This is a genomic window from Shewanella sp. SP2S2-4 (genome assembly GCF_031932025.1).
GTDB lineage: Bacteria > Pseudomonadota > Gammaproteobacteria > Enterobacterales > Shewanellaceae > Shewanella > Shewanella baltica.
Genome location: NZ_JAUOER010000027.1, coordinates 1 through 57,671, shown reverse-complemented (window position 1 = coordinate 57,671; position 57,671 = coordinate 1). Strand labels below are relative to the sequence as shown.

Genomic DNA, 57,671 nt, shown 5'->3' with positions numbered 1-57,671 from the left:
AACCAATTTTATTCATACCCGTGAAATCTGGGATCGCATCTTGTAGATCCGATTCTGGCACGCCAGTATTAATGTCGCCACCAGACAGCAATAATGTTTGACCACCATTCTTACTGACTTCTGCACGAATGCTGTCAATTAAGGTTTTACGCGCAGCCATACCGTATTCGCCGTCACTGTTTTCCCAAAAACGGCCGTGGTTATCATTGGTGTGTAAAACGGTAAATGTTGTGCAAGCGCTTCCCGCTTCAGCACATGTTGTTGGGACTTTATCGTCATCACTATTATTACAACCCGTAAGCGCAGCGACAACAGCAGTTGCAACTAGTCCTTTAATAAGCATATGTCTCATTACATCAACCCCTTGATTTTAATTATTTTATCATAGAAAGATTGCCGTGAACTCCATCAAGTTCAGCGTCACGGATAATAACAAAGAATAAAGATAAATTGTGTCATTTTTATTAAAAACTTGACATTTATAGGGGAATTCGCGGGCGATTTAAGACAGATTTGTTTCATATAAAAAATAAGCTGAATGACTGATTTCTATATATTTAGAGAATTAAAAATAAAAATGAAATAAATGAGTTTAAATCGTTCAGTATAAATGACTTAGAAAACATTACAGAAAACAGTGATTGTTCCCATAAAAAAACAAGCATGGGCAATTTTTAATTTACCGCATGCTGCTTTTATCAGCAATTAGACTTCTCTACATTTCAAATCGCTGTAATAACCACTTAGAAATCTCGTTTAACTGCGCAGGGATCACTGAATGCGGCATAGGATAAGTCTGCCACACAACATTATAACCGCCCGTAATTAAGGCTTCTTTGGCTAATGTTCCAGCGGATAATGGCACTACATCATCCTGTAGACCATGTTGCTGTAATATGGGTGTATTGCGATTCGCTGCGCTTAATTCAGCGGGTAATACATCGCCCGTCGGTAAATAGCAAGACAGTACCATAATCCCTGCAAGTTGCTCGGGGAAACGCAGTCCAGAGAATAAACTCATAACTCCGCCCTGACTGAATCCTGCTAATACGATACGCTCGCTCGCAATACCCGCCGCGATTTGTTCATTAATTAATGCAGCAACCCTTTTCTCCGACTCAAGCACGCCTTGCATATCAGCTCTGTCGTGCAAATCCATGCTTTTAATATCGTACCAAGCGCGCATGACGTAGCCGCCATTGATGGTCACGGCTTGCTCCGGTGCATGGGGGAAAATAAACCGGATAGCATGATCGGCAGGCAAACCTAATGCAGGCACTACGGGGGCAAATCCGGCACCCGAATCCCCTAATCCATGTAACCAAATGACCACGGCTGTAGCAGGCGTCTTAGGTTCAACGACAATACGCTCAAGAGAAACTGACATACCAAAAAATCCTCACTTCGATATTAAACACTCATCAACTAAAAACTGATGATAAATCTATAAGTTAACTACTCTGCACTACGCAGGCATACTTTATTCCGCATCCATTCCCAGTACATCTTGAATCGCACGTAACTGGGCATTTGAGTCCAACACTAAGCTCCAACGCACACCGCCACCATCGGCGATTAACATAGGTGGCTGACGTCTCAAACCGATATCCTCAGCACTCGCTTGCAGCACGATACTGGCAACATTGAGTCGCACTTGCACTTCGAACTCAGTGACGATTAACTTACCCTGCGAAAAATCTAACACCATTTTGATAACCGCCCTATGTGAAAACGCCGCCATCATAGCAAACTTGTGGTCTTTTACCGATGGCATTTCCTTGCCGGCATACGAGCCATTAAAGTTTGATTACATTTGAGCTAACAGTGAGATAACAAATCCAGTGGATTATCAGGTAAACTTTTGCCCTAAATAGAATAGGTCGATAGAACACCAGGCAAATTGGTGCACTTATCGCCCAAAACTCGAACGAAAATACTTCATCATTAGGCTGTTAAATAATGCTTTCACTTCGACGTACCGTCCTGAGCAGCGCCCTTTTGTTTGCGCTGCAACTCCTTGCTAGCACCTATGCCAATAGCGCTCCAAATACGTTAGCCGCTGAACCTAGTGCCACTGTTGTAAAAGCACAGATGCAGCAGAACCAAGATGCACTGACCTATGCCAATTACACTGACGTCAGCGTGAGTCATGTTGAACTAGCCCTTGCCATCGATTTTAGACAAAGCCGCTTATCCGGAGAAGCCACCCTCGATTTGGCTTGGCATAAGGCGGGGAAAGAACTCATCTTAGATACTCGAGATCTGACGATTAACAGTGTGAGTGCTTTGAATTCAACAGGGAAATGGCAAAGCCTGCCCTTTACCTTAGCCAAAGCGGACGCTGTAAAAGGCGCGGCGCTGACCATCAAACTTGCCGATGAAGATACCCAAAAAGTTAAAATTAACTACCACACGTCGAATAATCCATCCGGTATTCAATGGTTAACTCCTGAGCAAACCCAAGGTAAACAGTTACCTTTTATGTTCAGTCAGAGTCAGGCGATTCATGCTCGCAGCTGGATCCCACTGCAAGATACCCCAGCCGTGCGCCAAACCTATAGCGCAACGATTACTACCGATAAAGCCATTACTGTGGTCATGAGTGCCGATCGTAAAACCCTGTCGAGCACGCAGACCCAATTCACTATGCCGCAGGCGATCCCAGCTTACTTAATCGCCATCGCAGCCGGGCATTTAAAGTTCGCCCCTTTAGATAACATCTCGGGCATTTGGGCTGAGCCAGAAATCCTCGACAAAGCCAGCAAGGAATTTGCCGACACACCGGAGATGATCAAAATCGCAGCAAAACGTTACGGTGATTATCGCTGGGGACGATATGACTTGCTTATCTTGCCGCCAAGCTTCCCCTACGGCGGGATGGAAAACCCACGCCTTTCCTTTATTACACCAACGGTGATCGCGGGTGATAAAAGTTTAGTGAGTCTGATTGCCCACGAACTTGCCCACTCTTGGTCGGGTAATCTAGTCACCAACGCGACTTGGCGCGATCTCTGGCTTAATGAAGGTTTTACGACCTATGTTGAGAACCGCATTATGGAAGATCTCTACGGCCGTGACCGAGCGCTAATGGAGCAAACCATTGGCTATTCAGAATTACTTGCCGAGCTTGCAGAACTCACGCCTGACGATTCAGTGCTACATGTGGATCTTGGCAAACGCTCACCCGACGAGGCCTTCAGCGGTGTCCCTTATGTGAAAGGCCAGTTGTTCTTACTCTTTTTAGAGCAGAAATTTGGCCGCGAACGCTTCGATGCTTTTGTGAAAAGCTACTTCAATCATTTTGCATTTCAAAGCATTACCACGGCGCTGTTCCGTGAGTATTTATCTTTGAATCTATTAAACAAATACCCCAATGTGGTCAGTGTGGCTGAAGTGGACACTTGGATTGAAGGGCAAGGTTTGCCATCATTTTTGGTGCAGCCCAACTCCCACGCCTTCGATGATGTCGATGCCCAAAGGCAAACTTGGCTCGACGGTAAACTTAGCGCAAGCGAGTTGAAAACCAACACTTGGACAGTGCACCAGTGGTTAAGGTTTATCAACGAAATGCCAAGAGTCAATCTAGACCAAACCAAGCTTGCCGAGCTGGATAAGGCGTTCCATTTTACGGGCACAGGCAACAGTGAAATTGCTTTTGCATGGTATTCGCTCGCCCTAGACAACGGCTATTACGCGGTACTACCCGCATTAAAACAACACTTAACCCATATTGGCCGCATGCGCTTAATCGTGCCGTTATACCAAAAGCTTGCAAGCACAAATCAATACGATTGGGCCAAGAGCGTCTATCTTAAGGCTCGCAGCGGCTATCATCCACAAACCCAAGCAAGCCTAGATATGATGTTTGCCGACAAACCACTCGAGCATGAACATAGCCATTAGCCGTTAGCCGTTAGCCGTTAGCCATTAGCCGTTAGCCATTAGCCGTTAGCCATTAGCCGTTAGCCATTAGCCGTTAGCGCCATAAAAACAAAAAGCCCAAACCTAGGTTTGGGCTTTTGCTATTCAATCTTCTGCCTCGATTCATTCAACTCATACTGAACTTATATTCATCTCACATTGAGTCAGATAAAAGCCAAGTTCGAAGACGAGTCCGAAGCCTGAAAATTAGTGGTGATGACCACCAGCGCCATGGGCATGGCCGTGGGCGATTTCTTCATCACTCGCGTCACGGGCACCAACGACTTCGATATCAAATGTCAGTTCGCGGCCCGCTAATGGATGGTTGACATCCACAGTCGCCATAAACTTACCCACTTTAACGATAGTCACTTGGCGTTGACCTTGGTCAGTATTGACCACAGCAGTCATACCCGGTTTCCACGCAGTCGCGCCCAATAAGTGCTTAACCGACACACGTTGGTGCGCATCAGCATCCGCTACGCGCTCACCGTATGTTTCGGCAGCAGGTAAAGTCACAGTGAATTTTTCACCGATGGCTTTACCATTGATCGCGTTTTCTACACCAGGCATCATGTTGTCATGACCGTGTAAATAGGCAATCGGATCGCGACCTTCGTTCGTCTCAATCACTTCGCCTTTCTCGTCACGCAGTGTGTAGTTAAACTGCACAACCATATCGTCTTTAATGCTCATCGAATATCCTTTGATTTTCTTCGATTTCAATTGTGGGCCGAGCTTAACAAAACTGAGCTTTTCACTCCACTTTTTTATCCGGCCTAAAAGCGCTCAAAACCCGCGGCAAGCGCTCTTTTGCTACCGTAACTACAGTAACTAAAGTGATAGTCCTAAAGCGCTAAACACCTCTGGGCTTGGGAAGCCATCGGCAATCATCTGTTTGCTCCGTTGAAAGGCTTGCAATCCTGCCACAGAGTTACGCCCTAACACGCCATCTGGCTTGCCAACATCAAATCCGGCCTCATTCAGTTTTGCTTGCAATTGCTTAACTTGCTCGCGACTTAAGCGTGGCTGTTCTGGCGGGCTCACTGTCAAAGGTAAGCCACCATTAATGCGATCGGCGAGATGCCCCACTGTGATGGCATAATACTCGGAGCGATTCCAACGCATGATCACATTGAAGTTCTCATAGCCTAAAAAGGCAGGCCCTGTATGGCCTGCTGGCAAATACATCGCGGCTTGAATATCCACGGCGGGCAAAGGTTGACCATTCGCTTGCGTGACATTGAGCGCAGCCCACTCAGATAAGGCCAAGGGCTGCTTTGCCCCTAAATGGCTGTAACTAAAATCCTTTGGTAATAAGACTTCACGGCCCCAGCGTTCATTTCGCTGCCAGCCTAAGTGCTGTAAAAAGTTCGCGGCGGAAGTCAGCGCGTCAGTGGTGCTATTCCATAAATCGGCTTTACCATCGCCGTCACCGTCAACGGCATATTTGGCGTAGGCCGACGGCATAAATTGCGTGTGTCCCATGGCGCCAGCCCATGATCCCACCATAGTGTCATCATCAAACTGATACTTTTCTTTCAGCTTTAAGGCTTGCATCAATTCTATAGTGAAATAATTGCTACGGCGTGGCTCACAGGCCAAGGTCGCGAGCGAATTTAATACCGACATCTTGCCTTTATAGGAACCATAGTTAGTTTCAAGCCCCCAAAAAGACAAGATATATTGCGGCGGCACGCCATATTCTTTAGCTAGTTGATTGAGTAAAACGCTGTGTTTTTTCAGTAAGCGACGGCCTTCATTGACGCGCCATTCGGTGGCGCGCTTACTGAAATAATTATCGAAGGTCTGGCTGAATTCAGGTTGTTGCTGATCGAGCTCAATCACCCGAGGCACAAATTTCAAATTTGCAATGGTCGAGTTAATCGTCGCCTCTGACAGCCCTTCGGTGCGCGCCCGCGCTTGTAGCCCAGTCAAACAACTCGGAAATGCCTCGGCATTCGCTTGTACGCTAGCACTGATATCGGGCATTGGGTTGGCTTCTGCGGCTATGCCACTTGCGTTGCTACTGACTGCGTTAGCACTTGCGCTAGTGTTGGAACTGGCACTCGCCGCTGGCACGCTGGAACAGGCACTCAGACTGACACAGGCGGCAATACTCGCAAACAGATAAGTTAACCCTTTAATTTTAATCAAATCAACAACTCCAATATTTGATTTCACAACAATGACACAGTAATCACACTGCTGTGGCTAAACACGACAATCTTCCTTCTTCGAGAAGGCATTGCCCTAGAGAGATATTCACCTTGGCATAACGAGTTAAAGGTTCTACTACAAAAAAACCTTTAACGGCCAAGGGTATAGAAGACATGTTTCTCCCCCACGGAAAGCCTCTATCTGAGTCACACTTGAACAGTAAAGCACACTGCATCAAGGCTTATCATTGCCAATAATCCTGACCCATAGCGACACGTAACACAATCCTTATCGCCATAAATACCTTGTGGCACCGGCTTATTGCTCAGTTATCCAACACAAGAAAAATCTTAACAAAGAATCCCTTGGTATCGCAGCATGTTACCGTATAATGGATAAGTTAACAGCACACATCAAAGAGACCTATCATGACTGAAATCAATGCGGCTTTGGCTGGCTTTATCAAAAATGTAAAACAACATCAGACGCTTTGGGGTCTAATGGATGAAACTGGCGAAGGCTGGGTCGTTTGTGACTCTTCAGAATTTGAAGACACAGATGTGATGCCATTGTGGTCAAGTGAAGCCACTGCAAAATCCCATTGCAGCGACGAATGGCACGACTACCAACCCGTTGCTATTTCATTAGAAGAATTTCTGGAATATTGGGTGTCGGATCTCAACGACGATGGTGTGTTGATCGGTGTGGATTGGCAGACTGATGAAGATTGCCTTGAACTTGATCCTATTGTTTTAGCAAAAGATTTGGTTGATGTTGAAGAGGTTTAATCCCTTCAATATGCCATTAATGACATCAAGGACTGAGGTGCTCATTCCTTGATGTCTGCTATCCCGCTTATCGATATTCCCTTCGACCAACGTCATACCTGTTGGTTTTGCGGCGAACCGAGCAATCAACGCTTCGAATATATTGCCCACACACATACGCCACATCCTTCGTTAGCCGTGCCCGCCTGCAGCGAATGCTTACGATTAGCCAAACAACATCCTTTGAGCTCAATATGGGATTGTCGTATGGCCGTCAAAGATGCACTGATGCGCATTTATGCAAAACACCTCGCGATTGGGATTAATTGGACCGAAGAAGAACTTGCCGAGTCTGAATTTTCCTGCAAAGTGTTTGAAGGCTTTAAGAAAAGTGCTTGGATGATGTACCAGATTGCCCGCGACCGTATCAATGCACCCGGCTGGCCACTGGTATTAGAAGGCGAAGAAATTGACGACCAAGGTTATAACGCAGGTTTCGAATTTGATGGCGTGACCTTTAACTCAGTCAATGCTGCAATCCACTACTACTCGACGCAATTCACCTTAGACCCGCAGTTTTTTGCCGAACTGGTGCGCCTCGTCGGCCGAGCAAGATTTAACTACGCCCTACGACTCGCCCGCATCCATATCGCCGCCGCCAAAGAAATGAAACGCCAAGTATTACAAGATGTAGAAGCCGAATTCGCCTCGTAATCGAGCGTTAAATAAAAAGGTAATTTGGTAGGATTTGCACAGAATCGATGGAAAGGTGACGATTGAATGGCTGATATTAAAAGTCTGATATAAACAGGCCATATTTAAAACAGTTATTAAAAGCAATTATTAAAAGCGCTGAGCCTACCGATGACCAACACAAGGCCAATCACCGATAGGTAGAATCTCAAGATGCTTAGTGATTGATTACTTGTCTTAATCTTTCTTGTACCACTTCCACGAGTAAATCCGGCTGGAATTTAGAAATAAACTTATCACAACCGACCTTCTCAACCATGGCATGGTTGAAACTGCCGCTCAGTGAAGTATTCAAGGTAATATATAGATCTGACATAGCTTTATCACCGCGAACTTCAGAGGTCAGTTTGTAGCCGTCCATCTCGGGCATTTCGGCATCGGTAATCATCATCAGTAATTCTTTAGACACTTGCTTACCTTCATCACGCCATTTCTGTAATAACGTCAGCGCCTGCAAGCCATCCGAGGCTTCAATGATTTCTATACCTAGTTGGCTTAAGGTTTCACGCACCTGACGCCTTGCGGTCGATGAATCGTCCACGATCAAGATTTTTCTGCCTGGCATTTCATGGACTAAGGTTTCATCGAGCACACCTTCAGAAAGCCTAATATCGTAGTGAATAATCTCAGCTAGCACTTTCTCTACATCGATAATCGACACTAGTTGCGATTTGCCTTGGTGCTCGATGCGGGTAATTGCCGTCAGATAATTATTGCGCCCCGCCGTTTTCGGCGGCGGCATGATATCGCTCCATGTCATGTTGATAATGTGCTCAACCTTGCCGACTAAGAAGCCCTGCACGCTGCGGTTATACTCTGTGATGATCATATTGGCATCATCATCCGGCGGTAAAGGTTTAAACCCAATCGCCGAACGTAAATCAATCACAGGGATAGAAATGCCGCGAATATTAGCAACACCATAAATATGAGGATGACTCCCAGGCATAGCATTAAGGGGAGGAAGCTTGACCACTTCTTTAACTTTAAAGACGTTGATGGCAAATAACTGCGTGGAATTAATGCTAAAGAGCAACAACTCGAGGCGGTTCTCACCCACGAGTTTGGTACGCTGATCTACGGTTGCAAGTACGTTTGCCATAATGCTGCTTCTCTACTCTTGAGGAAAATCCTTTCCTCACATGCGACGGATTAGCTCAAATTATAGCGGTAAACTCCCATGAAGAACCATGCCGTGAGTCTATTTTATCTAAAAATTACAACCACTCTCGCAAAAGCGCGAATATTCAACCCATTCAAAACGCATATTCAATTTAGGTCAGCGACACTGTCGCCTAACGCTGCACTTTCTGGGCAAGCACCATGCCCGCAAGATCCAAGGCATTTCTGTCGCAGATTATCTCAAACCCCGATTGACGCAGCACAAGTAACCACTCGCGGTGATTAAACCGATTTTGCTGTGGATGCTCAAATAAGCGTCGGCTTAATGGATTACAAATCGCCGCGCGATATAAATCCTCTATCACAAAGTAACCGTTTGGTTTCAGTACCCTTGCAACATCCTTAATGGCCGCCTGCCAATCTGGAATATGGTGGAATACGGCAAAATCAAACACCATATCAAACTCGCCATCGGCAAAGGGAAGACTAGAAGCATCGGCAACCGAGAAACTCAGCCCTTTTAAGCCCTGCGGCCGAGCTTGCCAACGAGATTGCGCCGCTGCGACCATTTCGGGGTCGATATCCACGGCCGTGATATGTCCTGCGCCAAAATGCTCGCGGATCAACTGAATACCATTACCAAACCCACAGCCGATTTCTAATGCACGCTCGCAGCGGGCCATAGGTTTAGGCATCATAGAAGTCAGTAAAGGCGCTTCGAGATGATTTTGTAGCCAAAAACGTATTGGATGCTGAACGAGCTTTTTTTCAAATGGATTTAATTTCATGCCATCCTCTAAATATGGGTAAACTATTGTTGAATAATTTTACTGATCGAACTGCCACTATGGTACGTAATGATAGGAACATAAGTTCACCAGAGGCCACGATGAAATTACCTCTTTTCCCACTACCCATTTGTTTATTGCCCGAAGGTTACACACAACTGCGGGTATTCGAACCTAGATATAAGCGTTTAGTCGCCGAATCGTTAAAGTCAGGCGAAGGATTCGGCTTATGTATGCTCGAAGAGGATGGTAAAACTATTCAGCCCATAGGCACCTTAGTGCATATTATTGATTTTGAAACCCTACCCGATGGCTTTTTAGGGATCAGTATTCAAGGTGCGCAGCGCTTTAAACTCAATGAAATCCGTGTCGAAGACGATGGATTAAAGCGCGGCGATGTTAGCTTTATCGACAATTGGCCTGCTGTACGTATTGCGACCGATGAGCGTTACTTGAGCCAAATGTTACAAAATATCATCAAGGAATATCCGCAACATCTCAAGCACTACCAAGCGGAACAGTTCGAGGATATTGCTTGGGTCTGCCAACGCTGGCTAGAAATATTACCCGTGCAAGCCTCCGAAAAGTACACCTGCATTAATGCCTTAGATCATATTATGACCCGAGACCTATTGAGAGCCGTGATAAAATAGCCCTGTGAATGATCCTTTATTTAAGCCAGTCCGTATTGATTGATAGTTTGACAGTAAAACTGGGCTCAGAAACGAATCAAGCCTCTCAATGTTGTCGTTACTGATGTCAACATCAGGACTAATGACTGGGATAAGAGCGAAAATAATGGAAAATATTCAATCACAAAGCAGGCAAAATCGGTATCATGGCCCTATCACGTCTCTGACTCATTCGGCTATGGATAACGACATTTCCGCTGTTAAAACCTGCGAGCCTCAAGCAGATGCTTTAATCACGTTCATGCTTCAAGTAGCAGATAAGCGTGATAGAGCCGCCTTTGGGCACTTATTCCAGCATTTTATGCCCAAGATCCGCGCCTTTGGTTTGCAAAGACTGAATCAACAAGGCTTAGCCATGGATTTAGTTCAAGAAACTATGACCAGCGTGTGGACTAAGGCCCACCTGTACAATGCTGAAAAAGGCTCAGTGACAACTTGGGTGTTTACCATAATGCGTAATCAGTGTTTCGATATGCTGAGACGAGTACAACACAATAAAGAAGATACCTTTGGCGATGATATTTGGCCATTGTGCGATGCAACCATGGCTCAAGACACACTCACTGATCATAAATTGACGGCGAAACTCCTCCAACATCTTGATGCCCTTCCCCTCGCGCAACGACAAGTCGTGCAAGGTATTTACATGCAAGAACTCACTCAACAAGAGTTAGCCGATGCCCTCAAGGTGCCAATAGGCACCATAAAGTCACGATTAAGACTCGGGCTAGAAAAGTTGAAAAGTTTCTTGGAGACACACAATGATTAAGCATCATCCCCAACCAGAATTACTCGTGAGCCATGCGAATGGGGACTTACCTTTGTCTATGGCCATCGCGGTATCAGCGCATTGCGCGTTATGTGAGACGTGTCGTGAGCAACTTGCCCTATTAACAGAGCAAGCCGCCAATTCAGCATTAAATCCAGATGGCGCTCATGCTCATGCTGCAAATCATACAGACCAAGAGTCGATTCACACTGCGCATATTGAGGCTGAAAACACTCAAGCTACTAATGTACCAGTGATGGATATTGACGCTATGCTGGCGCAAATCATGGCTCAACCTGCGGCAACGGATGTGCCTAGTAACGCTCCTCTGGATGTTCAAGTAAAACAACAGCATTACACAGTACCGTCGGTGTTTCGCCAGCATTTGGCCCGTCCTTGGCAAATCTTAGGCAAAGTCAGTCGCATGCGTTTTGATGTCGATGAAATGAACACCCGCGCGAGCTTATTACACATAGATGCGCAAGGTGAAATCCCCCAACATACCCATAAGGGCTATGAGTTAACCCTATTGTTAGCGGGAGCGTTTTCGGATCTTAACGGTGACTATGTGCCAGGTGATTTTATTGTGCTCGATAGCCAACATCACCACTCACCTAAAACCGTTGACGGTTGCTTATGCTACACAGTGTTAGATGCGCCGCTGCATTTTACCAAAGGCCTAAGCAAGTTGCTTAACCCCATAGGTGAACTGATTTATTAAGCCTGTAGCCAGTGCTTTAACATGACTTATTTACTCCGTTTTAAAATGAGTCCGCTGCTAAATTTTCAATTACTAAATTTTTAGTTACTAAATGACGGCCATTAATCCCATTGAAATAACCTATTTCAGTGGGATTTTTTATTCTATTTGCGTGAGTTTTTTATTCAATTTGCTAGCAGTAACAACATCCTATTCGCCTAAAAAGCCGTAATATGGACACTCAGCATTGCAGCCAGATACAAGATAAGGACATGTTCCATGCTAAGCTTCACTCTTTAAATCAAATGAATAGCCAGAAACAATTCACGTTAACTCAACATCAATCAACAAATAATCACATTGGATAAAAATTAAACTTGCATAAGCTATTTTTATTGATATACTGCACGTCGTTTTGAGAAACACCTTGTTGTTTACCTTTTTAAACCAGCCTGACTATTAGCAATCAGAGTTCGGTCCTCATAAAGAAAGCCTACTACAAGCAAAACCCCATAAGCTCAAGCATTCGATACCACTAAAATCATGTGGTTATGTCTGTGAACTTACTGTTCTCCACACTGTCATAGTATTGTCATTAAGCTATGGTCAACTGGCAGAATCAAGTTAGTCCATTGGCATAATCGACAGCATGTATTATTTATCGATTAAGCATCTCTTGATTAATGAATCAAAGATGGGGTAACCTCGATACTCAATAGAACGAATCTTTCGCAAATTGCTAAGGATATTTTATAGTTACAACTATCTCACCTATGGGTGAATTAACAAAAAGGAGTGTGGCATATGTCATACAAAATTAATGGACATGAAATTACAGTGAACTTCCCTGTAGATTCAATCTCAGTAAATAAAACCTCAATTGCTTTTACCGATCGTCAAGGTAAAAACAGACAGACTTTTTCAAAACGTACAGAAGCCATCAGCTTTATGAAATGGTTATTGTCCGCAAACAAATAAGTCAAAAAATAAATTAGACGATAAGTTAGAAATAAGTACTGTAATACCCCGTTTGCTCAAGTGTATTTAATCGGTTTCCATTCTCTTCGCAGTACCGAGCACTTAAGTAAACTGATAGCCGAATGTCACGAACACGCTATCCTTTTTTACGTCATCATGACGAACACATTTGGTTCAGGCTGTATCTCTCTCACACAGATACCTGCCGAACCAAATGAGTCAAATCCAGCTTAGATCACCCACTTCCACTGCAGCATCCGCTAATATTCATTCCCATGAATACTGTTAAGTACCTCTTCTATGCCAAAACCCAATACCCAAATCGCCATGCAAAGCTTGATAAACCAGATCAAAGCGACTATTCCACTCAACTTAGAAGAAGCACAATTGTGCCAGGGACAATGTTTAGGTTGTTCGAAAAAAATGCTTGAAATGCTCGATGCAGAAATCAGCTATTGGCAATATTCAGATGCGATACCCAGCCTAAAAGATTTAAAAAACCTCGAAAAGATAGCCCAACGTACCTATAAAATCCTTAAGCGAAACCAGTTGCTGCCTTAATCGCTTGTATTTGCATTTAACTATTGATGGGGCGTTTTACTTATACGACTGAACATAAATTCATAACTGAACTGAACTGAACTGAACTGAACTGAACTGAACTGACAATATGATCCTGATAGAAATCACATTGCCAGTTTTATCTTAGCTATTGTCTATAGCCGTTAAAAATTACAACTCTATAGGCTCAACGTCTGGACTCTGCCAACCTTGCGCGAATATCTGCCAAAGAATATTCAGTTAAGAGTTCACCATCGGCAAATACGGGGACAAACTCGCAATTGTTAACATCTTGCCAGCTCGCTTGATCTTTAAGATAAAATTGCCCTTGCTCATCTTTAAACACCGCAACCAGTCCCTTAGCTGATTTTTTAGTACCGTCATCGGTTTTAGGATCTTTAAATATTTCTCTGTCTTTACCATCAACTTTCGCAAAGGTCGCTTTCACCGCGTAACCGTCGGTATCTCGGGTCACGTGTTGATAGGTAAAACTGCCAATCCCAAACACAATATTGGTTGACGCAAAACCTTTGGCCTTTAAGCCGGCACAAATGGCTTCAGCCCGCTCAATGGTGATTGAATCGCCATAAATCAGTCCGACATGGCTATCGAGTAATTTGTAACCTTTGGCAGTTGTGCTGCCCCCAAAGACATCCCACAAACACTCGATAGCGCCTTTATACTCAGGGCTCCCCACAGCTGCTTGTGGATCACCACAAATGATCTTCACCGGACAACCCGTATCAGGCCTAAACACCACTTTGCCCTCACGCGCAAGAATACGGTCTTTTAAGGCAACGGTGAACTCTGTCATCACCTGCCAAAAATCCCAAGAATCAGAAACGATACTGACAATGCCGCTAGGATAAATATCTTCAATCAGACGGCGGAACGTCTCTAATTCATTCTCCATACCACCCGCACACATTACACTGTGCTCCGTTGCGGCCACACTGCCACCGACAAGTTCATGATCACTATCGGCACGGTAATATTGCTCAAGAAAATCAATCGCGGGAATGGTATCTGTACCCGTAAAACTGAGTAAATGGGCGGCGCCGCTCATTACCGCAGCCTCTGCACCATACATGCCGCGGAAACTAAAATCATGGCCCTGCCAATCAACAAATGCGATGTCACCATCGGTTTCTAGCGCGTAAGTTTCAAATATTTTGCGGTATTGCAGCGCGGTTGTGGCACTGGTACACATACCCCACACATTCGCGGAAAGGATGGTTTCGAGGTAATTGGTCAACCAAAAGAACCGCTCATCGGTATTGTACAAAACCAAGCAAGGCACTTTTAGTGGATACACTGAGCCTTCAGGTAATGCCATGATTTTTATTGGTAAATAACCTAAATCATGCAACTCCTCAATATGCTGAGTACCGACATTATTTGGCCCGAGATAGTTATTGATACGGCGGGAGAATTGGCGAATGACCTGATCTTTGGGTTGTTGAAAGAAATCACGGTTCCAACTGTCGATCAAGAAATGCTTGATAAAATACTGCAAGCCAAAAAACACCATTTGGTCTGTATAACCACGACGGGATTTACGGGCGGTCAAGTTACTAAAAATCACTTGAGTATTATCGGGATACTGACGACGGTGGTCGACTTTGTAACCATCAATGGCGGTAACGGGATTCAAGTACATAATATTTTCCTTAATGATTCATATAACTCAAAACAGCATGGCAATCACAGAACTCGCTCGAAATATGTGCAGGGACACCTAAACTATCGGTACAAAATAATCTGTCGATGCCCACTTCGCGCAGAGCCGATTCGCTGGCCTTATCTTCATAATGTGACACGATCAAAATGACGCTTTGGGCCCCCTTTTGCTTTAACTTGATGGCAAGTTCGATAAAGGTTCTGCCACCAGCACAAATGTCATCGACGATTAAGCAGGTTTTACCCGATAAATCATCACAAAACACTTCGGTAGCGATAATATGACCATTGACCACATCACGATGCTTATCGGCCCTGATCACCGGCATTCCCTGTAACGCTTTCGCTAAGCCGAATACTTTCTTATTCGCCCCTGCATCGGGCGAGACTAACACTAGCTCACCCGATAATTGAGCTGCAATCGCGGCGACAAAGCTGTGGTTGTCAATAACTTGTACTCGGTCTAACAATGCGGCGGTGACATCGCTGTGCGGGTCAAAAATGCTGACTGAAGCATATTGCTGCTGATTAATCAGGCTGGCATAGACTTTTACCGATAAGGCCTCGCCCACATTACACACTCTATCTTGGCGGGCGCCCGGCATATAAGGCAGTAACAGATCGATTTGCTCTGCACCGCTGCGGCGTAATGCATCAGTTAACAGCAAGAGCTGCATGATGGAATGATCGCCACGATAGCCGAAGAAAAGTGTGACGCGTTTCGCTGGAGGAACCAGCAGTTGAACATGATTCTCCCCCGCGCCAAATTGAAATAAACGGTAATGAGCCTCATCACTAGCTGCGGGTAACTGATAAAAATCGGCTTGCAGTTGTTGAGCGTTAACAGTGCCTTGATACGCTTGAATGCTTTTAGATGCTTGAATACGTTGAGACATACTAACCTCCTGTCTATGGCAAGATTACCGCAATTAACGGCGCCCTTGTTGTCTACAGAACCAATAGTGTCTTAAAGACATTATTATGTAAAGTTGATTTTTAGACTATTTATGACGAAATAAAAGCCATTGATATACCTAAATTGCATATAGTGTCTTTTAGACACTATATGCAATTTAGGTAACTGAATAGGAAAAAAGCTGTTGAGTAATATCAAAACCTAAAACATAAGCAGTTGTCATTAGCCCCATGAAAACGCGTTTCAATCTGCAACGACTTTGATCAACATTCTAAATTTCTTAAGAATCGGTACGATGCGGTATCGGGTTTCAAGCGGTATAAATTCGCAGGACGCCCCCGTTCAGTGCGCTTCAATCCGGTATCGATCAATAAATCGGCCTGTTCAACCCGCCGACGAAAAGATTTACCTTGGATAGGCTTACCCAGTAAAACTTCATGTACATGCTGCAGTTCTGGCAAGGTAAAAGGTTCAGACAGTGCAAAGCCTGGCACTAAAGAATATAAGGCTTTCTGTGTTAAGCGTTCCCGCGCTTGCTCAATTAACTGCAGATGATCAAACGCTAATGGCATCTGTAACACATCCTCTAACGGCCACCACTTAACATCACTCACTGAATCAATTTGGATTTGGCAGGCTTGATAACTCATCAAGGCGGTGTAACACACAGTCACGGACCAGCCTCTTATATCACGGCCACTATTACCCACAGTGCATAGCTGCTCAATATAAGGTGGCACTACCGCGGTTTTCTCATGCAGTTTACGTAATACGGTTTGTTCTAAGGATTGATCGCAATTTTCATCTATAAAGCCTCCGGGTAATCCCCACAAACCTAAAAAAGGATGGTTTGAACGTTGCACTAAGAGTACTTTAAGCTGCTGATTATGGTAGGTAAACAATACGGCATCCACTGTCAGTAGCTGAGCCTTGAAAGCCTTAGGATCGTAATTGGCAAGATATTCCGCTTCAGTCATGAGTATTCCCCATCATTCAATGTCATAAGCTTAACTTAGGCATGACACAGCTTCAAACACATTATGTCTTAGCGTCACTAAGTAAATATCCTGCACCGTGGACTTAGCTACTTTAGCCAAATTTACGCTGATAACGCGGCAACATGGTCTCATTCCCTAATATTCCGCCTTGATGCAAATACATCACATGACCTAATTCACTACGCTGTAAGTAATCCTCAAGCACAATAAAACCTAAGGGATCGTAGAGTAGTTCAAATTGAATACCTGAGGCACAAACGCGCTGCCACATGGCATAAAATTCTGGGTAGAGTTTACCAAAGTGATATTTTTTGCCGACATTCACTATCTGTGGATGCTCGAGAGTATTTGGATTAAGCATAGAGAATTGCAAACGTAAATAATCATCGCCGCCCACCACAGCGCAAGTCACAACGCGAATCGCCGTTTGCTGACGAATAAAGTACTGATTTAAAAATAACGCCGTCGTCCCCGTCCCCGACGGTAAAAATACCGTTAAATCGACTAAATCATTCGCCTGCGCAAATTGCACTATTTCTTGCGCTAATACATTTACCCCGTATTCAGCGTAGGAACAGCGCCCGCCCTCTGGGATAAAAAGCGCCGTAGATTCATTCGCGAGTACCTGAGTCTCGATATACTCTTGGCAACTCAGTCGTGCACCACCCGTTTGTAAAGCAGGCTCAGATCTAGCATTAATCTCTAACAAAACCTGAGGTTCAGATTGCGACTGAGTAAACGTCTGCTTTTGCGCCATTAACTCACTTAAGTCGATAATATTGGCGCCATTTGCCAATGCCGCAGCGTAATTCCCCGTGGGATGCTTGACTATTTGACTGGCAATATGGTCAACATAAAAATCACACTGCCAGCCTTTCATCTTGGCCAATGTTGATAGGGAATACAAAGAGTTCGCTAAGGGTGAGCCGTGGCCTATCACCTTGTTGATGCCTGCAAACTCATGATCTAAAAAGTAGCCGAATTTACGTGCTTTATTGCCGCTAAACGCTGGATGCAATAAATCATCACGTTTTAGAAATATTTCTCGACCAGCAAAGGCAAAAATATCGACGGGGGAATTTGCAAACATCAGGCTACTCAAACGATTAAATACTCTGGCTTTTAAGCCATTGGATGGAATAGCTAGTTTAACGCCACCTTTGATCTTCTGCTCTTAAGAAATTAGCAATTTAGCGAAGAATTAGTGAAAATCACAAATAAAGCTTAAACGGATAGCCCTAAGCTATTGATTATTTAAAATAAAATAATTGGCACGTTTCTCGCTTACTCATTGGCATATATTCAGTTTATCAAAGCTAACAGCATTCATTACAGCTGACGATAAAGGCTAAAAAAGTAACATAAGGAGTTTTCAATGGCAGTATTACGCTTAATATTCAACATCGCTTGGTTTGTGCTCGGTGGATTTGTGATGGGACTCGCTTGGTGGCTCGCAGGTATCCTGTGTTTTATCAGCATTATTGGTATTCCCTTTGGCCGCGCCTGCTTTGTTATCGGTGAAATGACCTTCTGGCCCTTTGGCCAAGAACAAATCAGCCGTCGTCACTTGACCGGACGTGACGATTTAGGCACAGGTGCCCTAGGCATGGTGGGAAATATTATTTGGTTCTTGCTGTTTGGGATCTGGTTAGCCATAGGTCACCTGGTCCATGCCTTAGCCTGTTTTGTGACTATTATCGGTATTCCCTTTGGAATACAGCATCTTAAACTGGCGTTACTCAGCCTAACACCGATAGGCCAAACCGTTGTGGCTAAAGCCTAATCGATTATGAGTTAACCGTCTTAGCGCTGTTCATTGCCGATGATTTACTGTCGATGATTTACTGTGGAGAATGGATAGCGCTTTTTCATCCCACACTGAAAATATCGCCTCGTTAAAAGCCATTTCTTCCTCCAGTAAATCGTTGCAACTGTATTGAGTATGGGCATATTGCGCATGGGCAGGTTCATCATCCTCTTGAACCTCAGCTTGCGGCTTAGTCGGCTCCACAATTGCCAACAGATAGTGTGCCAGTTTTGCAGGGGCATCAATGGCCGCATCATGACCGCAATACGCTAATACTATCAAATCCGTGTGAAAGTGCTGTGCCAAGGCTTTGCTCGATGCCATGCTCACCAAAGCATCACGGTCGCCACAGAGTACACTTATCGGCACTTCCACGGTCAATGGACACTGATATTGAAAAGCCGCCCACAGTTGCCGCCAGGCGTTACGAATAGTTGGCGACGATTGGCGGCGAAATTCACTCCATTCGGCAATTAAACTGCAGTCTCGCCGATGACGAAAACTGGTTAAACGCACTATCGTCGACTCGATGGGATGTAAGGCTTTACCTCGAGCCCGCAAGAAAAACGCCTTCAATGCATTCAGTGGATTAAATCTTTGATACCAAGCAGATAAATTTGCCGCACTGCTGTTTAGTACAAATACATGCCTTATCTGCCAAGGTCGCTGACGCGCCATTTCCAGCGCTAACATACCGCCCATAGACAAACCGAGAAGGTAAATGGCTTCTCCTTCTTGTACCTGCTCATCCAATTGCAGCCACACGACATGAGCATAGTCAGCAATCTTAAGCGGACTGGCCTCGGTTGATAGCGTTCCATTGCCCGGCAAGTCAGGAGTCAGTACTCGCAGCCCCTTTTGTCGCAGTCGCTGATCGAAGCCATTCCAGTGGCGCTGATCACGCATTAATCCCCGCAATAACACCCAAGTTGTCATGACTGTGGCTCCCGATACCAATACTGCCGCGCGCACTCAGTGAGTTCAGTCAAACGTTCAGGCGTTAACTGCTCTAACGATTGGGCGTAGGCCGCTTCCATCATAAATTGCATCAGCACTGTGTGCCTGCGTAAAATTCTGTGGTGACGATGTGTTTTCTGCGGATTGAAAAAACCTGCAAAATTAAATATTTGTCTGGGGTTTTTCTTTATCCAAGCCCAGGATCCCATCTCCAATGTCAAAGGCAGAAACGGTACCTGAGCATGGGGATCGGCCACTTGATGTTGGCGATAGAGGTAATCCCAAATATCCCCATGGGTGCGATAAAACTGACTCTGGGGTGCGAGCCGATAATGGCCATGATGGGGATAACTCTGTTCAAATAATTGTTTTAGATAAAAAATATAATTGGCATTTTCGAAGGCGGTACGGGTATGGGCGTAGGGGAACCAAATATGATCACTCAAGCCAAAGCCTGAGTGAGCATCGAGGGAAATCAAACTGGTGCTGCGGCTCAGCAATTGCTGTACATAGGCAACTAAACCGGCGGTTTCAAGCTCCATTCCCCCCATGCCGCGATACCAAGGCAGCCGCGACGATATCCGCTGTCCTCCGACCATAAAAGAGACTTTTTCGCTAGATTCTATCGGGGCGTTACGCATCAAATCCACTTGATTGCCATTGCCCCGCGTTCCCATAAATAAACCAACGGGATTCACCACAGGCACAAAAGCTAACCGCACGCCCGTTAACATCTGTTGTAGATGCTTATCCCACACCAGCCGCTGCAACAAACTGTTCAGCAATGCCAAGATGACTTGAGAGCCAATACGTTCAACCCCATGCACGCCGCCCACAAAGAGTACTGTCGGACAGGGATTATCTCCTCCGCCCAGTTCAACACTATAGAGAGGAAAATGTTCGTGACGAAATGGGATGTCGGCAAGAATTTGATACTGCAACTTAAGATGATGAGTATCAATGAGTTGTTGCAGCGTATCTAACTCAAAGGGAAGTTTATTCATGTCACCTTAATCAAAAAATGAGAGAGCAACTCATGCCGTTAAGGTGATGCTAATAGTGAACAAAGACAGAATGATGACAAGCGGAATATCTGATGTAATTTTAAGAGGAATAGGCTGAAAATAGAGGAAAAACTAGAGAGCACACTAACCTAAATCATGCATTAGTCTTCACGATACAGTAGCTCTCCAATGATGGTTTCGACGTCAATTTGCGCCAAGCCTTGGTCGAAAATATCTCGCCAACGTCGACCTTCTTCGGTATTACGAAACGCGATATAAAGCTGCTTATTCGCTAAAATTTGGCGGTTGATTTGTAGTTTTTCCGCCAGCGGCTGCAAGGGCTTTTGCTTAAGTAAATAGTGCAGCACGTTGACATCGATTACCGCCGCATCAATACGGCCGGCGGCCACTTTCTTAATATTGTGCTCATCTGAAGTCACCGCTTCAGTCGGCTGAACGCCTGTGGTAATCATGCGATCTAACGCCTGAGTATTCACGTAATCTTTCACCACACCTAAGGTATAGCGATTCAGATCTTCGACATAATTCCAACTCACAGGATGGGCTTTTTGCTCCACCAGTCCCAAAGGACCGTCGCCAATCGATTTAGAAAAAACAAACTTTTCAGTCTCAAAATAATATTCAGGAAAATAACCCAGATAGTCTGAATTAGGCATACTGGCGAGCTTTACTGCGCGGCTCCATGGGTAAAAATCCACTTCTAATTGGTGCCCCATCACTTTGAGCGCCGCCCGCGCCACAGCAATACTCGCGCCCTGCTCTGCTAACTGCTGCCCCGAATAAGGCGGCCAAAGTAAGGATGTCAGCATTAAGGTATCCGCCTTCACTGTGCTCAATCCCATGGAGGAAAGGCAACACGCAAGGAGCATTGAACGCCATCGAACCATTTGGGACTCCTTAGCCTGCAGAATGGATTGACTACTAAATCATCGACAAATTGAGCTTTAGTTTTTATCTGCCAAGATTTTTTCTCTGGTTTTAGTATAGCCATGAAGCCACTGCGGGGAAGTGAAGTTTTGTTACAATTAGGCTGACGACATAAGCTGCCAATAAATGAGCAAAGGATTAGACTGAAAACTGATATACAGTTAGCACACAACTGATAGTCAGCTGACAGTACAGCTTGATTCGATTAACTCACCATGAGGCCAACTCCTATGCGCAAAGTTACCTTTTTCAATCTCGCGCCGTCCTCCCATGCAAAAGGCGCGATAACTAAAGCGGGGATCACTTTGATTGGCGCAGCTTTAACCTTGCTCGGGCTGGTCTTTTTACTCTTACCCGGCCCAGGTTTACTCTTGATTATCTTAGGATTGGCGCTGCTCAGCACACAATATGCGTGGGCAAAGCTGGCGCTGCGTCGCAGTCAGCGAAAGTTAACTCAAAGTGCGGCTTGGCTTGATGGCATGACTCGTCGACTCTTCCGTTAACTCGTTAAGTTGTCGGTTAAACGACACCTATAGACTGAATAAAATTCAAGCCGCATTGCGCGGCTTGAAAGTCAAAAAAGCAGGCTCGCCAAATCACATCACTTAAGCATTAATATCTTCATATAACTCTTGATACATCAGCTCGCGCATTTTGAATTTCTGAATTTTCCCCGTCACTGTCATTGGGTACTGTTCCACAAACTTGATGTAACGCGGTACTTTAAAGTAGGCAAACTTCTCAGTAAGGAAATGACGAATATCTTCCTCGGTAATCGTCGCGCCAGAGCGGACTTTGATCCAAGCACACACTTCCTCACCGTATTTATCGCTTTGAACGCCAAAAACAGCCGCATCCTGCACATCTTTATGGGTGTAAAGTTTCTCTTCAATCTCACGGGGATAGATATTCTCGCCACCGCGAATGATCATATCTTTAATGCGACCCACAATTTGCACATAACCTTGCTCATCCATTTGGCCGATATCGCCAGAATGTAGCCAGCCCGCACTGTCTATGGTCGCCGCCGTTTTTTCGGGATCGTTCCAATAGCACTGCATAATGCAATAACCGCGACTACAGACTTCACCGGGTTGATTAATTGGCAACACTTCACCAAATTCGTCGACTATTTTCACTTCGGTATGGGGCAGAGCACGGCCAACGGTGAGCACACGTTTCTCAACCGGCGAGTTGATTTCAGTAATATGATTGAGCGGACTGCACTCAGTCTGACCATAACCAATCAGTACTTCCTTCATATACATGAGATTTTGTACACGGCGCATCACTTCTTCTGGGCAAGTAGCCCCCGCCATCACGCCGGTTCGTAAAGAACTCAAATCAAAACGCGTAAATTCAGGATGCTCAAGCTCGGCAATAAACATGGTCGGTACGCCATGTAAAGCGGTGCAACGCTCTTGCTCAATCACTTGCAATGTCGTCAAGGGATCGAAGGATTCGCCGGGGAACACAGCCGCGGCGCCTTTGGCTAAGCAGACTAAACTGCCGAGTACCATGCCAAAACAATGGTATAAGGGCACAGGAATACAGAGTTTATCGTGGCAGGTAAACTTCATCGCCTCTGCGACTAAATAGCCATTATTCAAAATGTTATGGTGGGATAAGGTCGCACCTTTCGGGCTACCCGTCGTGCCAGAGGTAAACTGGATATTAATCGAATCATACGGGCTTAATGCTTTACCGATACTCTCGAGTGCCGCCTTGTCATCGGCGGTCACATCGACGAGCAGATCATCAAAATTCAACATGCCGACGGATTTTTCAGCGCCCATACGGATCACAAACTCGAGCTCAGGAACAGCCTTCGCCTGTAATTGACCAGCAGGGCAAGAAGTTAGCTCAGGCGCCAATTCGTATAGCATTTCGAGGTAATTGCTGGATTTAAACTTGTCGGCACAAATTACCGCGCGGCAACCCACGTTACTCAGCGCATATTGCAACTCTTCAGGCCGATAAGCGGGGTTAATACACACCATGATGGCGCCAATTTTAGCGGTCGCATATTGGGTTAAACACCATTCAATATTGTTGGGTGACCAAATGCCCACTCTATCGCCGGACTTAATACCGAGTTTTAATAATCCTGTGGCGAGCGCCTCGATTTGAGCGAGATATTGGTGGTAATTCCAGCGGATATGTTGATGATGTACGACAACGGCTAATTGGTCGGGATACGTTGCCGCAATCTCATCAAGATACTGACCTATGGTTTTCTCAACGAGTTTCGGTGATCGCACACCATGAAACTCGCTGACGTTGAGCGGACTGATAACTTGGCTTGTTGGAACTGACATTAAGGCCTCCGTGCATTTATTATTATGGTTAGCGAGGTCCAAACTAACCAATCCACGGATCATGTCACAAGCAAAAAAGCACTTTATTAGACTAAAGAGTAAGATAATCGATTAAATAACAATCCATTAAAGTGCGGGGTTAGCGACTGATAAATTCAAGATGAGTACTCGACTTAGGCACATTTAAACTTTGCAAGCGCTCAACAATGGCCAGTAAAATCCCTTGGCGGCGCATATTTTCTAACACGCCAGGGCTAAAGACCTCAAGTCGCGTCATGGCGGTCAGCAGCAACTTGCATTGTGCTATGCTCGCTTCACGAATGTAGGCGGGTTTATCGACTAAGTAACTGTTGTTATACCAATAGTCCCAAGTGAAATTTGCCAATAACCAACCTTGTGTAGTCAGGTCATTAATAAATTCCAGCATCCGCTCATGGCTTAGGATCACATCACCGGCTGTAAAATCCTTAAGATATTTAGTGTATAAACCACAGTCGGACGTCATTGTTGAAGTTCCCATAACACACCTCACAGGTTTTGATTGCCACTGCTGCCACAACTTGTATGGCACCAATCACAAACCGAGATCGAATTTGACGCTTTGCCTTAGTATCGAGAATCTGCATAAGGCATACCAAATAAGATTGCTGCCCACAGGCTAAGCCACCTTATCTGAACCGAAACTTAATCAAACTCACAATGCTTGATATGAGTGACGAACTGGGGTGTTCGATAAAATTAAGATAAACTCAGGGATATTGAAGCGCTTAACGGCAACTATGAATAAAGGAAACAAGATGAACTACTGGCTTATGAAATCGGAACCCGACGAATTCAGCATAGATGATCTTAAGGCTTGCCCGAACCAAACCGAAGCTTGGCATGGGATACGTAACTATCAGGCGCGTAACTTTATGCGCGATGAGATGCAGATTGGCGATCAGGTATTTTTTTACCATTCAAGCTGCAAAGTACCCGGTATTGTTGGTATCGCTGAAGTCGTGACAAATGCGTATCCCGACAGCACAGCCTTCGATCCCGAATCTAAGTATTTCGACCCTAAGTCAGATCCTACTAAACCAAGATGGCTACGAGTGGATATCCGCTTTGTCGAAAAATTTAACGATATTATTCCCTTAAGCTTGATGAAAAACCTGCCACAATTGGCTGACATGTATTTAGTGTCTAAGGGCTCAAGGCTGAGTATCCAACCTGTGACCGCCGAACAATGGCAAGCTGTGCTAATGTTAACCCCTTGAGTCAAGCATCTCGACTCAGTAACGTTCAGCTAAGGTTCATTTAGTATCGCCTATTGTTGGCCGCATCAAGCATTGCCGCTGCACTAACTCAATGCACTCTCAACGCCCCTTTGGAGCACAGATGAATAAATCAACGTCAGTGGTTATCGCAGGACTCGTGCTCAGCTTAATGGCACCTATCTCAGTTTTTGCTAAAGATGACCATGAACACGAGCACCACAAAAAAGAGAAAGGCTTACCACCTGGATTACAGAAAAAGGTCGACCACGGTGAACGTTTACCACCCGGTTGGCAGAAAAAACTCCATCGTGGTGATGTGCTTGAGCATGATATTTATGACCGCGGTCGTATCATAGTGCCCTTAGACAGAGATGGCATTATTAGCATCCAAGTTGAAGGCGCATTGATCAAACTCGATAACAACAGTCGTAAAATCCTCGATATCGTCAATATCATTACCGAATAGTCACGCATGACATGCGCGAAATGGCTAATCATTGCAGTTTTATTAGCACGCCCAGTTCTAATTAGGGCGTGCCATCATCCCAAATCATGATGCTTACACAACCCTATCCCCTGTCTGTACTTCTATTTATCCCACAATTCCTCGCGAGTTAATGACTACAGTTACAATTAAGCAACATACTGATATTTATCATATCTTTACTATCAGACGCTTGGTCACCTATCGGCTGAATGCTAGACTCAGCCAGTGCTAATATGCGTATAAACTTAAATGAAATTTCTTCGGCGGTACTCAAGGTTTTAGCCTGAACAGAAGGCTAAGCCCCTGACATCAAAGCATTGGTATCAAGCTCTTTGCATAAAGTTATAGCATCGAACCGAATCAGATAAGCGTTATCAAAAGGTACTCACGCAGCTAAAGTAACCAAAGCAGCCAAAGCAACGACTAATGCAACTAACGTAAAACCTTAACGACACTCATAGTATCCCTATAATGACCGCAGACTAAAGCTGGATTTTGACAATGGAACACACTTCACTTCAACGGGTTAAGCAGGCGATTATTGCGGGATTCTGGGCATCACTCGCCAGTATTTCTGTGGGTTTTCTCTTTAAGCTTTGGTTAGCACAATGGGTTGCTAAAGCAGATCTGGCTCTCTATCACACGGTTATCGATATTATCTCACTGTCGCTGATCCTGATGACAGGATTTCGCTCCTCTATGGTGGTGACTTACTCCCAGACCAAGCAAGATGTGGATATCACCAATATATTCCGCTACAGCTTGATCGCTATGGTGCTGCTGACATGGGGCTTAGTCTTGCCCTATATCAAACACAAACTTCACCTTAACGTTGAATATTTTCAATTGGTTGGCATTGTTTTGAGCATGGGGCTCAAGGTGTATTTTACCAATCAAATCGCTATGTACCGGCTATATGCCATCTCCAATCGAGTGACTTGGCTGGAACCGATAGCGCAAGTTACCAGCTTTTTCTTGTGTTTCTATGGGTTAAAACAAACGGCCATAACCTCACTCTTTTACAGCATGACACTGTCATCGCTCATCGTTGCCTTATATATGTACTTAAAACGGCGCAAAGATATCGCCACTCCGCCCTTAAGTGCGGTGCATTTTGATACGGGCTTACGCAGTTTCATGAAAAAAAGCCTGACAGCGTCCATGGAAGCGGGTGCCAGTATCTTGATGATTTACATCACAGTATTGCTAACCATTGCCTATTTCAGCATAGATGAACTGGGTGATTTCCAAGTGGTGGTGCGGCCGATGATCACTTACCTCACCTTGCTGTTTGTCTTCCCCATCTACCGCTTTGTGCTGCCCGAAGTGGCAGTGTGTGTACGAGAAAAACGCTTTGATGAAGTGCAACAAATCAAGTCATGGCTGACTAAAGTCTCCCTGTGGATCAGCGGGGTGTTTTTCGTCGCTATGATATTCGCGAGCAAGCCATTGGTGGCTTGGTTATTCCCCGAGCAATACATTAAAGCGGCCCCTGTATTAATGCATTTCTCCATGTTTTTTATATTTATGATGCTCAACGGCTATCAGTTGGCCTATATCAAAGCCCACGGCTACTTTACCCAAAGCCTACTCATTCGCCTTGCTGGTATCGCAGTGCTGGTCGGTACTTTCTACGCTTACCGCCTATATACCGAGAATGTCGTCGCAGTAATTTTAGCCTTGGGAACAGGCTATTTAATGATGTATCTGATATCGAAACTGGTGGAAAGACGCATTCAGCAGAGTCTTAACAACGGCCAAACACAGCCTTAACGACAGCTAAGAACGCTTAAAACGATGAAGGAAATGGACACCTTGCAACTAAAAAGGCATCCCAGAGGATTATCTGGAATGCCTTAAGAAGAGACAGCATGATTACTAAATGGTGCTGTGATTGATAAATCGATTCAACTTAGGGCTTAACGCCCATCAAGCATGCGGCCAAGACCACCAAGCACTGAACCTTCACCGCGATCACTGCCACCCGCAGATGGGGCATGGGCGATAATGCGGTCTGCCATTCGTGAGAACGGTAAACTTTGCAGCCAAACCGTGCCGTGACCTTTTAACGTCGCTAAAAATAAGCCTTCGCCGCCAAATACCATGGATTTTAACGAGCCTGCGCGCTCAATGTCGTAATCTATCCCAGGCGTAAATCCAACCAGACAACCGGTATCAACCCTTAAGGTTTCGCCTCGCAGTTCTTTCTTCACTAAGGTGCCGCCCGCATGGATAAAAGTCATGCCATCGCCTTGTAGGCTTTGCAGAATAAACCCTTCGCCACCGAAAAAGCCCGTGCCTAAACGGCGATTAAATTTCATCGTCACCCGTGTACCTAGCGCCGCCGCTAAAAAACTGTCCTTCTGACAGATAAGCTCGCCGCCATATTCGGCTAAGTCGATCGCAAGGATTGTGCCCGGATAAGGGGCAGCAAAGGCGACTTTGCGCTTTTGGTTGCCTTGATTGGTAAAGTGAGTCATAAAAATGCTCTCACCGCTTAACGCCCGCTTACCCGCGCCCACCAACTTGCCAAAAAAGCCTGACTCAGGTTCAGAACCATCGCCCATTTTGGCCTCAAAGCTAATGTCTTGCTCTAGGTAGTTCATCGCGCCCGCTTCGGCGACCACGGTTTCATTAGGATCGAGTTCCACTTCAATCAACTGCATACTGTGGCCGATGATTTCATAATCCACTTCATGACAACGTCTAGACATACTGTTCCCCTTAACTGTCAGTTCCTTGTTACTAGCCTTTAGATTGACCCAGATGGACAACTCTTTAGCTATCGCGGCTCAATTTCACTCTTCATCACGACCTTAATCTAGATCTAAGCTCAGTCTGAATTTAGGCCTTATTTTAACTCTCAATCTAAGCCTTAATCTGACCTAGGCATTAATCTATGACATAAAATGTCAAAATGCGATAATTTTATGCGATGACTTGTATCAAAAGATGACAAGTGAAGACTTATCAACCCAAACCCACACCATTGAACTGCTCAGCCTTAGCAAACTCCTCTAATATCAACTCGGTAAAAAGTTGTCCCGCACGGCCTAAAGGCCGCTCTAAGGTCGAGACGAGCTGTGGAATAAAGGTATACCGGCTGCCACCGACAAAGTCGATTTCAACTAACTCACCCTTCTCCAACTCTTCTTGTACGAGAAAGTCTGGCAACCAACCAAAACCTAAACCTTTTAACAAAGCGTTCTTTTTCATGATAAAGCCTGAAAGATAAAACACTTTATCGCCGCCAAATTGCATTTCATCGCGGTAACTTTTATTGGGCGAAGAGTCTTCGATAGTCAATTCCACGTGTTGCTGCAGTTCAGACAAACTAATTTCGCGAATAAAAGATAAAGGATGCGAAGCACTGGCCACCAGCACACTGGTGATGGCTGGCAAAGGTTGCGGATGATAATAGGGGCCAGTGCGATAATCTTTCACTAACATCAAGTCGGCATTATCCCGCTCGAATCTATGTTGTACGCCGCCTAAAAATTCCATATTGAGCTGAATTTTAGTGGGGATTTGATGTTCAGCCATACGCTTTAAAGCCGTCATAATTGGCTCCATCGGCAAGGCTCCATCTATCACTAGCTCTAGCTTTGGCTCCCAGCCTTCACTGAAACGGCTGGCAAGATGTTCAATGTTTGCAAGGTGTTGCAACAATCTTCGCCCCTCGGCCAAAATCACCCGGCCCTCTTGCGTCAGCTCTGCACGATATTGCTCACGGCTAAAAAGTTGCACACCTAAGTGCTCTTCTAACTTTTTAACTTGATAACTCACCGCCGATTGCGCCTTGTGTAACCGCTCCGCCGCCTTGGCAAAACTGCCCTCTTCCACCAGCACTTGCAGCACATTAAAAGCATCAATATCGATGCGCATGGTCACTCCTTGGCTCTTATGAACATGTCACGGAAACACTACGATTCGTAAAGATTAGAATACCATCTAATTTTTAGATTGAGATAACGGATTTATTATTCTTTTTTTTGTTCATTCAAGCAACTAAATTGATAACAAGATCACACTAATGCAACTTGCAGCATAACGACCAGCGATGTAGGTAACCCTGCAACGCAATATTGAAGGAATAACCATGCCATTTTATGTGAAACAAGGCCAGATCCCCCATAAGCGCCATATCGCATTTGAAAAGGAAAACGGCGAGCTTTACCGTGAAGAGTTGTTCTCAACCCATGGTTTTTCCAATATTTATTCCAATAAATATCACCACAACATGCCAACCAAAGCGTTGGAAGTAGCACCTTACAGCCTAGGCCACGGTGCCAATTGGGAAGACTCGCTGGTCCAAAACTATAAACTCGATTCCCGCGATGCCGACCGTGAAGGTAATTTTTTCAGCGCCCGTAACAAGATTTTTTATAACAATGACTTAGCACTTTATACCACCAAAGTCACCGCCGATACCGACGAGTTTTACCGTAACGCCTATGCCGATGAGGTGGTTTTTGTCCACGAAGGTGAAGGCACACTCTACAGCGAGTACGGCACGATTAAGGTCCAAAAGTGGGACTATTTAGTGATCCCACGCGGCACGACTTATCAACTTAAATTCAACGATTACAGCAATGTGCGACTGTTCGTTATCGAGTCATTCTCTATGGTGGAAGTGCCTAAGCATTTCCGTAACGAGTATGGTCAGCTATTAGAATCGGCACCTTATTGCGAGCGCGATTTACGCGTACCTACATTGCAAGATGCTGTGGTTGAGCGCGGCGCCTTCCCCTTAGTGTGTAAGTTTGGCGATAAATACCAACTCACCACACTTGAATGGCATCCCTTTGATTTAGTGGGTTGGGATGGCTGTGTTTACCCTTGGGCATTCAACATTACCGAATACGCGCCAAAGGTAGGCAAAATCCATCTGCCGCCTTCTGATCACTTAGTCTTTACTGCCCATAACTTTGTGATTTGTAACTTCGTGCCGCGCCCTTACGATTTCCACCCGAAATCGATTCCAGCGCCTTATTACCACAACAACATCGATAGCGACGAAGTCTTGTATTACGTCGATGGCGACTTTATGAGCCGTACGGGCATTGAAGCGGGTTACATGACCTTACATCAAAAAGGCGTGGCCCACGGCCCACAACCGGGCCGCACTGAAGCCTCAATTGGCAAGAAAGAAACCTATGAATACGCAGTGATGGTGGACACGTTCGCCCCACTGAAATTAACCGAACATGTACAAAATTGCATGAGCAAAGACTACAACCGCTCTTGGCTAGAAGACTAGCCCTAAGCCACCAGCGCACCAAAAAGGTTGCGTATCCCAAGGTAATAAAAGGGATAAAGAGTGTCGGCGGTTGAACTAAAATAATGAGGAAAACATCATGGCAAGCGAACTAAATCCACTGGGCTTATTAGGTATCGAATTCACGGAATTCGCCAGCCCTGATACTGATTTTATGCACAAGGTCTTTATCGACTTTGGTTTTTCACTGCTGAAAAAAGCCAAGAACAAAGACATCCTGTACTACAAACAGAATGACATTAACTTTTTGCTCAACACTGAGCGCGAAGGTTTCTCAGCTAAATTTGCTAAATCCCACGGCCCAGCCATTTGTTCTATGGGCTGGCGGGTAGAAGATGCCGGCTTTGCCTATCGCGTTGCCGTTGAACGTGGTGCAAAACCCGCCGATGATGCCAATAAAGATCTGCCTTATCCTGCGATTTACGGCATTGGCGACAGCTTGATTTATTTCATCGACACCTTTGGCGCAGATAACAATATCTATGCCGTTGATTTTGAAGACTTAGACGAGCAAGTCATCACTCAAGAGAAAGGCTTTATCGAAGTCGATCACTTAACCAACAACGTCTACAAAGGCACAATGGAACATTGGGCTAACTTCTATAAAAACATTTTTGGTTTTACTGAAGTGCGCTACTTTGACATCAGCGGCGTACAAACCGCGCTGGTATCCTACGCCCTGCGCTCGCCAGATGGCAGCTTCTGTATTCCGATTAACGAAGGTAAAGGCAGCGATAAAAACCAAATCGATGAATACCTGAAGGAATACAATGGCCCAGGTGTGCAACATTTAGCCTTTAGAAGTCGCGATATCGTTAAATCTCTGGATGCGATGGAAGGCAGTTCAATCCAATGCTTAGACATTATCCCTGAATACTACGACACCATATTTGAGAAGTTGCCGCAGGTGACTGAGAATCGTGAGCGCATCAAACATCACCAAATTTTGGTGGATGGCGATGAATCCGGTTATTTACTGCAAATTTTCACTAAAAACCTGTTCGGACCGATTTTTATCGAAATCATCCAACGCAAAAATAACTTAGGTTTTGGTGAAGGCAATTTTACTGCTCTGTTTGAATCGATTGAGCGGGATCAAATGCGCCGCGGCGTACTGTAAGTTTTCATCCTGCTAATAAAAACCGGTACGCACTGCGTACCGTTTTTGTTTCTATAACGATCTAAATCGTCATTTAAATCACTATCAGCATTGACGCCAATCACTCGGCATCGACCTTCCTGCATTATTCCACATTGATGGGTTTGATAACCTTACAAGGGTTGCCAGCCGCCACACAGTTCGCCGGAATGCTCTTATTAACTACGCTACCGGCACCGATGACACAATTATCGCCAATGGTCACACCGGGCAACACAGAGACGTTACCGCCAAGCCAGACATTATTGCCGATTTGAATTGGCGCGCCGTATTCCGTCGTTTGCCGCGCGATGGGATCAATCGGATGCGTTGCGGTAGAAATCATCACATGGGGACCAAACATCACGTTATCGCCAATCGAGACTGAGCAAACATCCAATATGGTTAGATTATGATTAGCATAAAATTGTTTACCAATATGGATGTTATAACCGTAGTCACAAAAGAAATTAGGCTCAATATGGGCGCAGTGTTGAATATCGAGCAGGCCACGAAGGTGATCCATACGCGCATCAAGCTGAGTCGGTTCGGCCAGATTAAACTGATGGCAAACGGATTTCGCCCGCATCCGCTCAGCCAATAGCTCATCATTCCATGCCTTATAGGGCTGACCCGCCAACATTTTTTGTTTCTCAGTCATCGTATTGTCAACATTCCATCCATGATGACCTAACCCTAACAATCGATTAATGAAAGTTCAAGAACTGCCTTATATGCTATTGAATGAACTACCCATCTTGCTGACAGAACATTTAACTAACAGCCAATGTGAGTCACATTCAAGAACTCGATTTCAATCGAGAGAAAGGTCGTTGCCTTTGTTCGTCATCACAATAGAGTTCTGCAAATAAATACACTAGACACAAACTGTTCAGCGGCATGACAGGATTTGTCCAAATCATTCGGCTGTGACGCCCTGCTTCACCGAAGATTTCAAGCAATAAATCCGAAGCCCCATCGAGCGCTTTAGGATGTTCAAAGCAAGATTGATGCACATTTAACACCCCTTCCAAGCGATAAATTTGTTTTATCCGCGAAAGCTCACCGCAAGCCTGTTTCAATTGGGCAATGGCATTTAGGGTCGCAAGACGACAGGCAGCGTAGCCTTCGCTCACAGTATGATCGGCGCCCAATTGTCCTTGATACTGAAGCTCGCCCTCTAAATAGGGAAACTGACCCGAAGTCATTAACTGACTGCCGACAATTGAATAGGGTTCATAATTCCCAAGAGCCGCAGCAACCTCAGGTAGTTCAAGCCCAGCCGCCACAAGCCGCGATTCAGGTGTGATCATCATAATGTCACCTCCTGATATGAGACTTTCGCAGGATTAAGCAACGGGGCTAACCAGGTCGTCAAATGCTGAGGATTGACTGTCAGCCAGTTCGCAGCGGCCTCATCTTCCGTCATTCCTTGTCGATTAACCGCATAATCGAGTTCTGCAACCATTTGATTCGATAATACTATGTTATCAAGTACCTGAATTTGTGCGGGCGAGAAATTAACCACTAACTCGCGTTCACGGGCGAGCAATACCGCTTTATCTTTTCCCCCGAGTAAACCTTTGGGGTCCTGAAGATCGCGAATACCGTATTGATGGTGTAAAAATTGTGGATGCCACAAAGGAACGATCACCCACTCGTTTACCGCTACGGCAGACTCAAAAGCGGCGACACAGTCGGCCTGAGTGCCTGTTCTAAATTGATAACCCGCCGCCGTTAATCCATATTGCGTCATGATAATTTTAGAAAATCGCGTGATCCCCGCCCCCTCACCAATCCCTTGAATGATCGGCCGCATACGTTGCTGCACGTCAGGCTTGAGTAAATCCTCAATGCTCGACACTTGCTCAGCAGGCACATAATCGGGTACGCCCCAGAGCGCATAGGGCTCATAATGTAGCCCGAGTTGCCGCGTAGCAATTCGCTCTTCGACACCTTGTCGATAAATCCCATGGCTATGGGGCAACCATGCTGAACACAGCATATCCACTTTGCCTTCGCCTAGCTGCTCAAAATTAGCCTCGTGCAATGCATAGCTTCGTTTAACCTCTTTGCCCATAATGCCTATCACATGGGCCACCACAGCGGCGGTGACTCGATGAAAACTTAAGTCCGTCACTCCCATGCGAATCTTCGGCTTACCCTGTGAGCTCTCCATATTTGTACTCGTATTCAATGAATTCATACCTATCACACCTCGAGGAAATAATGCCAATGATGCCAAACTGCCCAATCCCAGCGTTTGTAATAGTTGCCGTCTGAAGGCATTAATCTCCGCCATGTTCAGGCTCCTTGGTGTCTGAAATAGCGAGCCTATCCATCACAATTCCAATGATGGCGTTGTCTTTTGCATAGGGGAATATCATCTCTACTTTGATGCCATTCGGATCTTCAAGGAACAACTGATGCTCACCAACCTCAGGCACGATTCGTTCCTGAAAAATCATCCTCTGCTGGCATAAATGCTGCTGCATCTGCTGTAAATCCTTGCCACGAAACGACAAATGGTCAACACGTCCCGAGCCATAAATATTTCTACTTTCCCCTAAGTAGGCCTCTAGCGCCTGATCGCCCGCTTCCACTAAATGCAGAATGGGTTTATTTGATGCATAGAGCCAATGTCCGGGAAAACCAAACTGTGGCCGCCAACCTAATTTCAATCCAAGGATGTCTTGATAAAACAACAGCGTTTCAACCAGTTTGGGCGTTCTGATAGTAAAGTGATCCAATCCGACTATGTTCATAATGTCATCCTCTGGGTGTCGTGACTCAGTGACTCGGTATAACCAAGTGCGAATCCAAACCGTTTTAATCCGCAAAAATCGTGTGAATAAATTCAGTTAAGATAAGCACTTGGCGTAAGGTTATAAAATTAATTGATGAGATTAATTGTTCGGATTAATTACCACGAACGCCCGCCGCTAACGGCTTAAAACGGAAAATATAATAAGGTGGACTGTTTTCAGCTTTGCCATTATTTAATGGCGCCGATAACGGTAATTGCGCAGCCCCAGAGTACAAATAACCTTGCTTGCCATAACTCACACCGTCGGGCCAAACCATACGTTCATCATGGACATAAGTGCGATACTGGCGAGAATCAGCAGGGATCACGCCAATTGCCCGCTCTCCCACTTCCGTTAGATACAAATTATTCGCTTCATCAATACTTAAGCCACCGTTGTCGGGCTTATCGGCATAAGCCTCCACTTTGGCAGAGAGTGCCGCAGGCGTTAACGAAGGATTGATGAGATCTGTCATCCGCACACGGTAAACTTTGTCTTTATTCATCGGGGCAAAGTAGAGCCATGTTTGGGTTTTATCTAAAGCAATACCATCGGCACCCACATAGACTTCAATCTGCTTTCTATCTTTTGAGTCTTTATCGATAATCAGTGGCCGCTGTAAGTCTGGCATCACACTGTTATCACCCTGTAATAGGCGCCGACTTTTCCCTGTATTTAAGTCCACAACCACCAACGCAGCCTTTTCACCAATGGGACCCGTGCCAATCCCCTCATCAGCAATCACAATCGCTTGGTGTCGAGATGAGATAACAAAGTCATTATGTTGTGACTCAGGAAGAGAGACTGGCGCGGGCAAATGAATAATGCGATCTAATTGGTTTTTCTTGGTATCCCACGCCACTAATTTAGGCTCAATACGTGGCGCCTGCTGGCCAGAGTCTAATAGCCAAACTCTGTCTTGATCGTCGGTTCGCAGCCCCAACACCCAATTAAGGCAAGTGTCAGGTTCTTTCGCTTTGCCCTGCGGATCATGGCATTGCTGCCAATCCGAATTAGGGAATGGCTTAGTACTACCATCCGCTAAAAGCTCTGCCACCTTAATGTTAGGTTGATAGAAAGGGTGATAACTGAAAATCAATCGATCATCTGATGTGAAAGTAATACCGCCCACAGCCCCATCAAGTTCGGCAAAGACTTCCATTTTTGCCAGCGGCTCAGTCTGTGTCGCCCATGAGTGAGAACACAACAAACTGCTTGCCAGTAGAGTAAAAGCCTTTGATAACATGGGGTATGTAATGCGCGTAGATAATATGGTCATCTTCATTCCTCCTAACGTGGGCCAGCTAAAAGCGTTAAACTTGCTTCGCCTAATCTATGCTGCCAAAGATAGAATCCCACCAAAGCGGGTGTTGATCCCTTGTCTATCGGCAACTGCGCCACATCCAAAGCATGCACTGTCCATACATAGCTGTGTTCACGTCCCTCTGGTGGACAAGGTCCAAAGAATCCAGGTTTACCTAAATCGGTATTAGCTTCAATGGCACCACTGGGTAGCGCTCCACCATTCACACCACCAGCGAGAGTCGATGCTTTTGCAGAAATGTCATACACAACACGATGCCAAAAACCACTGCCAGTAGGTGCATCTTTGTCATAAAAAGTGACAGCAAAACTTTTGGTGCCAGCAGGTGCATTTTGCCAAGTTAAACTCGGCGCGATATTGTTACCCGAACAACCAAATTGATTCCAAAAATACTCAGGAGGGAAGCTTGAATTATCGGCAAGATTACTTTGTAAACTAAACACTTTGGTACTGTTGTCAGCCATAACGTTATTAATGCTGGCAGCCAAAATAACACTCAGTAAGAATGTATATTTACTTGCAGATAGAGATGATTTGATCATATGCAGAATCCATTATTAAACTGTTCTATAACAGTTATTGATAATTAATTTAAGAATGGGGTTAGCATATCAATCAAATAAATATTGATAAGTCGTGTCTCGCTGATATGAGTTTCAAAAATTATTAGATAATCTAAACATGCTTCAGCATTATTTTTCGATTATAGTATTGGCGGCACGAGTGAATGAATAACGGTAAGCCGCAAGATAACGATAATTAAGCGAGTAACCTAATGACCGAACAAGAATGCGCTATGACTCAGGCAAGCTATCAGCCTTGGTTCCCCGCAGAAAGAAAGCTTAAACCCCATCCTGATTTGAGCTGCAGATTAGAGGGGTTATCCTTGACCTTACTGTGGCAAGAGCCTAATGACAGTGCGTTCTCGATGGAAATTCATTTCCCAACGATCGCAGGAATTCTGGTGATTGATGAATCAAGTTATCAAACTTGTTCAAATAGTATCCATGTTAATCTGAATGATGATTTAGGCAGTAATATCAATAATGAAAAAATCAATACGCCATTCCCTATCGATACCGATTTAAATATGACAAACCCATCCAGGTCCTATTATTTTTCTTTACCTTGGCCAATATGGAAGTCGGTAAAAAATGCACGTCGTCCTTATTATGGCGAATTAGGCGAACATATTTACCAGAGTCTATACAGTTATTATATTGTGGGTGCCGATAGCGTGTATTTGATCGATACTGAAACAAAACCTGAAATCAAAATCTTATCTTGTTAGCAGCAGGATGACTCTGCACATAATTCACGCCAGTGCACTAACCGCTCACACCCCAAATGGGTAACCGACAAACAATATCGTTCGCTAACACAACCGATTACATTTATGTGTTGTCAGGCCAAAACAAGCGCATTGGCTAAACCCGCGGTTTTCATTACACTATCGGCCTTCCCATCTTCACCCAAGACAGACCAAACCATGCCAGATTTTGCCTTACTTGCAGTGTTTATCCCGACCTTCTTCTTTGTTTCTATCACCCCGGGCATGTGTATGACGCTCGCCATGACCTTAGGCATGAGCATAGGTGTGCGCCGCACCCTGTGGATGATGCTGGGTGAACTAGTAGGGGTGGCGTTAGTGGCGACAGCCGCCGTGATGGGCGTTGCCAGTATCATGCTCAACTATCCCGAAGTCTTTCAAATCTTTAAATGGGTTGGCGGGATTTATTTAGGCTTTATCGGCGTACAAATGTGGCGCGCCCGCGGTAAGATGGCCATGTTAAGCGATGACGACACTAACCCCAGAGCCAGCAATTTAACCTTGATCTCCCAAGGCTTTATTACCGCCATTGCCAATCCTAAAGGTTGGGCATTTATGGTGTCGCTACTGCCGCCTTTTATCAATGCCGAGCGCGACGTTGCGCCGCAGCTGCTCGCACTGCTGAGCATTATTATGGTGACCGAGTTTACCTCTATGCTCGCCTACGCCAGCGGCGGCAAAAGCCTGCGTATTTTCCTAAGTCGTGGCGATAATATTCGCTGGTTAAACCGCATTGCAGGCAGCCTGATGATAGGCGTGGGCGTGTGGTTAGCCATGAGCTAACATTCATAGCCAATATTCATAGCTAACCGTTTGAATTAACAGCTTAGATAGAACTGCTTAGGTTGTACTACATAGGTTGAACAAGCACGACATAAATGAGAGCCCAATAATGTCCCGTTAACTCGGTCTTTTATTAGGGCTCTTTTTTGTAGGGCAAAACAGCTCGCATCTGCGCCATATATTGCTGCATTTGCTGTGCTTCTTGCTCAACAAAGTCGGCAATCGCCGCCCTAAATCCTAAGTGGGCGATATTATGGTAGGAATACATTTCAACAGGTTCAAAGCCGCGCAGCACCTTATGCTCGCCCTGTGCGCCCGCATCAAACATCTGGAACCCATGTTCAATACAGTATTGAATACCTTGGTAATAACAGGCCTCAAAATGCAAGCCGTCGAGCTCAACCGTTGTGCCCCAATAACGGCCATATAAGCATTGCTGCACTAAGGCATGCTCGCCTTTGAGATACAAGGCGCCTGCTACCATCTCGCCCTTACCATCCTCGACCACCAACAGTAAAACTTGTGCAGCAAGTTGTGCCCCCAACTGCTGAAAAAAGGTTGGCGTTAAATAGCCGCGATGACCGGAGCGTTTAAGGTAAGTTAATTGATAACACTGAATAAACGTCTGCCATTGCGAAGCAGTAATATGTTCACCTTCGACAAAGTGAAACTTAAGATTAAAAGGCTGTAACTGCGCCCGCTCCTTCAAGATATTCTTACGTTTGCGCGAACTAAAACCCGCCAGAAAATCATCAAAGTCACGATAACCGCGATTATGCCAATGGAACTGAGTCCCTAAGCGTTTTAACAGCGGATTGGGCGAGCCTTCAAATAACGGTGTTTGGCTTGGGGTAACAAATAAGCTATGCCATGAAGAAATTGGGCTGTCGCCCTGCTCTTTAACGCTTTGTACTGATCCATCAAGATCAGCTTCATCAACAACGGGCTGATCGACAACGGGTTGATTAAGCTCTGACTCATCAAAAACCGCATCACCTTTCTCTAAAGCACAGGGCTCTAACGCAAACAGCTCTGATGTCAGCCGACGATTCAATGTCAGCAGCAGTAATTGCGCCACGCGCAGTTGCTCAACGCTATCGAATGCAGAATGAATGCCCATCCTGCGCCCTTGCACTGGGGTAAAAGGAATCGCATTCACCCATTTAGGATAATAATCGAGTCCATGGCGCTCATAGGCTTCGGCCCACGCCCAATCGAACACATACTCGCCGTAGGAGTGAGACTTTTGATACAAAGGCATCACCGCCACCAGCGATAATGGATTGAAGTGCTTAGCCGCTTGCCGACTTATCAGGGCTCCTGCAGCCAAAGGCGACAAGCTTTTATCGGTACTTACGACATCATTTAATCTGTCACCCACATCAAACACGCATAAATGCCGCGGCGTCCAACCCGTTGCAGCGCAGGCCGAATGGCTTTGCTCTAGTGCCAACAAAAACTCATGGCGACAGAAGGGATTCGCCTCCCCCATAACGGCATTCCACGCACTGGCCGATATGTCCGACATTGAGCTCGCAAAGGCCAAGATAAGCTGTCTCATTGGGTAAATTCTCGTCCTTTACGGATCTTAACTAATATACAAGGTTGCAATTAAGCCTAATTCTCGGCACATTGCATAGCCATAATGAAAATAAATTCAGGATTGAGTATGCGTCCAACAAGACCTTTTAGACCTCTTATTCTCGCCATTGCCATGGCGCTTCCCCTACTATCATCACCCAGTCTGCTTGCCGAAGAATCGTCAATTTTCAGCCAGATGGCCACAGCACAACCTGTGTGGGCCAAGCATGGCATGGTTGCCAGCCAAGAAACACTCGCCAGTCGCACTGGCGTTGAGATCCTAAAGCAAGGCGGCAATGCGGTTGATGCGGCCGTGGCCGTGGCTTTTAGTTTGGCAGTCACTTTACCGCGCGCTGGTAATATCGGTGGCGGCGGTTTTATGTTGGTGCATATTGCCAAAGAAAACAAAACCATCGCAATCGATTACCGTGAAATGGCGCCATCTAAAGCCAAAAAAGATATTTTCCTCGATGAAAATGGCGATGCAGTGGAAAAGCTGAGCCGCGAACACGGCCTTGCTGTAGGTGTCCCTGGTACAGTCATGGGCATGAGCTTAGCTCTTGAAAAATATGGCACTATGACACTCGCCCAAGTCGCCGCGCCCGCAATTAAAATGGCGCAGGAAGGCATTAGCGTCACGCCAGATCTTGCCGAATCCCTTGCAGGCCTAAAACGCCGCATGACCCAATGGCCAACCACGGCTGCTATCTTCTACAAAGCCGACGGCAGCGATTATCAAGTTGATGATATTCTTAAACAACCTGAGCTTGCCCATTCATTAAGTCTGATCGCTGAAAAAGGCACCAAAGGATTCTACGAAGGTGAAACCGCCACTAAACTCATCAATGCGGTGAAAGACGCTGGCGGCATTATGACCTTAGACGACCTTAAAAATTATAAGGTTGTGGAACGTGAACCCGTACGTGGCGAATACCGTGGCTACGAGGTTGTGTCTATGCCACCACCATCATCGGGCGGCGTGCACATCATAGAAATGCTCAATGTGTTGCAACAATTCCCAATTGATAAACTCGGCCACAATACGGCGCAGACGATTCATCTGATGGCAGAAACCATGAAGCACGCCTATGCCGATCGCAGCGAATACTTAGGCGATCCCGACTTTTATAAGGTGCCCGTCAAAGCCTTAACCAGTAAGGACTACGCCCAAAAAATCGCCAGCCAAATCGCGATGAATAAAACAACGCCAAGCGCCGAAATCAAGCCAGGTAAACTCGCGCCCTATGAGAGCGACCAAACCACTCACTTCTCGGTAGTGGACAAATGGGGCAATGCAGTTTCAAACACTTACACCTTAAACTTCAGCTACGGCTCAGGTTTAGTGGCCAAAGGAACTGGCATTTTGCTCAATAACGAGATGGATGATTTCTCGGCCAAACCCGGCGTGCCAAACGGCTACGGTTTAGTTGGCGGTGATGCCAATGCGGTCGAAGGCAATAAGCGCCCATTGAGCTCCATGAGCCCAACAATAGTGATGAAGGATGGCAAGCCCTTCCTCGTCACTGGTAGCCCGGGCGGCTCACGCATTATCACCACCACACTGCAGATCATCATGAATGTGATCGACCATGGATTAAACATCGCCGAAGCCAGTAATGCAGCGCGGGTACACCATCAATGGCTGCCCGATGAGCTACGAGTCGAATCCAGCTTAAACCGCGATACCATTTCCCTGCTCGAAGCCAAAGGCCACAAAGTGAAAGTACAGTCCGCTATGGGCAGTACACAATCAATCATGGTGACCGAACAAGGAATTTTTGGCGCGTCTGATCCACGCCACTCGGGTAGCGAAGCCATCGGCTACTAGCATCTCCATGATGCCAATGTTACTGAAATAGATGAGTGTAAAGAGATGAGTGTAAAGAGATGAGTGAGTGAGAGAGATAGGTAAATGAGATAAAAGGATTTATGACCTATTCGAACTAGGTCATAAACCCTGAAACGAATACAAACTCTCGATTATAAAAGCCCTGCTATACATCACTGTATAAGCAGGGCTTTTTATTGTGTTGCAACAAGTAATCGTACTGAACATAGCTGACTTTTAGACCTAATAGTTTAAGCAAACTGTACTGGGTGGCCTGTTATTTCAGTCGTTGGGATCGTAGCGTTGGCTGGTATCCAATCATATAGGCTTGCCATGGCATTCACTCTCCGACACGCAGCTAGTCCGTCCTTGGATGCTCGACCGCCCCGTCCATGGGGCGGACGGTCGTCTCGCTAATTACCATGGCTCACCTTTCGGCCATTAGCGTAACCTGTCTGTATGAAGGAGATACCCAGCACGCTTTTGGACATTTTCGTGTTAAAGCCTTAACTCTAACGCGTCTGTTTCGAATAAAAATTTCTATGGGTTAACGCTTAAAGCAGGTGCGCCCGGGCGTCACCTGAATTTTCTTGTTAGTTTTAAAGGCTATCATTAAACTTTCTTATGACTGTCGAATCTCCATACCTCGTCCCCTTCAAAATAAATCTCACCATAGCGCCTTATTATTTCTTGTGTCTTCATACCTGAAAAATAATGCAGAAACGGAAAAAGGATATCATCTAGGGCTTCTGAGATTACTCTTCTATTACTACTCACAAAGATCTTACTCGAAATAGAAGTAGCAGGAGTTAACAATATTGATATTGATATTAATTTATCCCCATAATAGTCAATTGGCTCAATATGAACATCCATTTTTTTTACTTCTTTTTCAAAGTAATTTGATAAATTATATTTTAGGGCATAACTCAGCTCGAGTAACTCCCTATCCTTACCTTCAATTTTATGGAGCATTCGTTGAAATATTATTTTACGCTCTTCGTGGTTAATTGGCATTCCTGCAATATGATCGGGTGCTAATACCGTAACGAAGTCAGGAGCTGGTTCGCTAACCCCTTCAAAAAAGCTCAAAATAAACTTTATTATTTCTTGAGGTCCGTCTTCACCAGGAATAACTTCATTCAAACCACTTTCATTAAGCCTAAAATCAACAACCCCACACTCAAATTCATCCCATATGTCTGTCTGAGGAATTAAACCTAATTCAGGCTCAAACATAGGAACTGTAATAATTCCTATTATATCGCCCTCTGTCGCAGGAATGGACTCACATTCAACCGCCTTGAATGTCAAGCTCACAGAAGATAGTTTTTCAAAAAGCAAATCAGTCTCATGAGTTTTACATTGCCAAGGCTTGAACTTCCCTATAATTTGCTGCCTTTGATAGCCTATAGCCTCTCTAAATACAGGAGTGGTTATCGTACCAGCAATTACTTGGACTGCTAAATCAAACTCAGTATCAATGTTAAAATATCCGTCCCAACTTCTCGAATGTCGGGCAATTTGATTTCTATACGACGAAGGTAGCAAAAATGCATGTTCATCATCCAAATTGCAAGCACCATCAATTAAATTGTAACAACTCCAATCAGTTAACTTTTTGTTCCAAAACTGCAACATTGGGTTGTCTTCAGATATTTTTTCACAAAGGTCTACCGGAGAAACTATAAACGACAACCACTCTGTGGCTTTAGTTGGATATTCGATATTACTTAGTATTGTGCTAATTTCATTAAAGAACTCTACTAACGTATCAACATCAGACTTAACTCTCCAGCCAGCGATGTATTCACCATTTAAGGATTTTATTGAAGTAATCCAAGATGGCATTTGCTCATAAGGAAAGTGCTCTACTGTTAATAGTGTTTGATTGAATTTTATATCTGATACATGACGCAACAAATCAAGAGAATTTATAGATCTGAAAAATGGCATTAGCACGGGAAATATATTACAAGTGAAAACGGGGGACTCTATAGATAGTAGCTTTGAGTAGAATCCCACTACTTTTCTTTCCAACTCTTCCCTACTTTGATGAAGCTCATTTTTCCCAACCCTAAATGAGGTGGTTTTATGAATGAGACCAATTAATTTTTCTCTCGCTTGTGCGCTTACATCTTGCCAGTATATTTTTTTGCTAGCAGCATCATAGATTGCGATAACGATGGGAAAGTAAGAATTTGCCCATGAGAGGCAAGTGGAAGAACTTACTGATACACTGAATTCACCATTTTTTAGTTTTCTTACTTGTCCTTTTTCGGACAGGGTTGACTTTACTTGACACCGAAAACCAAATGACGTTTTCCTATTGTTGCTAAAAATATCACAGATTAAATCTTCACCATAATCACTCGAAACTATATCTGCAGTCCAGCCCCATTCTTTAAATTGCAAAGCTACATGAGTCTGACCAACATCTCCTATTATGTGACTTACAGGTCGGTGTGGTGGGTTTGTCATTTATTGTCCTGATTATGGGGAAAACTAACGCCCGTAACAGGCGAATTTATGGAGGCGATTGTTTTGTGCCAGGCTTTTTCGGCACAAAACGGGCGCCGGAATAAATTTCGACCTGGTTACGCTTGTTAACTTTTGTCACGCATGCTTTCTAGGAAGGCAATGGCCTCTCTGAAGTATTTTGGATGGGATACTTTAGCTAAGGAAAGTTGCACCCTTTCGTCTGACTGATCCCCACCGCTATTATTGCTGGAGCGCTCAAATCGCAGGAACAGCTCACCTGTGCTGGAGTCTAGGCACAGGCTATCGTAAATATCTGTTTTTCCGCCCGGAACATAATTTAGGTATTTGAGTGTTACAACATTATTCATCCGCTTATCTCGATTCAAGGATCATATTTAAGTTAACATTTTATTCGTGCGCATGCGCGTTTATCTCGTTGGACCAGTGAAACGCGCACGGTTAACTATCTGTATGCAAAGAACTTATCAGCTTTCTTCCAAATACACCATCTGGAAAAACGCGCATGCGCGTTTTCCAAACCTATTAACTAAAAGTCAGCCTCGATAGTTAATTGATTTTATGTGGTTTTACTTGTTTCGGATGGAATTAGTGCGCACTAATCCTGTCTTAAAATCATAAAAAATACCTAAATTTAAATATGACTGTATACCCATACATTATTAGTCGATTTATGGTAAGGCCAAATATAGGCAAATAGATAAGAATTTGTATGGTAGTAGGAGTGGGAATTTTCGATTGAGCTAACGAGCCGAAACACGGAATGGGGCAATATCTTTTTAGCTAAACGAACAGCAAAAGTGTTAGTTAAGATTGGCATTGTTGCAACTGTGACCGTTGGCGGCATGGATGCCGTCGTCGAGCCCTCAGGGACGAGTTTATGGCGAGTCACAGGGGAAACAATGACAATTCATGCAGCACAACTGACGATATAACTCACTAGCTTTTGAGCTTTTGAGCTTTTGAGCTTTTGAGCTTTTGAGCATTTCAAATTGGAATGGCGGAAATCTAAGATTTAACCGCCATTGTTCTATTAACCCTTAATGCTTGGCTTAATACTTGATATCAGACTTTATTGCTCCCTACACTTTTATGCCATTGCACAATCACTTTAACAAAGATCACTATTTCGCCGCCGATAGCTCGATAAACGCTGCGGTGTACATTTTTAGATTCAGCATAAATTGCTTATGGGTGATGAACTCTTTTTCGGTATGGCCAGTGTATTCCACGCCCGGCATGGCTGGGCCAAAACTTAAGGCGTTGGGAAATAATTTACTGTTGGTTGAGCCGCCTATTGCAACGGGTTTAGGGTCGACTATGCCAGTGAAGTGGGCAAAAACATCAAGTAGGGTTTGTTGCTGCGGCGCATCTTTCATCACCATAGGCTCGCCCCAATAACTTTCGATATCAGCTAGCTGCACTTGGTATTTATCCTGCCACAGGGCTAAGGCTTCACGGGCTTGCTTAGCGAGTAACTCCGGTGTTTTACCGACGGGACGGCGTAAGTTAATAGTCACCTCAGTGCCCTTCTGCGTTTGCACCACTACAGTTGGGGCTAAGGTCAGCGGTCCCATAAAATCATCTTTATAAGCTAAGTCACCAAACTGCTCAGCATAAATCCCTAAACCCACCAGCTCGTTCATGGCGGCGACAGTTAAGGAGGCGCTAGTTTTCGGCCAAGGTTTATCATTCAATTCGGGACTTAACAATGCCGCCAAATGGGTCACAGCATTCACTCCATCTTCAGGAGTGGATGAATGGGCGGCTTTACCGTCGGCAAAGATATGCAAGTTGCACTGTTTATCGACGCAATGGTTTTCAAAACGATATTTCATCCCCTGCTGCGCGGCGGCTCTGGTCTGTAACTTTGTCAGTAATGCGGGTGAAACCGCCTCAATTTCCGCCTCGGCCTGCTGCGGTACTTGGCTGGCAAAATAGCCGCCAGAGAAAGCCGTTAACGTGGGAGTTTGGGTTGAAGCCTCTGCTTTCGCTTCTATATTGGAGATCGTAATATTGGGCACTGTAAAGGTAATCTTGCTCCAGCCTTTCTCGGCGGTGACCACGGGGTATTCGGCATCGATAGTAATGTTCATATCCGCTGGCGTGTAGCTGGCTAAAAAGGTTTTCAGTGGTTCCCAGTCGGACTCTTCAGCAAGATAAACCAAGAGTTCAATGCGTCTATCTCGCTTAATGTGTTTATCTTTAATCGCCTTCATCGCATACATGGCAGTGACAATGGCGCCCTTGTCATCCTCTGTGCCGCGGCCAATCAGTTTGCCAGGTTCCGATTGAGTATCAAGCAGATAAGGGCTCTGCGCCCACAAGGCAGGATTAGCTGGTTGCACATCGCCGTGGGTGACTATGCCTAACTTTTTAGATTCATTGTTTACAGCCGAATTGGCATCTAAGCCAATCAACACCACATAGCCATGATCGGCATAATCTAACCCGAGCTCCTGACTGAGTTGTTTCAAACTCGACTTAAAGCCTACAAAGGCGGGATTGGTATCTGGCGTTTGCCCTTCAACCGCTTGGGTATTAAAACTCACCAACTGAGTCAAACTCTGCACCATAGCCGCATCGTATTTTGCGACCGCATAATCGGCGACCTTTAGTGCATTTTGGCTTAACTGGAGGACGTTTGTTTGAGCCGTTGTTGTTGCTGGCGCTGCAATACACTGCGGCATAACCCAGCTGGACGCAGTCAGTAATGCCAAGGATAACGCTCGGCGCACGCGAGCATGTTGAATACCAGATTGAGACATAGAAGATCCTATTATTGTTATTCGTGTTTTAGGACCGTACTGCAAGAGACGGTTGAAAATGGATTAAGCTGGTTTAGTGCAAGGTGTGGCTTACACCAATCATCTGCGATGTGTTTGCGGCTATTATCTTCGACTACAGCCTTGACCCATGACCTTGCCAAGAAAGCGCACCGAGACGCGATATCATCCGCAGCCAGTTTGCCATATTATTTTGCTTAAAAGCCTGAAACAAAACATTTGTTACAAACTAAACACAAAATCGATGGAACCCCTAGTCCGATACATGTTAAACAGTCACATTAAGATAAATTAATGGTTTTAGCCGCGCGTAGACTTCAATTTTTGCTGAAATCCATGGCCATCATCAAACAATCACCCATAACAATAATCGACCTAACGGGGAACAAATAATGAAGGGACTAACCCTTAAACCGCAAGCCCGCACGGCTAAGCTCACGCTAAGTGCCATCGCTTTAGCCTTAACTTTGGGCGCTTGTAGCACACAACAACCCGAAGCCAGTGTTCAAGCCAACGCGGCGCCCAATGCCGTGTCAGCACAGATTATCAGTCAGAATGCGACCAATCCATTCTTTAAACCCTATGATACGTTTATGGAAATACCGGCCTTTGATAACATCAAGCCAGAGCATTTCCTCCCAGCTTTTAAAGCGGGCGTAGCTCAGCAACACGAGCAAATTCAAGCGATTGTTGATAATAAAGCTAAACCCACCTTCGCCAATACCATTGAGGCCATGGAGTTTTCTGGCGATCTAGTGACCCGCGTTTCTAACGTCTTCTTTAACCTGACAGGCGCCGATACTACGCCAGCATTGCAAGCACTCTCCAAAGAAGTGTCGCCTATGCTATCGTCGGCCGAAGACGATATCCTGCTCAATGACAAACTGTTTCAAAAAGTCAAAGCCGTTCACGACGCGAAAGACAGCCTAAAACTCAGCACGGCCCAAGCCAAATTATTGGAAGATACCTATAAATCTTTCACCCGTGGCGGCGCTAACTTAAGCGAGCAAGATAAAACCAAACTGCGCGCATTGAACGAAGAAATCGGTAAACTCAATTTAGCCTTTGGTGACAATCTATTAGCCGAAACCAATGCCTTCGAATTAGTGGTTGATAGCAAAGCCGATCTCGCCGGTTTACCCGCAGATGTGATTGCGACCGCCTTTGAAACCGCGAAAAAACGTGGCCATGAAGGCAAGTGGGTATTCACCACTTCTCGCCCTTCTATCACGCCTTTTTTAACCTATGCCGATAACCGCCAGTTACGTGAAAAACTCTACAAAGGTTATATCGAGCGCGGTAACAACAATAACGCCAACGATAACAAGATTATCCTCGCGAAGATTGCTGCCCTGCGTGCAGAACGTGCTCAACTGATGGGCTATAAAACCCATGCGGATTTCGTGTTAGAAGAACGCACGGCTAAAACGCCAGAAAACGTTTACGGCTTGCTCAACAAGGTATGGCCAGCAGCATTGGCCCAAGCCAAAACCGAAGTGGCTGATATGCAAGCCATGATCGACGCGCAAGGTGGCAAATTTAAGCTGCAAGCGTGGGACTGGGATTACTACGCCGACAAAATTCGTGTCGCTAAGTACAGCTTTAACGAGCAACAAACCCGACCGTATTTCTCACTCGACAGTACATTAAAAGGCGTGTTCTACACGGCTAACCGTTTGTACGGTTTGACCTTTAAAGAACGTACCGACTTACCCAAATACAATGCCGAAGTCCGTACTTGGGAAGTTTACGATAAAGACGGCAAGCTGATGGCCATCTTTATGGGTGACTATTTCACCCGCGACAGCAAACGTGGCGGCGCTTGGATGAATTCCTTCCGCAAACAATACAATATGAATGGCGTTGATTCTAAACCTATTATTGTTAACGTATTGAACTACCCTCGCCCAGCGGGCAATGAGCCAGCGCTGCTGACCTTCGATGAAGCCAGCACCCTATTCCACGAATTTGGCCACGCCCTACACGGCATGTTATCAAACGTGGAATATCGCTCACAGGGTGGCACCGCCGTACCTCGCGATTACGTTGAGTTCCCATCGCAAGTGAATGAAAACTGGATGACTCAGCCAGAAGTGTTAGCCCAATTTGCCAAGCACTACAAAACCGGCGAAGTGATCCCGCAAGAGCTAGTGAAGAAAATCCAAGCGGCCAGCAAGTTCAACCAAGGCTTTGCCACCGTTGAATACATGGCGGCCACTAAGCTCGATTTAGATTGGCACACATTAACCGACACCACGCCAAAGGATGCGGCCAAGTTTGAAGCGGACTCGTTAGCGGCAATGGGACTGATTGAAGAAATTAGCCCACGCTATCGCAGCACTTATTTCTCGCATATTTTCGCGGGCGGTTATTCAGCAGGCTACTACAGCTACCTGTGGTCGGATATTTTAGGCGCGGATGCTTTCGAAGCCTTTAAAGAAAACGGCATTTTCGACAAGGCCACTGCGGATTCCTTCCGTAACAATATCCTGTCGAAAGGCGGCAGCGATGATCCTATGCTGATGTATAAAAACTTCCGCGGTAAAGAAGCCGGCATAGAGCCGCTGCTGCGTAGCCGCGGATTACTGGCCGAGTAATCGCTAATCATTTGCCAAAGGCAAGATAAACAACGGGAGCTTTGGCTCCCGTTTTCTTATAATTTTATTCAGCAACTTATACAATAACCTATTAATTGGCTGAATATTTTAGTACTGTGTTGCCGCATATAAGGATATTTTTAAAATTATCAATGGAAATGATTATGTCTAATGCCCTACTAAGCTCTCCATTTCAAGCAAATAAAGAAAAACTTCTCACACTGCGATTACAGAACGAACTCAATACCACTCGAATATTCAAAGCTCTGGATGCTGACCCAAATACAATTGGTGCCGAAGTGGTTTTTATAGACTATGAATATTCCCTATGATTCCTTTATGCCACTAATATCCCATTCGATTAATATTACGAGAATGTAAAGATACAGTAAGTACCAGCTTTAGCCTTCGCAATAAGGCGTACAGGTGGAAAATCAACAACCTAACAATAGTCAGCTATAAGGAATTCAGAGTCTATGTCAGATAATTTTTTTGAGAAACATGACTTATCTATCGGCGTGTTTGTCGTTGGTATTGCAGTCATCATGTTCCTTATGTTTGGCGCGGGAGCGATCGGCCCTTTACTTTTCCTTACGATTGAAACGCTATTCGGTAAATTAACACACGAAGAGTTTGGTATCCTTTTCGCATCAAGTATAGTGATCATGACCCTGAGTATTGTTATACCAAACGTATTAATTATACGAGGTAGACCTCGAGCAGTTAAAATCAATAAAATAAACGTCTATTTTCAACTCATTTGTTACTTACTGTTTTTATTAGTACTTGAACACAAACAAACCTGGATTTTTCTCTGCTTTGTTATTTTTCCGTTATTAGCGAACTGGTTAATGTCGTCTGCTAAATATTTAACCTTCCTTGCCTTTTACGAAACTCTACGCAAGGATCCAATCGTGTTTAGACAAAGCTTAGCAAAACGAATATTTAAGTAAGCACAGTAAATACAAGCTCTATTATCTAATATTAGTTTAAGTATATTTATCATTAGAAAACATTAACAACACGCCATAATATAACCAAAAAATATAATGGGTGACGATAAGCAATTAGGTGTCGATGTCAGATAAATTTTGAAAAACATAAATTTTCTATCATAATTGTCGACAAGGTTACTACGGATCTCATCCGTAATCATATCCTTTTTAAAGGCGGATTCGTAAAGGTTGGTACGTTTCCGCTTCACATGTTAACCCACTTTAATTCACCGCTTAGGCGACATTAAATCTTCAATAGAGTTATATGATGAATATTGAGATGGTAGAAAAAGCAGATCATCTTAGTCTGCTCGATATTTGGGAAGCATCGGTAAGAGCAACCCATGACTTTTTAGCAGAAGAAGATCTACAACAATTAAAGCCGCTGATCCTCGAACAGTATTTTGATGCCGTTCACTTAAAGTGCGCTAAAAATGACAATGGAGAAATACTCGGATTCTGCGGGGTACATGATGGCAATATTGAAATGCTGTTCATCTCACCTGACGCGCGCGGAAAAGGTATTGGTTCCATGCTAGCGACACATGCCATTAAAGAACTGGGAGCCACAAAGGTGGATGTTAATGAGCAGAATCAACAAGCATTAGGTTTTTACCAACATATTGGTTTTTCAGTAACGGGTCGCTCACCCGTTGATGGACAGGGTAAACCTTATCCGTTGTTGCATATGGCGTTATATTCCATTGAGGGATTGTAGATGTATTCTGATTCAATCGATGAGAATAGGGTTGGAGAGTATCCAGCGGAAACAAAAATGATGAATAAATCCGCCCCGACGTCAATAAAAAAGGCTTGCTAGGTTTCCCTAACAAGCCTTTGGGCCTTTTTACAACGAATCGATTAGTCGACTAAACCGCGGCGCTTTAACAGTGCATCTGTTGTCGGTTTTTTACCGGTAAAGTGAATGTAATCTTGCATGAGATCTTCACTATTACCTTTAGATAAGACTTCCTTACGGAATTTGTCACCATTATCGGCTTTCAATCCACCATGCTCGCCCATGTAGGCAAAGGCATCGGCGGCAAACACTTCGGTCCACAAATACGCGTAATATCCAGCTGAATAACCACCGGAGAAGGCATGGCTAAAGTAGCTCGATTTATAACGCGGGGGAATTGGCGCAAAATCGAGGCCGTGTTTAGCTAACACTTGGTGCTCAAACTTCTCTACATCGCTAATTTGAGTATCGGCGCTGATAGAGTGCCATTCCATATCTAACAAGGCAGCTGACAGATACTCAACGGTATCAAAACCTTGGCCAAACTTATTTGAGGCTAAGATTTTATCAAGCAGTGCCTTAGGAATTGGCTCACCCGTCTTGTAGTGTTTGGCATAGTTAGCAATCACAGCAGGATCGATATTCCAATCTTCGTTAACCTGGGATGGGAACTCAACAAAGTCACGTGCGGTTGATGTGCCAGCCACGCTTGGGTATTTCACCTGCGAGAATAAACCGTGAACCGCATGACCCATTTCATGGAACATAGTCGTCACTTCATCGAAGGTCATTAACGTTGGGCCATCGGCTGGCTTAGGAATATTCAGCGCGTTATAAACAACGGGCTTAGTGCCAAGCAGACCGCTTTGGGTGACGAACTCATCCATCCACGCGCCGCCGCCTTTGCCTTCACGGGCATAAGGGTCAAGGTAGAATAAGCCAATAGAGCTGTTGTCTTTATCGAAGACTTCAAAGGCTAAGACATCGGGATTCCACACGGGTAAATCGGTACGCGCTTTTAAGCTGATGCCATACAGTTTATGCATAGCGAAAAACAGCCCGTCTTGCAGCACAGTATTAAACTCGAAATAAGGCTTGATGCTGCTTTCGTCGAGATCGTATTTCTCTTTACGCACTTTGTCGGCGTAGTAAGCCCAATCCCAAGGTTGCAGTTCGAAATCACCGCCCGCCTTTTTGATTTCGGCTTGAATATCAGCCGCTTCCACTTTGGCACGTGCTAAGGCTTTTGGCGCTAAATCATCGAGGATTTCATACACAGCGGCAGGAGTTTTCGCCATTTGATCGGCAACCGCATAGGATGCCCAAGTATCGAATCCCAATAAGTTAGCTTTTTTAGCCCGAATTTGCGCCATTTTAACAATCAATGGGCCATTGGTTTCAACAGCTCTGTGCGCCGAGGTTTCCCACACTTTTTGGCGTAGTTCACGGTTGCTCAGGCTAGAAAGTACAGGCTGGCGAGTCGTGTTCACTAAGGTAATCAAATAGCCCTCTTTTCCAGCAGCTTTGGCCGCTGCGGCTAAGGTGGCGATTTCGCTGTCAGATAAACCGGCTAACTGGGTTTTATCGGTCACAACAATCACATCATCTTTAAATGATTTTAAGCTGTTTTGTGAAAAGTCCGTCGCTAAGGTTGCAAGCTCGGCGTTAAAGTCGCGCATTTTAGCTTTATCTTCAGCCGACAATTTCGCGCCAGCGCGAACAAACTGCTCATAGTAGTATTCAACTAAACGCTGATCTTCCGCATTTAAGCTGCTTTTTTGTTGATATACCGCTTCAACACGGGCAAATAACGTTGGATCGAGATAAATATTATCGCGATGGGCAGATAGCTTAGGTGCAAGATCTGCTTCGGTTTTCTGGAAATCATCATCAGAAATCAGACCGGCGAGATTAAAGAAGGTCCGCGACACCCGCGTTAATAATTCACCCGAGGTTTCCATCGCCAGAATGGTGTTGTCAAAACTGGCCGCTTGCTTGTTATTCACAATGGCAGCGATTTCAGCATCATGGGCTTTAATGCCTTGCTCGAAGGCAGGAGCATAATCTGCCGTATGGATAAGGTTAAATTGTGGCGCTTGATCCTGCAGTGGACTCTTGCTCAGCAACACATTGGTTGCTTCTGCTTTAGCAGCGGTTTGAGTCGCTACGGCATTTTTGGCTTCATTGGTACTGGCGGCTGGCTTGTCTGAACAAGCGCCAAGTAACAAAGCCGCGGCCACGGCTGTAGTTATAACGGACTTACGCATATTAACTCCCTTGGATGTTGCTGCCCTTTCGTTTGTATTTTTAAGGTGAAAGGTGCGCGCTAACGGATTTTGGCTTTCAGTTTAAAACAGTCTGAGTCAACGAACGCTTGTTGCTACGGTCGTTAATTTCGATGAACTACCTTAACAAGTTACGCGCATTTCAGCCAAGTTTTACCCCGCCACTGCGGCGCTAATTTGTATCACTTTATGTGTATTTCGAGTCCGAATGTGCCTATGCCAATGCTTAGCTACACCTAAGGCGCTGCAATCAGTGTTAAGCGCTTGCAAGCAGAAATGATGAGGATTAGCTAAAATTCAATTTAAAAAGAATTATTTAAAACAATCCAATTGGATTTTTTAAGCCAAATATTCTCAACATAGAAAGCAGCATAAGCAAATAAAACACCGTTTCTATAACAAATATTAATTCTTCTTAATAAACTTTTTGCTGTGCTTATTTAAACCTCAATGTAACAAATACACAGGCCAAATGGCTCATTATTTAGACAGACGCACTCTGAGTCACAATTTGAAACAGCTTTTCTCCGATTTATGTCACATTCAGATCATCAAATGTCTTTATAATTCCCGCTCGTTAGCTTAGCGACAAATTAACCTAACAGTTAAATGACGCCGAATTAACGGGATGATGGGCATGCTCTTGACGGAACATGCGTTGGGGTCAAATAAATATAAATAGAGATAACTATGTTAAATAAGAAAATACTCGCAGTGATGATCACTGCCGCCCTTGGTGTCAGCGCCTGTAATTCTGATGACGACAAAGTCGTTCAAGCCGATTTACGGGTACTAGAAACCACAGATCTGCACACAAATATCATGGATTTCAACTACTACAGTGGTAAAGACGATCCCACAATCGGTCTTGCCCGCACTGCAAGCTTGATCCACGCTGCACGCAACGAAGCCAAGAATAGCGTCCTCGTTGATAACGGCGATCTACTGCAAGGCAGCCCTATGGGCGATTATATGGCCAAAGTAGGCCTGCAAATGGGCGATGTTCATCCTGCTTATAAAGCCATGAACCTATTAGATTATGAAGTCGGCAATATCGGTAATCATGAATTTAACTATGGTTTAGATTTCTTAAATAAATCCATTAGTGGTGCAGATTTCCCTTATATCAACTCGAACGTTTATTGCGCCGACGATAATGGTTGCTGGAAAGAAGTAAAAAAAGGTGAGCATTTATTCACCCCTTATATCATCAAACAAAAAATCATTATCGACAGCGAAGGTAATAATCAAACCATTAACATTGGTTATATTGGTTTTGTACCACCGCAAATTCTATTGTGGGATAAGCAAAATCTGACGGGTAAAGTGACGGTTGAAGATATCGTTACCACCGCGAAAAAATATGTCCCAGAAATGAAAGCCAAAGGGGCCGATATCATTATCGCCATTCCACACTCTGGCATTGGTTCGACAGAAAATCCTGGCGATCCTATGGCTGAAAACGCCACTTACGCTTTGACTTATGTTGACGGTATCGATGCGATTCTATTCGGCCACAGCCACTCTATCTTCCCAGATGCTAAGTATGCCGACTTGCCCAATACCGATGTCACTAAAGGCCTACTGAACGGCGTTCCCGCAGTGATGCCAGGTCGTTGGGGTGATAACTTAGGGGTGGTTGACTTTAAACTTGAGCGTAGAGATGACAAGTGGCATGTCCTTAGTGCCAAAACGCAAGCTCGCCCTATCTATGATGGCGCAAATAAAGCCCCATTAGTTGAAGCGGATGCTGCTATTCACGATGCTGTCGCAGCCGAGCACCAAGGTACCCTCGCCTTTGTGGATGAACCTATCGGTGTCGCCGCGGCGGACATGTATAGCTTCCTTACCTTAGTGCAGGACGACCCAACGGTACAAATCGTTTCAGATGCGCAAATCGCTAACGTGAAAGCGAAATTACCTGCAGCATTAAAAGGGCTGCCAGTACTGTCAGCTTCTGCTCCTTTTAAAGCGGGCGGTCGCCACGGTACAACCAGCGATGCCGATCAATTTGTGCAAGTCGATAAAGGTCCACTGACCTTTAAAAACGCCGCCGATCTGTACCTGTATCCCAACACTATGGTGGCAGTCAAAGCGACGGGCGCCGAATTGAAAGATTGGCTTGAGTGCTCAGCCAACCAGTTCAATCAAATCGACCCAGCAAAAACCACCCCACAAGGGTTAATCAACTGGGATGGTCATCCAACCTATAACTTCGACGTACTCGATGGCTTAACCTACAAGATTGATGTCACTCAACCGAGTAAGTTTGACCGCGATTGCGCCGTCGTTAATGCCAATGCGAACCGTATCGTTGATTTAAGCTATAAAGACGAAAACGGTAAAGTCATCACAGGTGAAGAATTTGCCGCGAAAGAGTTTATCGTCGCCTCAAATAACTACCGCGCCTTTGGTGGTAAGTTTGCAGGAACGGGTAGCGACCACGTCGTGCTCGAACTACCCGATACTAACCGTGAAGCGCTAGCTGCTTATATCACAGCGCAATCTCAGTACAACGAAACCACGGGTAAGTACGAAGGTATGGTCAATCCAAGTGCCGATTACAACTGGGATTTCAAAACCATCACGACCAACGTCACATTAGACGTTCGCTTCGAAACCCAAGACAGTGACAAAGCCGCTGCCTTTATTGAAGCCAATAAACAACGTGAAATGAAGAAGATCAGCAAGGATGAACTGGGTTTCGCCGTTTATAGCATCAACTTAACCAAATAAGCGTTCAATCCCGAAATATCATGCTCAAAAAGGCTCCTCGTGAGCCTTTTTTATTCCCTACAGATTAAATTAACGCTAATCTGCGCGCTATAAACGACGTGTCGCCATTTAGTACATCATGCTCCACACTAAAGGTTAAACCTGCTTTGTGTCGTCAAATATCTACCTTATTATTTAGCGGCGTCCTCGCAACAACAGAGAAAGCTTATGAAATATCAATCAATCTTATGTGCCACCGCGTTAATGCTGGTTGCAGTGCAACCTGCAACGGCCGATGTTCATCTCAATCTGCCTAAAAATGCTGAAGTATTAACGGTCAATGGCAAGCCAGCCGTAAAGAGTGGCAACCTCGTTTTAGCTGATGGTATCAATCAGATAGCCTTTCGCTATGCCGCGCAATACCGGCAACAAGCTGACTCAGTGCATTATCTATCCGACGTACTCATCGTCCGTTTTGATGCGTCAGCACAAACACTTACCCTGACCCTTCCCGCCATCAACTCAGCCAGAGATGCAAAGAAATTTGATGAGTCACCCAAGCTGACACTATCAAATGCTCAAGATGAAGCCGTGAGTTTTACCAGCGATAAATTGATTAAGAATGGCATCCAACTGGGACGGGATTTCGAACACGAGATACTGCAGTACAACCTTAGCAATCATCCGGCTTCATTAAATCTCACTATGAATACCGCGACAACACAAGCAAACGACGCCATTGCACCAGTATTAGCAAGCCAACCACAAATACGCCAAACAGCAGTAGTCACATCTACGAACTTGATAGCGCCAGCAGTGATGTCGTCAGCTGCCGCAGCGGTCAATGACAAGGCTCAGCCAACGACTTCAGTGACATCTACAACCACACCTAGCCAAGCTGAAATTAGTCAAATGCTTGATTACTGGTACAAACAAGCTAACGACAATACCAAAGCCAGCTTCAAAGCCAAAATCAATAAAGAGTGATCCATACCGCTTCGGCTATCTACTTCAGACCGCCAGCTAAGTGTCTCACATGGACTGGCGACTCTATTCAGTTCGTAAAGTTAGAACTTAGTAAAACTTAAGCTCATTAAAAAAGCGCCCAGTAAACCATCCCCACTTCACAGCTTAATGTTATTTCAAACAATGAAACGGTTTCAAAAACGCTAAAACATGTAAATTCCAGACGCAAAAAAGCCAGCTTACTCAGCTGGCTTCGTTACATCTCAATGAGATAATTAGGCGCTTGGCGATGACCTACTCTCACATGGGGAGACCCCACACTACCATCGGCGCGTTTGCGTTTCACTTCTGAGTTCGGGATGGGATCAGGTGGTTCCACAAGGCTATTGTCACCAAGCAAATTCTGTTTATTACCGTGTCCATCTCTGGCTCACG

53 protein-coding genes, 1 rRNA gene and 1 pseudogene (1 of these 55 running past the window's edge) are annotated in these 57,671 nt (G+C 45.0%); 24 read left to right on the top strand and 31 right to left on the bottom strand.

Features of this window, described 5'->3' with window-relative positions; genetic code table 11:
* The 3 genes from ushA to Q4Q54_RS18275 form a co-directional block, all read right to left on the bottom strand.
* Window positions 1–352 carry the 5' portion of a bifunctional UDP-sugar hydrolase/5'-nucleotidase UshA gene (gene ushA / locus Q4Q54_RS18285; protein WP_311989200.1) on the bottom strand. The gene continues 1,367 nt to the left of window position 1, outside the view, so the window shows 352 of its 1,719 coding nt (coding positions 1–352); the start codon lies at window positions 350–352; its stop codon lies off the left edge, out of view.
* A 363-nt stretch (window positions 353–715) separates the two neighbouring features.
* A complete protein-coding gene (locus tag Q4Q54_RS18280; RefSeq protein WP_311989199.1) occupies window positions 716–1,387 on the bottom strand; it encodes a carboxylesterase in 672 nt (223 codons plus the stop codon).
* A gap of 93 nt (window positions 1,388–1,480) precedes the next feature.
* Window positions 1,481–1,708, bottom strand: coding sequence for a DUF3389 family protein (locus Q4Q54_RS18275; protein WP_006082094.1), 228 nt, complete (start codon window positions 1,706–1,708; stop codon window positions 1,481–1,483).
* A gap of 251 nt (window positions 1,709–1,959) precedes the next feature.
* On the opposite strand from Q4Q54_RS18275, the gene Q4Q54_RS18270 reads away from it, so the two are divergent.
* A complete protein-coding gene (locus Q4Q54_RS18270) occupies window positions 1,960–3,903 on the top strand; it encodes a M1 family metallopeptidase (protein WP_311989198.1) in 1,944 nt (647 codons plus the stop codon).
* Between the two features lie 225 nt (window positions 3,904–4,128).
* Here Q4Q54_RS18270 and Q4Q54_RS18265 read toward each other — a convergent pair whose 3' ends face one another.
* The 3 genes from Q4Q54_RS18265 to Q4Q54_RS18255 form a co-directional block, all read right to left on the bottom strand.
* Window positions 4,129–4,617 (bottom strand): peptidylprolyl isomerase, encoded by a 489-nt coding sequence (locus tag Q4Q54_RS18265; RefSeq protein WP_006082096.1) that lies wholly within the window; start codon window positions 4,615–4,617, stop codon window positions 4,129–4,131.
* A gap of 138 nt (window positions 4,618–4,755) precedes the next feature.
* Window positions 4,756–6,078 (bottom strand): lytic murein transglycosylase, encoded by a 1,323-nt coding sequence (locus Q4Q54_RS18260; protein WP_311900442.1) that lies wholly within the window; start codon window positions 6,076–6,078, stop codon window positions 4,756–4,758.
* A 43-nt stretch (window positions 6,079–6,121) separates the two neighbouring features.
* Entirely contained in the window at window positions 6,122–6,256 is a 135-nt protein-coding gene (locus Q4Q54_RS18255) for a hypothetical protein (protein WP_259580676.1), read from the bottom strand.
* A gap of 253 nt (window positions 6,257–6,509) precedes the next feature.
* Between Q4Q54_RS18255 and Q4Q54_RS18250 the strand changes: the two genes are divergently transcribed.
* Together Q4Q54_RS18250 and Q4Q54_RS18245 are read left to right on the top strand one after the other, a co-directional pair.
* Complete coding sequence (locus Q4Q54_RS18250; RefSeq protein ID WP_006082098.1) at window positions 6,510–6,869, top strand: DUF2750 domain-containing protein; 360 nt, start codon at window positions 6,510–6,512, stop codon at window positions 6,867–6,869.
* Window positions 6,870–6,920: 51 nt separating this feature from the next.
* Window positions 6,921–7,562: a hypothetical protein gene (locus tag Q4Q54_RS18245; RefSeq protein ID WP_311989197.1), complete on the top strand. Its 642-nt coding sequence runs from the start codon at window positions 6,921–6,923 to the stop codon at window positions 7,560–7,562.
* A gap of 196 nt (window positions 7,563–7,758) precedes the next feature.
* Here Q4Q54_RS18245 and Q4Q54_RS18240 read toward each other — a convergent pair whose 3' ends face one another.
* Window positions 7,759–8,703 (bottom strand): chemotaxis protein CheV, encoded by a 945-nt coding sequence (locus Q4Q54_RS18240; protein WP_106650828.1) that lies wholly within the window; start codon window positions 8,701–8,703, stop codon window positions 7,759–7,761.
* Window positions 8,704–8,896: 193 nt separating this feature from the next.
* Window positions 8,897–9,511, bottom strand: a complete 615-nt coding sequence (locus Q4Q54_RS18235; RefSeq protein WP_311900441.1) for a class I SAM-dependent methyltransferase — start codon at window positions 9,509–9,511, stop codon at window positions 8,897–8,899.
* 101 nt (window positions 9,512–9,612) lie between these two features.
* Between Q4Q54_RS18235 and Q4Q54_RS18230 the strand changes: the two genes are divergently transcribed.
* The 5 genes from Q4Q54_RS18230 (at window position 9,613) to Q4Q54_RS18210 (ending at window position 13,211) form a co-directional block, all read left to right on the top strand.
* Entirely contained in the window at window positions 9,613–10,164 is a 552-nt protein-coding gene (locus Q4Q54_RS18230) for an LON peptidase substrate-binding domain-containing protein (protein ID WP_311900439.1), read from the top strand.
* Between the two features lie 145 nt (window positions 10,165–10,309).
* Complete coding sequence (locus Q4Q54_RS18225; RefSeq protein WP_311900438.1) at window positions 10,310–10,972, top strand: sigma-70 family RNA polymerase sigma factor; 663 nt, start codon at window positions 10,310–10,312, stop codon at window positions 10,970–10,972.
* On the top strand, window positions 10,965–11,693 hold the full coding sequence (locus Q4Q54_RS18220) for a ChrR family anti-sigma-E factor (RefSeq protein ID WP_311900437.1): 729 nt from the start codon (window positions 10,965–10,967) through the stop codon (window positions 11,691–11,693). The genes Q4Q54_RS18225 and Q4Q54_RS18220 overlap by 8 nt, the downstream gene beginning before the upstream one ends.
* A gap of 783 nt (window positions 11,694–12,476) precedes the next feature.
* Entirely contained in the window at window positions 12,477–12,650 is a 174-nt protein-coding gene (locus tag Q4Q54_RS18215; RefSeq protein ID WP_006082106.1) for a hypothetical protein, read from the top strand.
* Between the two features lie 300 nt (window positions 12,651–12,950).
* Window positions 12,951–13,211 carry a hypothetical protein gene (locus Q4Q54_RS18210; protein ID WP_311989196.1) on the top strand — a complete coding sequence of 87 codons (261 nt, stop codon included), beginning with the start codon at window positions 12,951–12,953 and terminating at the stop codon, window positions 13,209–13,211.
* A 187-nt stretch (window positions 13,212–13,398) separates the two neighbouring features.
* Here the strand turns inward: Q4Q54_RS18210 and Q4Q54_RS18205 are convergent, their stop codons facing one another.
* The 4 genes from Q4Q54_RS18205 to Q4Q54_RS18190 all read right to left on the bottom strand — a co-directional run bounded on the left by Q4Q54_RS18205 (window position 13,399) and on the right by Q4Q54_RS18190 (window position 17,895).
* On the bottom strand, window positions 13,399–14,871 hold the full coding sequence (locus Q4Q54_RS18205) for a nicotinate phosphoribosyltransferase (RefSeq protein ID WP_311989195.1): 1,473 nt from the start codon (window positions 14,869–14,871) through the stop codon (window positions 13,399–13,401).
* A 10-nt stretch (window positions 14,872–14,881) separates the two neighbouring features.
* Window positions 14,882–15,787 carry a ribose-phosphate diphosphokinase gene (gene prs / locus Q4Q54_RS18200; protein ID WP_311900434.1) on the bottom strand — a complete coding sequence of 302 codons (906 nt, stop codon included), beginning with the start codon at window positions 15,785–15,787 and terminating at the stop codon, window positions 14,882–14,884.
* 283 nt (window positions 15,788–16,070) lie between these two features.
* The gene (locus tag Q4Q54_RS18195; RefSeq protein WP_311989194.1) at window positions 16,071–16,784 is read right to left on the bottom strand and encodes an NrtR DNA-binding winged helix domain-containing protein; all 714 of its coding nucleotides are present in this window, start codon (window positions 16,782–16,784) and stop codon (window positions 16,071–16,073) included.
* A gap of 112 nt (window positions 16,785–16,896) precedes the next feature.
* Entirely contained in the window at window positions 16,897–17,895 is a 999-nt protein-coding gene (locus tag Q4Q54_RS18190; protein ID WP_311989193.1) for a pyridoxal-phosphate dependent enzyme, read from the bottom strand.
* Window positions 17,896–18,180: 285 nt separating this feature from the next.
* On the opposite strand from Q4Q54_RS18190, the gene Q4Q54_RS18185 reads away from it, so the two are divergent.
* Window positions 18,181–18,588, top strand: coding sequence for a YccF domain-containing protein (locus Q4Q54_RS18185; protein ID WP_006086172.1), 408 nt, complete (start codon window positions 18,181–18,183; stop codon window positions 18,586–18,588).
* A gap of 4 nt (window positions 18,589–18,592) precedes the next feature.
* Here the strand turns inward: Q4Q54_RS18185 and Q4Q54_RS18180 are convergent.
* The 3 genes and pseudogenes from Q4Q54_RS18180 to Q4Q54_RS18170 all read right to left on the bottom strand — a co-directional run bounded on the left by Q4Q54_RS18180 (window position 18,593) and on the right by Q4Q54_RS18170 (window position 21,481).
* A pseudogene (locus Q4Q54_RS18180) lies at window positions 18,593–19,548 on the bottom strand (alpha/beta fold hydrolase).
* On the bottom strand, window positions 19,545–20,573 hold the full coding sequence (locus Q4Q54_RS18175) for a M14 family metallopeptidase (protein WP_311989192.1): 1,029 nt from the start codon (window positions 20,571–20,573) through the stop codon (window positions 19,545–19,547). The pseudogene Q4Q54_RS18180 and the gene Q4Q54_RS18175 overlap by 4 nt, the downstream one beginning before the upstream one ends.
* Window positions 20,574–20,734: 161 nt before the next feature.
* Window positions 20,735–21,481, bottom strand: a complete 747-nt coding sequence (locus tag Q4Q54_RS18170; RefSeq protein WP_311989191.1) for a transporter substrate-binding domain-containing protein — start codon at window positions 21,479–21,481, stop codon at window positions 20,735–20,737.
* Between the two features lie 270 nt (window positions 21,482–21,751).
* On the opposite strand from Q4Q54_RS18170, the gene Q4Q54_RS18165 reads away from it, so the two are divergent.
* Window positions 21,752–22,024 (top strand): PGPGW domain-containing protein, encoded by a 273-nt coding sequence (locus Q4Q54_RS18165; RefSeq protein WP_259571760.1) that lies wholly within the window; start codon window positions 21,752–21,754, stop codon window positions 22,022–22,024.
* A 102-nt stretch (window positions 22,025–22,126) separates the two neighbouring features.
* Here Q4Q54_RS18165 and Q4Q54_RS18160 read toward each other — a convergent pair whose 3' ends face one another.
* Both Q4Q54_RS18160 and Q4Q54_RS18155 read right to left on the bottom strand, forming a co-directional pair.
* A complete protein-coding gene (locus tag Q4Q54_RS18160) occupies window positions 22,127–23,839 on the bottom strand; it encodes an AMP-binding protein (protein WP_311989190.1) in 1,713 nt (570 codons plus the stop codon).
* A 139-nt stretch (window positions 23,840–23,978) separates the two neighbouring features.
* Window positions 23,979–24,359, bottom strand: coding sequence for a DUF6508 domain-containing protein (locus Q4Q54_RS18155; RefSeq protein WP_006082114.1), 381 nt, complete (start codon window positions 24,357–24,359; stop codon window positions 23,979–23,981).
* A 277-nt stretch (window positions 24,360–24,636) separates the two neighbouring features.
* Between Q4Q54_RS18155 and Q4Q54_RS18150 the strand changes: the two genes are divergently transcribed.
* From Q4Q54_RS18150 to Q4Q54_RS18140, 3 genes are all read left to right on the top strand, one after another.
* Complete coding sequence (locus tag Q4Q54_RS18150) at window positions 24,637–25,098, top strand: EVE domain-containing protein (RefSeq protein WP_311989189.1); 462 nt, start codon at window positions 24,637–24,639, stop codon at window positions 25,096–25,098.
* Between the two features lie 121 nt (window positions 25,099–25,219).
* The gene (locus tag Q4Q54_RS18145) at window positions 25,220–25,564 is read left to right on the top strand and encodes a hypothetical protein (protein ID WP_107404328.1); all 345 of its coding nucleotides are present in this window, start codon (window positions 25,220–25,222) and stop codon (window positions 25,562–25,564) included.
* Between the two features lie 522 nt (window positions 25,565–26,086).
* Complete coding sequence (locus Q4Q54_RS18140) at window positions 26,087–27,358, top strand: hypothetical protein (protein WP_311989188.1); 1,272 nt, start codon at window positions 26,087–26,089, stop codon at window positions 27,356–27,358.
* Between the two features lie 146 nt (window positions 27,359–27,504).
* Here the strand turns inward: Q4Q54_RS18140 and Q4Q54_RS18135 are convergent, their stop codons facing one another.
* Together Q4Q54_RS18135 and Q4Q54_RS18130 are read right to left on the bottom strand one after the other, a co-directional pair.
* Complete coding sequence (locus Q4Q54_RS18135; RefSeq protein ID WP_311989187.1) at window positions 27,505–28,299, bottom strand: TIGR00266 family protein; 795 nt, start codon at window positions 28,297–28,299, stop codon at window positions 27,505–27,507.
* A gap of 256 nt (window positions 28,300–28,555) precedes the next feature.
* Window positions 28,556–29,470 (bottom strand): LysR family transcriptional regulator, encoded by a 915-nt coding sequence (locus tag Q4Q54_RS18130; protein WP_311989186.1) that lies wholly within the window; start codon window positions 29,468–29,470, stop codon window positions 28,556–28,558.
* A 214-nt stretch (window positions 29,471–29,684) separates the two neighbouring features.
* Here Q4Q54_RS18130 and Q4Q54_RS18125 point away from each other — a divergent pair, with 214 nt between their 5' ends.
* Both Q4Q54_RS18125 and hppD read left to right on the top strand, forming a co-directional pair.
* Window positions 29,685–30,845 carry a homogentisate 1,2-dioxygenase gene (locus Q4Q54_RS18125; protein WP_107404327.1) on the top strand — a complete coding sequence of 387 codons (1,161 nt, stop codon included), beginning with the start codon at window positions 29,685–29,687 and terminating at the stop codon, window positions 30,843–30,845.
* A 97-nt stretch (window positions 30,846–30,942) separates the two neighbouring features.
* Complete coding sequence (hppD, locus tag Q4Q54_RS18120) at window positions 30,943–31,983, top strand: 4-hydroxyphenylpyruvate dioxygenase (protein ID WP_115334367.1); 1,041 nt, start codon at window positions 30,943–30,945, stop codon at window positions 31,981–31,983.
* 124 nt (window positions 31,984–32,107) lie between these two features.
* On the opposite strand, the gene Q4Q54_RS18115 is transcribed toward hppD, so the two are convergent.
* From Q4Q54_RS18115 to Q4Q54_RS18090, 6 genes are all read right to left on the bottom strand, one after another.
* Window positions 32,108–32,662 carry a sugar O-acetyltransferase gene (locus Q4Q54_RS18115; protein ID WP_311989185.1) on the bottom strand — a complete coding sequence of 185 codons (555 nt, stop codon included), beginning with the start codon at window positions 32,660–32,662 and terminating at the stop codon, window positions 32,108–32,110.
* Window positions 32,663–32,801: 139 nt separating this feature from the next.
* Window positions 32,802–33,317, bottom strand: a complete 516-nt coding sequence (locus Q4Q54_RS18110; RefSeq protein WP_311900423.1) for an Atu1372/SO_1960 family protein — start codon at window positions 33,315–33,317, stop codon at window positions 32,802–32,804.
* On the bottom strand, window positions 33,314–34,303 hold the full coding sequence (locus Q4Q54_RS18105; protein ID WP_311900422.1) for a glycine betaine ABC transporter substrate-binding protein: 990 nt from the start codon (window positions 34,301–34,303) through the stop codon (window positions 33,314–33,316). The genes Q4Q54_RS18110 and Q4Q54_RS18105 overlap by 4 nt, the downstream gene beginning before the upstream one ends.
* Complete coding sequence (locus tag Q4Q54_RS18100) at window positions 34,290–34,766, bottom strand: VOC family protein (protein WP_311989184.1); 477 nt, start codon at window positions 34,764–34,766, stop codon at window positions 34,290–34,292. The genes Q4Q54_RS18105 and Q4Q54_RS18100 overlap by 14 nt, the downstream gene beginning before the upstream one ends.
* A 154-nt stretch (window positions 34,767–34,920) precedes the next feature.
* Window positions 34,921–36,087 carry an L-dopachrome tautomerase-related protein gene (locus Q4Q54_RS18095; RefSeq protein ID WP_311890650.1) on the bottom strand — a complete coding sequence of 389 codons (1,167 nt, stop codon included), beginning with the start codon at window positions 36,085–36,087 and terminating at the stop codon, window positions 34,921–34,923.
* A gap of 11 nt (window positions 36,088–36,098) precedes the next feature.
* Window positions 36,099–36,674, bottom strand: a complete 576-nt coding sequence (locus Q4Q54_RS18090) for a YbhB/YbcL family Raf kinase inhibitor-like protein (RefSeq protein WP_311989183.1) — start codon at window positions 36,672–36,674, stop codon at window positions 36,099–36,101.
* Between the two features lie 233 nt (window positions 36,675–36,907).
* Between Q4Q54_RS18090 and Q4Q54_RS18085 the strand changes: the two genes are divergently transcribed.
* Entirely contained in the window at window positions 36,908–37,423 is a 516-nt protein-coding gene (locus Q4Q54_RS18085; protein ID WP_311989182.1) for a hypothetical protein, read from the top strand.
* Between the two features lie 198 nt (window positions 37,424–37,621).
* A complete protein-coding gene (locus Q4Q54_RS18080) occupies window positions 37,622–38,245 on the top strand; it encodes a LysE family translocator (protein ID WP_006082123.1) in 624 nt (207 codons plus the stop codon).
* A gap of 133 nt (window positions 38,246–38,378) precedes the next feature.
* Here Q4Q54_RS18080 and Q4Q54_RS18075 read toward each other — a convergent pair whose 3' ends face one another.
* Entirely contained in the window at window positions 38,379–39,806 is a 1,428-nt protein-coding gene (locus tag Q4Q54_RS18075) for a GNAT family N-acetyltransferase (protein WP_311989181.1), read from the bottom strand.
* Between the two features lie 108 nt (window positions 39,807–39,914).
* Between Q4Q54_RS18075 and ggt the strand changes: the two genes are divergently transcribed.
* Window positions 39,915–41,654 carry a gamma-glutamyltransferase gene (gene ggt, locus Q4Q54_RS18070; protein ID WP_012089519.1) on the top strand — a complete coding sequence of 580 codons (1,740 nt, stop codon included), beginning with the start codon at window positions 39,915–39,917 and terminating at the stop codon, window positions 41,652–41,654.
* A gap of 612 nt (window positions 41,655–42,266) precedes the next feature.
* On the opposite strand, the gene Q4Q54_RS18065 is transcribed toward ggt, so the two are convergent.
* Both Q4Q54_RS18065 and Q4Q54_RS18060 read right to left on the bottom strand, forming a co-directional pair.
* Window positions 42,267–44,135, bottom strand: a complete 1,869-nt coding sequence (locus Q4Q54_RS18065; RefSeq protein ID WP_311989180.1) for a DUF4365 domain-containing protein — start codon at window positions 44,133–44,135, stop codon at window positions 42,267–42,269.
* Window positions 44,136–44,260: 125 nt separating this feature from the next.
* On the bottom strand, window positions 44,261–44,503 hold the full coding sequence (locus Q4Q54_RS18060; protein ID WP_311989179.1) for a hypothetical protein: 243 nt from the start codon (window positions 44,501–44,503) through the stop codon (window positions 44,261–44,263).
* A 450-nt stretch (window positions 44,504–44,953) separates the two neighbouring features.
* Here Q4Q54_RS18060 and Q4Q54_RS18055 point away from each other — a divergent pair, with 450 nt between their 5' ends.
* Window positions 44,954–45,088 (top strand): hypothetical protein, encoded by a 135-nt coding sequence (locus Q4Q54_RS18055; RefSeq protein ID WP_259563962.1) that lies wholly within the window; start codon window positions 44,954–44,956, stop codon window positions 45,086–45,088.
* A 189-nt stretch (window positions 45,089–45,277) separates the two neighbouring features.
* Here Q4Q54_RS18055 and Q4Q54_RS18050 read toward each other — a convergent pair whose 3' ends face one another.
* Complete coding sequence (locus Q4Q54_RS18050) at window positions 45,278–46,921, bottom strand: dipeptidase (protein ID WP_311989178.1); 1,644 nt, start codon at window positions 46,919–46,921, stop codon at window positions 45,278–45,280.
* Between the two features lie 410 nt (window positions 46,922–47,331).
* Between Q4Q54_RS18050 and Q4Q54_RS18045 the strand changes: the two genes are divergently transcribed.
* From Q4Q54_RS18045 to Q4Q54_RS18035, 3 genes are all read left to right on the top strand, one after another.
* Complete coding sequence (locus tag Q4Q54_RS18045; RefSeq protein WP_311989177.1) at window positions 47,332–49,536, top strand: M3 family metallopeptidase; 2,205 nt, start codon at window positions 47,332–47,334, stop codon at window positions 49,534–49,536.
* 476 nt (window positions 49,537–50,012) lie between these two features.
* Entirely contained in the window at window positions 50,013–50,489 is a 477-nt protein-coding gene (locus Q4Q54_RS18040; RefSeq protein ID WP_012587399.1) for a hypothetical protein, read from the top strand.
* 310 nt (window positions 50,490–50,799) lie between these two features.
* Window positions 50,800–51,249: an acetyltransferase gene (locus tag Q4Q54_RS18035; RefSeq protein ID WP_012587398.1), complete on the top strand. Its 450-nt coding sequence runs from the start codon at window positions 50,800–50,802 to the stop codon at window positions 51,247–51,249.
* Window positions 51,250–51,392: 143 nt separating this feature from the next.
* Here Q4Q54_RS18035 and Q4Q54_RS18030 read toward each other — a convergent pair whose 3' ends face one another.
* Complete coding sequence (locus tag Q4Q54_RS18030) at window positions 51,393–53,537, bottom strand: M3 family metallopeptidase (protein WP_311989176.1); 2,145 nt, start codon at window positions 53,535–53,537, stop codon at window positions 51,393–51,395.
* 708 nt (window positions 53,538–54,245) lie between these two features.
* On the opposite strand from Q4Q54_RS18030, the gene Q4Q54_RS18025 reads away from it, so the two are divergent.
* Entirely contained in the window at window positions 54,246–56,291 is a 2,046-nt protein-coding gene (locus Q4Q54_RS18025) for a bifunctional 2',3'-cyclic-nucleotide 2'-phosphodiesterase/3'-nucleotidase (RefSeq protein ID WP_115334358.1), read from the top strand.
* A gap of 207 nt (window positions 56,292–56,498) precedes the next feature.
* On the top strand, window positions 56,499–57,257 hold the full coding sequence (locus tag Q4Q54_RS18020) for a DUF2057 domain-containing protein (RefSeq protein ID WP_261274028.1): 759 nt from the start codon (window positions 56,499–56,501) through the stop codon (window positions 57,255–57,257).
* A gap of 260 nt (window positions 57,258–57,517) precedes the next feature.
* Here the strand turns inward: Q4Q54_RS18020 and rrf are convergent.
* Window positions 57,518–57,633, bottom strand: a 5S ribosomal RNA gene (gene rrf, locus Q4Q54_RS18015).
* Window positions 57,634–57,671 lie beyond the last annotated feature (38 nt).

Coding starts and splice junctions, on each gene's coding strand:
- Q4Q54_RS18280 (WP_311989199.1), bottom strand. CDS start 1,387: ATGTCAGTTTCTCTTGAGCGTATTGTCGTTGAACCTAAGACGCCTGCT.
- Q4Q54_RS18275 (WP_006082094.1), bottom strand. CDS start 1,708: ATGGTGTTAGATTTTTCGCAGGGTAAGTTAATCGTCACTGAGTTCGAA.
- Q4Q54_RS18270 (WP_311989198.1), top strand. CDS start 1,960: ATGCTTTCACTTCGACGTACCGTCCTGAGCAGCGCCCTTTTGTTTGCG.
- Q4Q54_RS18265 (WP_006082096.1), bottom strand. CDS start 4,617: ATGAGCATTAAAGACGATATGGTTGTGCAGTTTAACTACACACTGCGT.
- Q4Q54_RS18255 (WP_259580676.1), bottom strand. CDS start 6,256: ATGTCTTCTATACCCTTGGCCGTTAAAGGTTTTTTTGTAGTAGAACCT.
- Q4Q54_RS18250 (WP_006082098.1), top strand. CDS start 6,510: ATGACTGAAATCAATGCGGCTTTGGCTGGCTTTATCAAAAATGTAAAA.
- Q4Q54_RS18245 (WP_311989197.1), top strand. CDS start 6,921: ATGTCTGCTATCCCGCTTATCGATATTCCCTTCGACCAACGTCATACC.
- Q4Q54_RS18240 (WP_106650828.1), bottom strand. CDS start 8,703: ATGGCAAACGTACTTGCAACCGTAGATCAGCGTACCAAACTCGTGGGT.
- Q4Q54_RS18235 (WP_311900441.1), bottom strand. CDS start 9,511: ATGAAATTAAATCCATTTGAAAAAAAGCTCGTTCAGCATCCAATACGT.
- Q4Q54_RS18230 (WP_311900439.1), top strand. CDS start 9,613: ATGAAATTACCTCTTTTCCCACTACCCATTTGTTTATTGCCCGAAGGT.
- Q4Q54_RS18225 (WP_311900438.1), top strand. CDS start 10,310: ATGGAAAATATTCAATCACAAAGCAGGCAAAATCGGTATCATGGCCCT.
- Q4Q54_RS18220 (WP_311900437.1), top strand. CDS start 10,965: ATGATTAAGCATCATCCCCAACCAGAATTACTCGTGAGCCATGCGAAT.
- Q4Q54_RS18215 (WP_006082106.1), top strand. CDS start 12,477: ATGTCATACAAAATTAATGGACATGAAATTACAGTGAACTTCCCTGTA.
- Q4Q54_RS18210 (WP_311989196.1), top strand. CDS start 12,951: ATGCCAAAACCCAATACCCAAATCGCCATGCAAAGCTTGATAAACCAG.
- Q4Q54_RS18205 (WP_311989195.1), bottom strand. CDS start 14,871: ATGTACTTGAATCCCGTTACCGCCATTGATGGTTACAAAGTCGACCAC.
- prs (WP_311900434.1), bottom strand. CDS start 15,787: ATGTCTCAACGTATTCAAGCATCTAAAAGCATTCAAGCGTATCAAGGC.
- Q4Q54_RS18195 (WP_311989194.1), bottom strand. CDS start 16,784: ATGACTGAAGCGGAATATCTTGCCAATTACGATCCTAAGGCTTTCAAG.
- Q4Q54_RS18190 (WP_311989193.1), bottom strand. CDS start 17,895: ATGTTTGCAAATTCCCCCGTCGATATTTTTGCCTTTGCTGGTCGAGAA.
- Q4Q54_RS18185 (WP_006086172.1), top strand. CDS start 18,181: ATGGCAGTATTACGCTTAATATTCAACATCGCTTGGTTTGTGCTCGGT.
- Q4Q54_RS18175 (WP_311989192.1), bottom strand. CDS start 20,573: ATGAATAAACTTCCCTTTGAGTTAGATACGCTGCAACAACTCATTGAT.
- Q4Q54_RS18170 (WP_311989191.1), bottom strand. CDS start 21,481: ATGGTTCGATGGCGTTCAATGCTCCTTGCGTGTTGCCTTTCCTCCATG.
- Q4Q54_RS18165 (WP_259571760.1), top strand. CDS start 21,752: ATGCGCAAAGTTACCTTTTTCAATCTCGCGCCGTCCTCCCATGCAAAA.
- Q4Q54_RS18160 (WP_311989190.1), bottom strand. CDS start 23,839: ATGTCAGTTCCAACAAGCCAAGTTATCAGTCCGCTCAACGTCAGCGAG.
- Q4Q54_RS18155 (WP_006082114.1), bottom strand. CDS start 24,359: ATGGGAACTTCAACAATGACGTCCGACTGTGGTTTATACACTAAATAT.
- Q4Q54_RS18150 (WP_311989189.1), top strand. CDS start 24,637: ATGAACTACTGGCTTATGAAATCGGAACCCGACGAATTCAGCATAGAT.
- Q4Q54_RS18145 (WP_107404328.1), top strand. CDS start 25,220: ATGAATAAATCAACGTCAGTGGTTATCGCAGGACTCGTGCTCAGCTTA.
- Q4Q54_RS18140 (WP_311989188.1), top strand. CDS start 26,087: ATGGAACACACTTCACTTCAACGGGTTAAGCAGGCGATTATTGCGGGA.
- Q4Q54_RS18135 (WP_311989187.1), bottom strand. CDS start 28,299: ATGTCTAGACGTTGTCATGAAGTGGATTATGAAATCATCGGCCACAGT.
- Q4Q54_RS18130 (WP_311989186.1), bottom strand. CDS start 29,470: ATGCGCATCGATATTGATGCTTTTAATGTGCTGCAAGTGCTGGTGGAA.
- Q4Q54_RS18125 (WP_107404327.1), top strand. CDS start 29,685: ATGCCATTTTATGTGAAACAAGGCCAGATCCCCCATAAGCGCCATATC.
- hppD (WP_115334367.1), top strand. CDS start 30,943: ATGGCAAGCGAACTAAATCCACTGGGCTTATTAGGTATCGAATTCACG.
- Q4Q54_RS18115 (WP_311989185.1), bottom strand. CDS start 32,662: ATGACTGAGAAACAAAAAATGTTGGCGGGTCAGCCCTATAAGGCATGG.
- Q4Q54_RS18110 (WP_311900423.1), bottom strand. CDS start 33,317: ATGATGATCACACCTGAATCGCGGCTTGTGGCGGCTGGGCTTGAACTA.
- Q4Q54_RS18105 (WP_311900422.1), bottom strand. CDS start 34,303: ATGGCGGAGATTAATGCCTTCAGACGGCAACTATTACAAACGCTGGGA.
- Q4Q54_RS18100 (WP_311989184.1), bottom strand. CDS start 34,766: ATGAACATAGTCGGATTGGATCACTTTACTATCAGAACGCCCAAACTG.
- Q4Q54_RS18095 (WP_311890650.1), bottom strand. CDS start 36,087: ATGACCATATTATCTACGCGCATTACATACCCCATGTTATCAAAGGCT.
- Q4Q54_RS18090 (WP_311989183.1), bottom strand. CDS start 36,674: ATGATCAAATCATCTCTATCTGCAAGTAAATATACATTCTTACTGAGT.
- Q4Q54_RS18085 (WP_311989182.1), top strand. CDS start 36,908: ATGACCGAACAAGAATGCGCTATGACTCAGGCAAGCTATCAGCCTTGG.
- Q4Q54_RS18080 (WP_006082123.1), top strand. CDS start 37,622: ATGCCAGATTTTGCCTTACTTGCAGTGTTTATCCCGACCTTCTTCTTT.
- Q4Q54_RS18075 (WP_311989181.1), bottom strand. CDS start 39,806: ATGAGACAGCTTATCTTGGCCTTTGCGAGCTCAATGTCGGACATATCG.
- ggt (WP_012089519.1), top strand. CDS start 39,915: ATGCGTCCAACAAGACCTTTTAGACCTCTTATTCTCGCCATTGCCATG.
- Q4Q54_RS18065 (WP_311989180.1), bottom strand. CDS start 44,135: ATGACAAACCCACCACACCGACCTGTAAGTCACATAATAGGAGATGTT.
- Q4Q54_RS18060 (WP_311989179.1), bottom strand. CDS start 44,503: ATGAATAATGTTGTAACACTCAAATACCTAAATTATGTTCCGGGCGGA.
- Q4Q54_RS18050 (WP_311989178.1), bottom strand. CDS start 46,921: ATGTCTCAATCTGGTATTCAACATGCTCGCGTGCGCCGAGCGTTATCC.
- Q4Q54_RS18045 (WP_311989177.1), top strand. CDS start 47,332: ATGAAGGGACTAACCCTTAAACCGCAAGCCCGCACGGCTAAGCTCACG.
- Q4Q54_RS18040 (WP_012587399.1), top strand. CDS start 50,013: ATGTCAGATAATTTTTTTGAGAAACATGACTTATCTATCGGCGTGTTT.
- Q4Q54_RS18035 (WP_012587398.1), top strand. CDS start 50,800: ATGAATATTGAGATGGTAGAAAAAGCAGATCATCTTAGTCTGCTCGAT.
- Q4Q54_RS18030 (WP_311989176.1), bottom strand. CDS start 53,537: ATGCGTAAGTCCGTTATAACTACAGCCGTGGCCGCGGCTTTGTTACTT.
- Q4Q54_RS18025 (WP_115334358.1), top strand. CDS start 54,246: ATGTTAAATAAGAAAATACTCGCAGTGATGATCACTGCCGCCCTTGGT.
- Q4Q54_RS18020 (WP_261274028.1), top strand. CDS start 56,499: ATGAAATATCAATCAATCTTATGTGCCACCGCGTTAATGCTGGTTGCA.